The 55,530-nt window shown below is 49.5% G+C and carries 57 protein-coding genes, 1 rRNA gene and 1 pseudogene; 21 read left to right on the top strand and 38 right to left on the bottom strand.

Going from position 1 to position 55,530, the window contains the following annotated elements:
• A 16S ribosomal RNA gene (locus tag ACFQI7_RS35375) occupies nucleotides 1-124 on the bottom strand; the annotation flags it as partial.
• Between the two features lie 574 nt (nucleotides 125-698).
• Between ACFQI7_RS35375 and ACFQI7_RS35370 the strand changes: the two genes are divergently transcribed.
• From ACFQI7_RS35370 to ACFQI7_RS35355, 4 genes are all read left to right on the top strand, one after another.
• Complete coding sequence (locus tag ACFQI7_RS35370) at nucleotides 699-1,457, top strand: ABC transporter ATP-binding protein (RefSeq protein ID WP_218102890.1); 759 nt, start codon at nucleotides 699-701, stop codon at nucleotides 1,455-1,457.
• The gene (locus ACFQI7_RS35365) at nucleotides 1,454-2,683 is read left to right on the top strand and encodes an ABC transporter permease (protein ID WP_218102891.1); all 1,230 of its coding nucleotides are present in this window, start codon (nucleotides 1,454-1,456) and stop codon (nucleotides 2,681-2,683) included. The genes ACFQI7_RS35370 and ACFQI7_RS35365 overlap by 4 nt, the downstream gene beginning before the upstream one ends.
• A 76-nt stretch (nucleotides 2,684-2,759) precedes the next feature.
• Nucleotides 2,760-3,722 (top strand): alpha/beta hydrolase, encoded by a 963-nt coding sequence (locus tag ACFQI7_RS35360; RefSeq protein ID WP_230415660.1) that lies wholly within the window; start codon nucleotides 2,760-2,762, stop codon nucleotides 3,720-3,722.
• A 171-nt stretch (nucleotides 3,723-3,893) separates the two neighbouring features.
• Nucleotides 3,894-4,382, top strand: coding sequence for an HPP family protein (locus tag ACFQI7_RS35355; RefSeq protein ID WP_218102892.1), 489 nt, complete (start codon nucleotides 3,894-3,896; stop codon nucleotides 4,380-4,382).
• 41 nt (nucleotides 4,383-4,423) lie between these two features.
• On the opposite strand, the gene ACFQI7_RS35350 is transcribed toward ACFQI7_RS35355, so the two are convergent.
• The 3 genes from ACFQI7_RS35350 to ACFQI7_RS35340 form a co-directional block, all read right to left on the bottom strand.
• Nucleotides 4,424-4,846 (bottom strand): thiol-disulfide oxidoreductase DCC family protein, encoded by a 423-nt coding sequence (locus tag ACFQI7_RS35350; RefSeq protein ID WP_218102893.1) that lies wholly within the window; start codon nucleotides 4,844-4,846, stop codon nucleotides 4,424-4,426.
• 64 nt (nucleotides 4,847-4,910) lie between these two features.
• Complete coding sequence (locus tag ACFQI7_RS35345) at nucleotides 4,911-5,705, bottom strand: alpha/beta fold hydrolase (RefSeq protein ID WP_218102894.1); 795 nt, start codon at nucleotides 5,703-5,705, stop codon at nucleotides 4,911-4,913.
• A 191-nt stretch (nucleotides 5,706-5,896) separates the two neighbouring features.
• Entirely contained in the window at nucleotides 5,897-6,805 is a 909-nt protein-coding gene (locus tag ACFQI7_RS35340) for an S-layer homology domain-containing protein (RefSeq protein WP_218102895.1), read from the bottom strand.
• A 327-nt stretch (nucleotides 6,806-7,132) separates the two neighbouring features.
• Here ACFQI7_RS35340 and ACFQI7_RS35335 point away from each other — a divergent pair, with 327 nt between their 5' ends.
• Nucleotides 7,133-7,270: a hypothetical protein gene (locus ACFQI7_RS35335; RefSeq protein ID WP_218102896.1), complete on the top strand. Its 138-nt coding sequence runs from the start codon at nucleotides 7,133-7,135 to the stop codon at nucleotides 7,268-7,270.
• A 118-nt stretch (nucleotides 7,271-7,388) separates the two neighbouring features.
• Here ACFQI7_RS35335 and ACFQI7_RS35330 read toward each other — a convergent pair whose 3' ends face one another.
• From ACFQI7_RS35330 to ACFQI7_RS35315, 4 genes are all read right to left on the bottom strand, one after another.
• Complete coding sequence (locus ACFQI7_RS35330) at nucleotides 7,389-8,045, bottom strand: amino acid ABC transporter permease (RefSeq protein ID WP_218102897.1); 657 nt, start codon at nucleotides 8,043-8,045, stop codon at nucleotides 7,389-7,391.
• Between the two features lie 26 nt (nucleotides 8,046-8,071).
• A complete protein-coding gene (locus ACFQI7_RS35325) occupies nucleotides 8,072-8,734 on the bottom strand; it encodes an amino acid ABC transporter permease (RefSeq protein ID WP_218102898.1) in 663 nt (220 codons plus the stop codon).
• 89 nt (nucleotides 8,735-8,823) lie between these two features.
• Entirely contained in the window at nucleotides 8,824-9,684 is an 861-nt protein-coding gene (locus ACFQI7_RS35320; RefSeq protein ID WP_218102899.1) for an ABC transporter substrate-binding protein, read from the bottom strand.
• A 25-nt stretch (nucleotides 9,685-9,709) separates the two neighbouring features.
• On the bottom strand, nucleotides 9,710-10,438 hold the full coding sequence (locus ACFQI7_RS35315) for an amino acid ABC transporter ATP-binding protein (protein ID WP_218102900.1): 729 nt from the start codon (nucleotides 10,436-10,438) through the stop codon (nucleotides 9,710-9,712).
• A gap of 271 nt (nucleotides 10,439-10,709) precedes the next feature.
• On the opposite strand from ACFQI7_RS35315, the gene ACFQI7_RS35310 reads away from it, so the two are divergent.
• Nucleotides 10,710-12,194 (top strand): CAP-associated domain-containing protein, encoded by a 1,485-nt coding sequence (locus tag ACFQI7_RS35310; protein ID WP_230415662.1) that lies wholly within the window; start codon nucleotides 10,710-10,712, stop codon nucleotides 12,192-12,194.
• A gap of 108 nt (nucleotides 12,195-12,302) precedes the next feature.
• Here ACFQI7_RS35310 and ACFQI7_RS35305 read toward each other — a convergent pair whose 3' ends face one another.
• Together ACFQI7_RS35305 and ACFQI7_RS35300 are read right to left on the bottom strand one after the other, a co-directional pair.
• Nucleotides 12,303-13,559 carry an MFS transporter gene (locus ACFQI7_RS35305; RefSeq protein ID WP_218102901.1) on the bottom strand — a complete coding sequence of 419 codons (1,257 nt, stop codon included), beginning with the start codon at nucleotides 13,557-13,559 and terminating at the stop codon, nucleotides 12,303-12,305.
• Between the two features lie 142 nt (nucleotides 13,560-13,701).
• Complete coding sequence (locus ACFQI7_RS35300; protein ID WP_218102902.1) at nucleotides 13,702-15,582, bottom strand: MHYT domain-containing protein; 1,881 nt, start codon at nucleotides 15,580-15,582, stop codon at nucleotides 13,702-13,704.
• Nucleotides 15,583-15,788: 206 nt separating this feature from the next.
• On the opposite strand from ACFQI7_RS35300, the gene ACFQI7_RS35295 reads away from it, so the two are divergent.
• Nucleotides 15,789-16,628, top strand: coding sequence for a polysaccharide deacetylase family protein (locus ACFQI7_RS35295; RefSeq protein ID WP_218102903.1), 840 nt, complete (start codon nucleotides 15,789-15,791; stop codon nucleotides 16,626-16,628).
• Nucleotides 16,629-16,714: 86 nt separating this feature from the next.
• On the opposite strand, the gene ACFQI7_RS35290 is transcribed toward ACFQI7_RS35295, so the two are convergent.
• The 4 genes from ACFQI7_RS35290 to queF all read right to left on the bottom strand — a co-directional run bounded on the left by ACFQI7_RS35290 (nucleotide 16,715) and on the right by queF (nucleotide 20,689).
• Complete coding sequence (locus ACFQI7_RS35290; protein WP_218102904.1) at nucleotides 16,715-17,590, bottom strand: sugar phosphate isomerase/epimerase family protein; 876 nt, start codon at nucleotides 17,588-17,590, stop codon at nucleotides 16,715-16,717.
• A gap of 143 nt (nucleotides 17,591-17,733) precedes the next feature.
• Complete coding sequence (locus tag ACFQI7_RS35285; protein ID WP_218102905.1) at nucleotides 17,734-19,167, bottom strand: sensor histidine kinase; 1,434 nt, start codon at nucleotides 19,165-19,167, stop codon at nucleotides 17,734-17,736.
• Nucleotides 19,164-19,847 (bottom strand): response regulator transcription factor, encoded by a 684-nt coding sequence (locus ACFQI7_RS35280; protein WP_218102906.1) that lies wholly within the window; start codon nucleotides 19,845-19,847, stop codon nucleotides 19,164-19,166. The genes ACFQI7_RS35285 and ACFQI7_RS35280 overlap by 4 nt, the downstream gene beginning before the upstream one ends.
• A gap of 347 nt (nucleotides 19,848-20,194) precedes the next feature.
• Nucleotides 20,195-20,689: a preQ(1) synthase gene (gene queF / locus ACFQI7_RS35275; RefSeq protein ID WP_218102907.1), complete on the bottom strand. Its 495-nt coding sequence runs from the start codon at nucleotides 20,687-20,689 to the stop codon at nucleotides 20,195-20,197.
• A 308-nt stretch (nucleotides 20,690-20,997) separates the two neighbouring features.
• On the opposite strand from queF, the gene ACFQI7_RS35270 reads away from it, so the two are divergent.
• Nucleotides 20,998-21,621, top strand: coding sequence for a hypothetical protein (locus ACFQI7_RS35270; protein WP_218102908.1), 624 nt, complete (start codon nucleotides 20,998-21,000; stop codon nucleotides 21,619-21,621).
• A 94-nt stretch (nucleotides 21,622-21,715) separates the two neighbouring features.
• Here the strand turns inward: ACFQI7_RS35270 and ACFQI7_RS35265 are convergent, their stop codons facing one another.
• Nucleotides 21,716-22,264: a DUF3231 family protein gene (locus tag ACFQI7_RS35265; protein ID WP_218102909.1), complete on the bottom strand. Its 549-nt coding sequence runs from the start codon at nucleotides 22,262-22,264 to the stop codon at nucleotides 21,716-21,718.
• A gap of 92 nt (nucleotides 22,265-22,356) precedes the next feature.
• Nucleotides 22,357-22,455, bottom strand: a pseudogene (locus ACFQI7_RS35260) (ABC transporter ATP-binding protein); the annotation flags it as partial.
• A gap of 175 nt (nucleotides 22,456-22,630) precedes the next feature.
• Between ACFQI7_RS35260 and ACFQI7_RS35255 the strand changes: the two are divergent.
• Entirely contained in the window at nucleotides 22,631-23,404 is a 774-nt protein-coding gene (locus ACFQI7_RS35255) for an alpha/beta hydrolase family protein (protein WP_218102910.1), read from the top strand.
• A gap of 16 nt (nucleotides 23,405-23,420) precedes the next feature.
• Here the strand turns inward: ACFQI7_RS35255 and ACFQI7_RS35250 are convergent, their stop codons facing one another.
• Together ACFQI7_RS35250 and ACFQI7_RS35245 are read right to left on the bottom strand one after the other, a co-directional pair.
• The gene (locus ACFQI7_RS35250) at nucleotides 23,421-24,527 is read right to left on the bottom strand and encodes an acyl-CoA dehydrogenase family protein (protein WP_218102911.1); all 1,107 of its coding nucleotides are present in this window, start codon (nucleotides 24,525-24,527) and stop codon (nucleotides 23,421-23,423) included.
• A 25-nt stretch (nucleotides 24,528-24,552) separates the two neighbouring features.
• Entirely contained in the window at nucleotides 24,553-25,092 is a 540-nt protein-coding gene (locus ACFQI7_RS35245; RefSeq protein ID WP_218102912.1) for a DUF4242 domain-containing protein, read from the bottom strand.
• A 159-nt stretch (nucleotides 25,093-25,251) separates the two neighbouring features.
• Here ACFQI7_RS35245 and ACFQI7_RS35240 point away from each other — a divergent pair, with 159 nt between their 5' ends.
• Complete coding sequence (locus ACFQI7_RS35240) at nucleotides 25,252-25,674, top strand: winged helix-turn-helix transcriptional regulator (RefSeq protein WP_218102913.1); 423 nt, start codon at nucleotides 25,252-25,254, stop codon at nucleotides 25,672-25,674.
• 3 nt (nucleotides 25,675-25,677) lie between these two features.
• On the opposite strand, the gene ACFQI7_RS35235 is transcribed toward ACFQI7_RS35240, so the two are convergent.
• The 3 genes from ACFQI7_RS35235 to ACFQI7_RS35225 are packed head-to-tail and all read right to left on the bottom strand — an operon-like array spanning nucleotide 25,678 to nucleotide 28,276.
• Nucleotides 25,678-26,466 carry an ABC transporter permease gene (locus ACFQI7_RS35235; RefSeq protein ID WP_218102914.1) on the bottom strand — a complete coding sequence of 263 codons (789 nt, stop codon included), beginning with the start codon at nucleotides 26,464-26,466 and terminating at the stop codon, nucleotides 25,678-25,680.
• Nucleotides 26,467-26,474: 8 nt separating this feature from the next.
• The gene (locus ACFQI7_RS35230; RefSeq protein WP_230415664.1) at nucleotides 26,475-27,476 is read right to left on the bottom strand and encodes an ABC transporter substrate-binding protein; all 1,002 of its coding nucleotides are present in this window, start codon (nucleotides 27,474-27,476) and stop codon (nucleotides 26,475-26,477) included.
• Nucleotides 27,477-27,496: 20 nt separating this feature from the next.
• A complete protein-coding gene (locus ACFQI7_RS35225; protein ID WP_230415666.1) occupies nucleotides 27,497-28,276 on the bottom strand; it encodes an ABC transporter ATP-binding protein in 780 nt (259 codons plus the stop codon).
• Between the two features lie 343 nt (nucleotides 28,277-28,619).
• Between ACFQI7_RS35225 and ACFQI7_RS35220 the strand changes: the two genes are divergently transcribed.
• Nucleotides 28,620-29,435 carry a class I SAM-dependent methyltransferase gene (locus ACFQI7_RS35220; protein ID WP_230415668.1) on the top strand — a complete coding sequence of 272 codons (816 nt, stop codon included), beginning with the start codon at nucleotides 28,620-28,622 and terminating at the stop codon, nucleotides 29,433-29,435.
• A gap of 9 nt (nucleotides 29,436-29,444) precedes the next feature.
• On the opposite strand, the gene ACFQI7_RS35215 is transcribed toward ACFQI7_RS35220, so the two are convergent.
• Nucleotides 29,445-30,740: a GNAT family N-acetyltransferase gene (locus ACFQI7_RS35215; RefSeq protein ID WP_268966863.1), complete on the bottom strand. Its 1,296-nt coding sequence runs from the start codon at nucleotides 30,738-30,740 to the stop codon at nucleotides 29,445-29,447.
• Nucleotides 30,741-30,850: 110 nt separating this feature from the next.
• Between ACFQI7_RS35215 and ACFQI7_RS35210 the strand changes: the two genes are divergently transcribed.
• The 3 genes from ACFQI7_RS35210 (at nucleotide 30,851) to ACFQI7_RS35200 (ending at nucleotide 32,824) form a co-directional block, all read left to right on the top strand.
• Nucleotides 30,851-31,324 carry a hypothetical protein gene (locus tag ACFQI7_RS35210; protein ID WP_218102916.1) on the top strand — a complete coding sequence of 158 codons (474 nt, stop codon included), beginning with the start codon at nucleotides 30,851-30,853 and terminating at the stop codon, nucleotides 31,322-31,324.
• 274 nt (nucleotides 31,325-31,598) lie between these two features.
• On the top strand, nucleotides 31,599-32,231 hold the full coding sequence (locus ACFQI7_RS35205) for a C40 family peptidase (protein ID WP_218102917.1): 633 nt from the start codon (nucleotides 31,599-31,601) through the stop codon (nucleotides 32,229-32,231).
• Nucleotides 32,231-32,824 (top strand): YqaA family protein, encoded by a 594-nt coding sequence (locus tag ACFQI7_RS35200; RefSeq protein WP_230415670.1) that lies wholly within the window; start codon nucleotides 32,231-32,233, stop codon nucleotides 32,822-32,824. The genes ACFQI7_RS35205 and ACFQI7_RS35200 overlap by 1 nt, the downstream gene beginning before the upstream one ends.
• A 56-nt stretch (nucleotides 32,825-32,880) precedes the next feature.
• On the opposite strand, the gene ACFQI7_RS35195 is transcribed toward ACFQI7_RS35200, so the two are convergent.
• The 5 genes from ACFQI7_RS35195 to ACFQI7_RS35175 form a co-directional block, all read right to left on the bottom strand.
• Nucleotides 32,881-33,414: a GNAT family N-acetyltransferase gene (locus ACFQI7_RS35195; protein WP_329958297.1), complete on the bottom strand. Its 534-nt coding sequence runs from the start codon at nucleotides 33,412-33,414 to the stop codon at nucleotides 32,881-32,883.
• Between the two features lie 258 nt (nucleotides 33,415-33,672).
• Nucleotides 33,673-34,971: an ABC transporter substrate-binding protein gene (locus ACFQI7_RS35190; RefSeq protein ID WP_218102918.1), complete on the bottom strand. Its 1,299-nt coding sequence runs from the start codon at nucleotides 34,969-34,971 to the stop codon at nucleotides 33,673-33,675.
• A 639-nt stretch (nucleotides 34,972-35,610) separates the two neighbouring features.
• Nucleotides 35,611-35,796 carry a hypothetical protein gene (locus ACFQI7_RS35185; RefSeq protein WP_218102919.1) on the bottom strand — a complete coding sequence of 62 codons (186 nt, stop codon included), beginning with the start codon at nucleotides 35,794-35,796 and terminating at the stop codon, nucleotides 35,611-35,613.
• An 84-nt stretch (nucleotides 35,797-35,880) separates the two neighbouring features.
• The gene (locus ACFQI7_RS35180) at nucleotides 35,881-36,267 is read right to left on the bottom strand and encodes a DUF120 domain-containing protein (protein ID WP_218102920.1); all 387 of its coding nucleotides are present in this window, start codon (nucleotides 36,265-36,267) and stop codon (nucleotides 35,881-35,883) included.
• A gap of 25 nt (nucleotides 36,268-36,292) precedes the next feature.
• Nucleotides 36,293-36,751, bottom strand: a complete 459-nt coding sequence (locus ACFQI7_RS35175; RefSeq protein WP_218102921.1) for a hypothetical protein — start codon at nucleotides 36,749-36,751, stop codon at nucleotides 36,293-36,295.
• Nucleotides 36,752-37,047: 296 nt separating this feature from the next.
• On the opposite strand from ACFQI7_RS35175, the gene ACFQI7_RS35170 reads away from it, so the two are divergent.
• From ACFQI7_RS35170 to ACFQI7_RS35160, 3 genes are all read left to right on the top strand, one after another.
• Nucleotides 37,048-37,710, top strand: coding sequence for a transposase (locus tag ACFQI7_RS35170; protein ID WP_230415672.1), 663 nt, complete (start codon nucleotides 37,048-37,050; stop codon nucleotides 37,708-37,710).
• Nucleotides 37,711-37,916: 206 nt separating this feature from the next.
• Nucleotides 37,917-38,087, top strand: a complete 171-nt coding sequence (locus ACFQI7_RS35165; protein WP_218102922.1) for a hypothetical protein — start codon at nucleotides 37,917-37,919, stop codon at nucleotides 38,085-38,087.
• 940 nt (nucleotides 38,088-39,027) lie between these two features.
• Nucleotides 39,028-39,840 carry a class I SAM-dependent methyltransferase gene (locus ACFQI7_RS35160; protein WP_218102923.1) on the top strand — a complete coding sequence of 271 codons (813 nt, stop codon included), beginning with the start codon at nucleotides 39,028-39,030 and terminating at the stop codon, nucleotides 39,838-39,840.
• 28 nt (nucleotides 39,841-39,868) lie between these two features.
• Here ACFQI7_RS35160 and rpiA read toward each other — a convergent pair whose 3' ends face one another.
• Nucleotides 39,869-40,531, bottom strand: a complete 663-nt coding sequence (gene rpiA, locus ACFQI7_RS35155; protein ID WP_218102924.1) for a ribose-5-phosphate isomerase RpiA — start codon at nucleotides 40,529-40,531, stop codon at nucleotides 39,869-39,871.
• A 221-nt stretch (nucleotides 40,532-40,752) separates the two neighbouring features.
• Nucleotides 40,753-41,388 carry a 2OG-Fe(II) oxygenase gene (locus tag ACFQI7_RS35150; protein WP_218102925.1) on the bottom strand — a complete coding sequence of 212 codons (636 nt, stop codon included), beginning with the start codon at nucleotides 41,386-41,388 and terminating at the stop codon, nucleotides 40,753-40,755.
• A 280-nt stretch (nucleotides 41,389-41,668) separates the two neighbouring features.
• Between ACFQI7_RS35150 and ACFQI7_RS35145 the strand changes: the two genes are divergently transcribed.
• The gene (locus tag ACFQI7_RS35145) at nucleotides 41,669-42,004 is read left to right on the top strand and encodes a hypothetical protein (RefSeq protein ID WP_377518421.1); all 336 of its coding nucleotides are present in this window, start codon (nucleotides 41,669-41,671) and stop codon (nucleotides 42,002-42,004) included.
• On the opposite strand, the gene ACFQI7_RS35140 is transcribed toward ACFQI7_RS35145, so the two are convergent.
• The 6 genes from ACFQI7_RS35140 to ACFQI7_RS35115 form a co-directional block, all read right to left on the bottom strand.
• Nucleotides 41,960-43,621: a MutS-related protein gene (locus tag ACFQI7_RS35140; RefSeq protein ID WP_218102926.1), complete on the bottom strand. Its 1,662-nt coding sequence runs from the start codon at nucleotides 43,619-43,621 to the stop codon at nucleotides 41,960-41,962. The two genes, ACFQI7_RS35145 and ACFQI7_RS35140, sit on opposite strands and share 45 nt — an antisense overlap.
• Nucleotides 43,622-44,031: 410 nt before the next feature.
• Entirely contained in the window at nucleotides 44,032-44,385 is a 354-nt protein-coding gene (locus ACFQI7_RS35135; RefSeq protein ID WP_218102927.1) for a VOC family protein, read from the bottom strand.
• Nucleotides 44,386-44,702: 317 nt separating this feature from the next.
• Nucleotides 44,703-45,566, bottom strand: coding sequence for an RNA polymerase sigma factor SigJ (gene sigJ, locus ACFQI7_RS35130; RefSeq protein ID WP_218102928.1), 864 nt, complete (start codon nucleotides 45,564-45,566; stop codon nucleotides 44,703-44,705).
• Nucleotides 45,567-45,609: 43 nt separating this feature from the next.
• Nucleotides 45,610-46,806 (bottom strand): NAD(P)/FAD-dependent oxidoreductase, encoded by a 1,197-nt coding sequence (locus ACFQI7_RS35125; protein ID WP_218102929.1) that lies wholly within the window; start codon nucleotides 46,804-46,806, stop codon nucleotides 45,610-45,612.
• 247 nt (nucleotides 46,807-47,053) lie between these two features.
• Nucleotides 47,054-48,412, bottom strand: coding sequence for a sensor histidine kinase (locus ACFQI7_RS35120; protein ID WP_218102930.1), 1,359 nt, complete (start codon nucleotides 48,410-48,412; stop codon nucleotides 47,054-47,056).
• Nucleotides 48,409-49,095, bottom strand: coding sequence for a response regulator transcription factor (locus tag ACFQI7_RS35115; RefSeq protein WP_218102931.1), 687 nt, complete (start codon nucleotides 49,093-49,095; stop codon nucleotides 48,409-48,411). The genes ACFQI7_RS35120 and ACFQI7_RS35115 overlap by 4 nt, the downstream gene beginning before the upstream one ends.
• Before the next feature lie 230 nt (nucleotides 49,096-49,325).
• Between ACFQI7_RS35115 and ACFQI7_RS35110 the strand changes: the two genes are divergently transcribed.
• Nucleotides 49,326-49,730 carry a DUF6220 domain-containing protein gene (locus ACFQI7_RS35110; protein ID WP_218102932.1) on the top strand — a complete coding sequence of 135 codons (405 nt, stop codon included), beginning with the start codon at nucleotides 49,326-49,328 and terminating at the stop codon, nucleotides 49,728-49,730.
• 16 nt (nucleotides 49,731-49,746) lie between these two features.
• Nucleotides 49,747-50,268 (top strand): hypothetical protein, encoded by a 522-nt coding sequence (locus ACFQI7_RS35105; protein WP_218102933.1) that lies wholly within the window; start codon nucleotides 49,747-49,749, stop codon nucleotides 50,266-50,268.
• A gap of 1,035 nt (nucleotides 50,269-51,303) precedes the next feature.
• Here ACFQI7_RS35105 and ACFQI7_RS35100 read toward each other — a convergent pair.
• The 3 genes from ACFQI7_RS35100 to ACFQI7_RS35090 all read right to left on the bottom strand — a co-directional run bounded on the left by ACFQI7_RS35100 (nucleotide 51,304) and on the right by ACFQI7_RS35090 (nucleotide 53,949).
• Complete coding sequence (locus tag ACFQI7_RS35100; protein ID WP_218102934.1) at nucleotides 51,304-51,597, bottom strand: hypothetical protein; 294 nt, start codon at nucleotides 51,595-51,597, stop codon at nucleotides 51,304-51,306.
• 51 nt (nucleotides 51,598-51,648) lie between these two features.
• Entirely contained in the window at nucleotides 51,649-52,452 is an 804-nt protein-coding gene (locus ACFQI7_RS35095; protein ID WP_218102935.1) for a class I SAM-dependent methyltransferase, read from the bottom strand.
• A gap of 300 nt (nucleotides 52,453-52,752) precedes the next feature.
• Nucleotides 52,753-53,949 carry an extracellular solute-binding protein gene (locus tag ACFQI7_RS35090; protein ID WP_218102936.1) on the bottom strand — a complete coding sequence of 399 codons (1,197 nt, stop codon included), beginning with the start codon at nucleotides 53,947-53,949 and terminating at the stop codon, nucleotides 52,753-52,755.
• Nucleotides 53,950-54,803: 854 nt separating this feature from the next.
• Here ACFQI7_RS35090 and ACFQI7_RS35085 point away from each other — a divergent pair.
• The coding region (locus ACFQI7_RS35085) for an IS110 family transposase (RefSeq protein WP_377518416.1) at nucleotides 54,804-55,530 on the top strand (727 nt) is incomplete at its 3' end.

Below are 55,530 nucleotides of genomic sequence, written 5' to 3'. Positions count from 1 at the left end.
ACAGGCAGGTTGCCTACGTGTTACTCACCCGTCCGCCGCTAGGGTCCGAAGACCCTCGCTCGACTTGCATGTATTAGGCACGCCGCCAGCGTTCGTCCTGAGCCAGGATCAAACTCTCCATTAAAGTGGCTCCCATCACCCGAAGGCGATGTTCGCTATCAATGTAAGCTGATTAAGCTCAAAATTTAAAACTGGCGAGAATTTTCATTCTCTAATTCACTCACTCGTTGTTCAGTTTTCAAAGGGCAATTTGTTTCACTGTTGCTTGATTCAAGTATTTCATCAATCGGCTTGTCTTAAACAGCCGGAAAATCAATGTACCACATCTCGCATCAGCTTTGCAAGTATTTATTTTTCCAAAGCAACTTGCATTTGTTTCGTTGCTTCGCATCAACGCGACAGCAAAAACTAATTTACCACATTTGCTTACCTCATTGCAAGTTCTTTTTTTTCCAAACCGAGGGGACGAACCCGCAGAGTGCAGAAATTTTTGAACGACTGCATCAGGCAGCGAAAAATAATTTATCACATATATGATTAACAATGCAAGTCTTTTTTTTACCAACTTGAATTTGTATCCCTTCTGATACGAAGCGGCAGCATTTCGCCGGTTGTTTTGCCGAATAAAGCGCAAAGGATCAGCTCTTTTTCATTTCATCCTAAAAAAAGGTAAAATAAGCATTGAGGTGATATGACGAATGCAGTTGCAATCAAAGCCTTTATTGGAAGTCGAACGGCTGACCGGCGGATACAGCCGGCAAAGGCCTGTATTACATCAATTGAATTTTTCCGTCCACGCCGGGGAAATGGTCGGTTTGATCGGACTGAACGGCGCCGGCAAAAGTACGACGATTAAACATATTTTAGGGCTGATGCAGCCGCATACGGGCGAAATCCGCTTGAAAGGCCGAACAATACAAGACGATCCGACGGCATACCGCCGAACATACGCCTATGTACCGGAAAGCCCCCTGCTATATGAAGAGCTGACGGTGCAAGAGCATATCGAGCTTGCGGCGATGGCCTACGGCATGCAGCGGGAACATTACGAGAGCCGCTCCGCCGCGCTGTTGGAGGAATTCCAAATGTCGGCTTACGCGAACCGCCTATCCGCTCACCTGTCCAAAGGGATGAAGCAGAAGGTGATGATCATGAGCGCTTTTCTCGTCCGGCCGGAGCTGTATATTATCGACGAGCCATTCCTCGGCCTCGATCCTCTCGGCATTCGCTCATTACTTGAGCTGATGGTCAAAGTGAAAGAAAGCGGCGCTGCGATCTTAATCAGCTCTCATATTTTGACGACGATCGAAAAGTACGGAGACCGCTATTTTTTGCTGCAAAAAGGGAAGCTGACCGCAACCGGGGATATGGAAGCGCTCCGAGCCCAAGCCGGCATGCCGGAGGCCTCGCTTGACGACGTATTTTGCAGCCTGGTCACCCGGGGTGAGCAAAGTTGACGGAGCTGCGCATGGATGTCGGGCAATTGTGGAACAGACGGACCAAACAATTTCTCATGGAAGTACGGCCGTACATCGGTTACGCGCTGCAGAGCGCATCATTAGCGCTTGTCTTGGTCATGCTGGCCGGCACTTATTTTTACACGCGGTTTCTTAACCAAGTGCCTCCCGAGTTTCCATTATTGCAGGTAGCGGCGCTCGTGCTTTGGCCCTTTTTGGCCGTTTGCCCGATACGCACTTATTTGAAGGACGCCGATTTGATGTACTTGCTGCCTCTGGAAACGGAGCTTGCACCTTACATGCAACAAGCAGTGAGACGCGCTTTCTTAGCTCAATCACTGCTTCTGCTGGCCGTCTGGATGATCTTATGGCCCATGTACGCCGTTGCTGCGGGGAGCGACACCTACCGTTTCATTTATGTGCTCGCTATGCTTCTTATTGTAAAAAGAGTGCTGCTCGCCGTTCGTTGGCGGGAACTTCAACTAACGGAGCGGCCCCCTGTGATCTTATTCACACTATTGCGTTTCGTTGCATCGGCCGGCTTCGCATATGCCCTCATGAATTTGCCTGTAAGTTGGAGCGCCTTATCAGTATCCGCCGGGCTGCTCATTTATTTGGCAATCGGCCAGTTAACCGGCCGGCGCAGCCTGAATTGGCACGGATTGCTTGCGGCGGAACTGAAGCACCGCTCCTTTATCCTAAGGCTGCTGAATTTATTTATCGATGTGCCGGGCATTCACGGCCGAGCCCGCGCGCGGCGCGCGCCGCGTAAACTGCTGAACCTGGCAGGCGGACGCCGTTTTGCTCCCGATTCCACTTATGGCTTTTTGTACAGCAGAATATGGCTGCGCTCCGAGTGGTTCGGCATCACGGTGAGATTAACGTTGATCGGTGCACTGCTGACCGCCGTTTCGTCGGGTCCGCTGCTCCCCGCAGGGGTGATTTTGTTATTCGCCGGAATCGCCGCCGTTCAGCTCAAGGAGCTTCAGCAAATGTACCGGCATTCCGATTGGTCTTATATTTATCCGCTGCCGCCGGGGCTACAGGATCGATCGGCGCGAACCGTACGATTTCGGATTCATGTCGGCGCCATGGTCGTCCTGTGCCTTCCCGGTCTATGGACACTGCCGAACCCGTTTTATGCGTTGGCCGCGTTTGCCGTAGGATGTCTACTATCCCTCTGGTACCATTATCGACCATCCAAAAGCACCCAAAGAAACAATTAAGTCTGTCGCGGTGTCTGAACTTGTCGTATAATGGGGAGTGCCTTTTTTGTAAATCCGGAGAAAGAAAGGAAATGCGATGATGAGACCTACCCCTGCAATTTCCAGAGCGCCGAGACGGCGCAGCGGCCGCCTTCATATCAAGCCGTGGCTGTGGACACTGCTTGGGCTTATCTTAGTTGTGATATTAGCGTGCGGCGGCGTCTCGACCTATGTAGGGTGGAAGCTTACCCATACGACACCGAAGCCGCTCGACGATTCCCCCGACCGGCATGGGCTCGTCTTTGATCAAATTCAGTTTGAAAGCCGTCAAGACCGGCTGCAGTTGAAAGGCTGGTACTTGCCGGGCAAACCAACGGAAGACAGCACGATCAGAAAACCGAATATTATTATGGCCCACGGTTACGACAATAACCGCCTGCAAAAAAAAGCCGAAGCGCTTAATCTTGCCAAAGAACTGGTCGACCGCGGTTACAACGTCATGATGTTCGACTTTCGTCATTCCGGCGAATCGGAAGGATCGCTGACTTCGGTCGGTTATTTCGAAAAGAACGATTTGCTCGGGGCCGTTGACTGGATGAAAGCCAACCACCCCGGAACCATAGCGCTGCTCGGGTTCTCGATGGGCGCCAGTACATCTCTTATGGCTGCAGCGGAGGAGCCGTCGGTTAGCGGTATCGTTGCCGACAGCCCGTTTAATCATTTGGGCCGATATTTGGAGGAAAATCTTCCGGTTTGGTCTCATTTGCCGAACTTTCCGTTCACGCCGATGATCATGGCCATTTTACCGCGATTGATTGACATGGACCCAAACCAGGTAGACGTCCTATCCGCAGTAGACCGCGTTTATCCGAGGCCGGTGCTGTTTATACACAGTACGGGAGACGCGTCGATTCCTTACCAAAACAGCGAATCGATGTGGGAGAAACACAAAGATAAATTTCAACTGTGGAAGCCGGCAAACGAAGGGCACGCCCGCAGTTATCCGGCTTACAAGCAGGAGTATTTGGAGAAAATCACCCGGTTTTTCGAGGGACTGTAGCTCGCGTGTTTGAATGAAAACGCCATTTTCCGATCGCTAGCAGCTGTCGGAAAGGCGTTTTTTTTTGGAAAATTGGGATTGACGCCCGAACTCGGACCAGTGTATTATTTTTGAGGCCGCTTCTGTAAAGCCTAATCTACCGCTAATGTGGAAATCGAGGACATTTCGAGGATGGATATCAAGACCGTTGCTATCGCACTTTATCTTCTTCTGATCTATTGGCTCTCTCAGAGCTTTCCTACGCTTAAGCCTTTATTTTACCCTACGCTCGGGGCTTTTTCTTATTTGTTCGTCAGTCGGGCGTTTGCAATGAAAGACTTGATGAAACTTGTAGCTGGTGCGGGTGCCGCATCGGCGATCGGCTCACTGTTCTACGCGATGCATGCCGGGCTGTGGACTTTTCTCGTTGCCTGCCTGTGCACGATCCTTGTTATTCGCAAGTTTCATTTGAACGCGCCACCGATACTGGCTGTGTCGCTTATTCCGTTCTTCTCGCAGCCTACATATTGGTGGGTGCTGCCTCTGTCGGTAACGGCTTCGCTATCGGGACTGCTGGTCATACTGTTGTTAACGGAATTAATCACGTATGCTATTAAAAAAAGGCTGTTCAAGCCTGCATCTGCCGCATCTACCGAGAAATTAAGGAACCCTGCTCAATAAGGGAATGGGAATGCATTCATCTTCGCTTGCACGAATTACTACTAGAGAAACCGCTCCCGTTCTTGAGGATTGGGCAGGAGGCAAGCGTCCGTACGTCCAAACCAACGATACCGGTTGCGGGCGATCCAGTTGTAGACCCCGTCGCGAAGTCGTCCCGGAACGATCATGAAGCCGTAGCATAACGGCCAGGCGCCATCCAGCCTGCGCGCCACCTCTAATGCAGCGGCTGAACGGGTGAATGTGCGGCCGTCCGCGATCAACACGAACGTATCCAAATTGTCCGGATCACGGCCTTGCTCCGTAAGCAGCCGTCTTCCCGCATCCGATTGAATCGCCGTAAACCGAAATCTTCCGCCGCGATCGCGAGGGATAATGAACTGTACCGCCCGGTTGCAGAAACCGCAGCTGCCGTCGTACAAAATAACCGGATGCCCCGCGATGGTTTTCGCTCCATTTTGCTCCATACGTCACCGCACCTCCCCTTTTCTTCATTGTACCTTAACTTATGTAAGCAAAAAAGAGCGGCCGTTACAGCCGCCCAATGAAATCGAGAATAATTTTGGTAAGCTCACCCGGCGCTTCCATCATACTCATATGACCGGCACCGTCGATGCGCTTTTGTTCTATTCGTTCCCCGCTCACGGAAAAAGCCCGTTCCAGCGGAATGATTTGGTCGGCGGTCCCGGCTACGAGCAGCACAGGCACCGCAGCGGCGGATAATACGTGGTTGCGGTCCGGCCTCGTCCGCATGCCTTCCAGCGTCGCCACCGCCCCTTCCGGATTCGTGCCGAGTCCGATATCCTTCGCTTTACGAACGGCTTCCGGCATCGTCTCCACATGAGCCGGTGCGAATAGTTTCGGTATGAGACCGTCCAAAAATGTCGGCAGTCCCTGCTGCTTAATCGTCTGCTGCGACTTCAATCGGCCTTCCTTCCCTTTCTCGTCGTCAGGAAACGCCGTCGAGTGAATCAGCCCGAAACCGAGCAGCTTGTCCGGATATTTCTCCGCGAATGCAAGCGTGGCATAGCCGCCGAGCGAATGACCGAGCAGCACGACGCGCCCGGTATCCAGCGCATCCAAAAGCGCGGCGGTATCGTCGGCAAAATCGTCCATGCTGTATTGTTGCTCTGCGCGTGCCGACGACCCGCCGTGCCCGCGCAAATCGGGAACGATAACCCGGCACCCTTGGGCAAGCAGCGGAACGACCTCGTCCCAGTAAGCGGAGCTTCCGCAAAATCCGTGCAATAGCACAACCGGTACCCCTTCGCCTTGATCCGAATACGCGATCATGCCTCCGTTAATTTCTTTATTCTGCTCATTCATTTTGCTCACTCCGTTTCTGCCTTGATATACAACGTAGTATACCCTTTTTACCCGAGATTGTCCTCGTTGAACCTGATTGAGCCGAGCAACAGCAAAAGTGTAGAAAGCAAAATGCGCACACAAAAAAGGCTTTGCATCAGCGAGTGCCCTGCAAAACCTTTTCCATTCGCAAGTGAGGGGGAAGGGATACCTTAATGAAGTAGTGCTGCTGCCGGTTCGGTCTCCACTTTATATTTGGATGAAACGTACGTTTCCGCCTTCGGCTCCGTAATGACCTGGGCGTTCATGCTGTCCGGTGCCGGATCGCTCACCGTATAAGTAACAACCGCTCGTCCGTTCTGCTCGAATCGAATGCCGGTAATCTCAATCCCGTACCCGGCCGTCGGTTTCTCTCCGCGGGACAAAATCACTTTGTTCACGTCGTCCGTCACTTTTTCAATGCTAACCTTAATCTCCTCATGTTGAACGGGCTGTTTGTGCGATTCCACAAGCTTGATCGCATTATACAGCCAGACGGCCGCTTCCCCGCGGCTCATTTCGCGTTTCGGATTAAACTTGCGGTCCTCGCCGAGACTTGTAATTTTATATAACAGCAGGCGCTGCACGGAACCGTTTATTTCTGGAGTCACTTGATCCTCGTCGGCTATCTGAATATACATCTTGATGGTTGGAAAATCGCCTTTCTTCTCAATGGCGTGCACCAGCAGATCAGCGAATTGCTCGCGAGTCATCGTACCGTTCGGATCGACGTCCTTCGGAATCGGCAGACCGTTCAGCTGCGCGATAATAAAGGACTGCGCATACCACGCGTTGTTCGGCACTTTGGTGAAATAATCGGACGCCTCCGGCTGCTTAATGAACCTCATGTTATCGATGTTAAGACCAAGCCCCTTGACGATCATATGAACGCTTTGCGCGTAGCTGACTTTTCCCATCGGAACGAAATGATTATCGTCAATACCGCTAATAACGCCGCGGTCTTTCAGTGACATGACCGGAGCTTTCTGATCGCCTTCCACGTCATTAAATGCAAGGACGGAACCGCCCGTTAAGCTGCAAAAGAGCGCCGTTGCAGAAACCATCGTGATCCATTTTTTCATATGATTTTCCACCTTTCACGAGTGAAGTTGTATGCCATTGCGCATTGGCATTGTTCTCCGGAGTTACTTTCTAAACGCGCTTGCTTTCCAAAAGGTTGCAGAAATAATAACGCCAACTTATAAAAAATGATATAAACGCCGGTTTTGTTAGGAAAAGGGCATTTTTTCGCTTATGATGACGGATGTGGGTAGCTATATTCGAAGAAAATAACGAAAGTGATCGCAACGCCAGGCATCGAAGGCTTGCAGGAGACCGTAAAACAACGCTCTCTTTTAAACGGATAATTGCTTCGGTCGAATGGAACGATAAGCTTGGAGGTGAGTGCGATGGCAGGAAGAAACAACAAACCGGACAACGACGGGCCGGCAAGCTCCCCTTCCCGGTTGGATCAATTCGGGGACAAGCTCGCCGAGGACACAGCGCCTCGAAATCGGGATGCTTGCGAAACCGAGAAGAAGAAATAAGTCATGCCACTACGATACCCGGCAGTCGGCGGTACAACCCCGCGCGCGCCGGGTATTTTCATTTTCATTTCCAAGCAAAAAAAGAACCATCCGAACTTTGGTTTCGGACGGTTTGGTTTTATACATTCCTCGCTTCCAGTCGTCTGGCCACGATCGAGAGCACGAAATTGACCGTAAAATAGATTAGCGCGGACATGATAAAGATCGGAATGACCCAGTTCGGGTTCACGGCGGCGACAATCTGCGTATTGTGCATCAGCTCCGCCAGCACAATGACGGTGGCAAGCGAAGTATCTTTGAGCAGCGAAATGAACTGGCTCACCATTGGCGGCACCATCCGCCGCAGCGCCTGGGGAAGAATGATATGCCACAACGCCTGCACGTAGGTGAGGCCGGACGAACGCGCCGCTTCCATTTGCCCCTTCTCGATCGACATTAAACCGCTGCGCACGATCTCCGCAATCATGGCCGCTTCGAATACGGTCAACGCGACGATAGCCGCATACTCGGCGTTTTGAAACATTTTCAGCCCGATCTCCGGCAGCGCGAACCGAGTGAAAAAGATAATCAGAAGCAGCGGCAAGTTGCGGATGACTTCCACAATCACCGCCATCAATTGCGACAGCACCGGAATACGGGCATAGCGCAGCGTTCCGGCAAGCGCCCCGATAACAAAGCTCAGAATGATGGATATAAAAGCAACCTTGAGCGTAATATAGAGCCCTTTCATCAAAAAGCTCAAGTTGTCCGCCGAGTAAGCGCCGGTAAAGTCCATATCCGTTCCCTCCTTTCGATCCCGCCTCAGGCTTTAACGGCCATTCTTTTTTCCAAATAGCGCACCCCGAAGCTGATCGGCAGCGTCAGCACCAAATAAAACAGCGCTACAAAAATGTACACGCTGAACGTAACGAACGTTTGCGTCGAAATAATATCCGCGTAGTACATCAGATCGAGTCCAGCCACGACCCCGAGAATGGACGAATTTTTGACCAAGTTCAAAAACTGGTTGCCGATCGGCGGAATGACGATTTTGAACGCCTGCGGCAAAATAATAAACCACATGGCTTGCGAATACGTCAGCCCGGATGAGCGCGCCGCTTCCATCTGACCCTTTGGTACGGCCTGAATGCCCGCCCGGATCGCCTCGGCTATGAATGCCGCGGTGTAAACCGTCAACGCAATCGTACCGGATTGAAACCCGTCAAGCGGCAAGCCAAGCGTCGGCGATGCCAAAAAAAACAGCAGCACGATGAGCAGCAGCGGAATATTGCGGATAAATTCGACGTATATCGTCCCAAGCCAATTGAGCGGCTTGAACGGTGCAATCCGCATAACGGCGATGATTGTCCCCAGAATGAAGCTCGCCACAAGCGCAATCAAGCTGACTTTCACAGTATTTTCAAAGCCGAGCATGTACGTATCCCAATGCTTGGTCAAAATATCGAAGCGCAATTTATCGAACATGAGCTTCTATCCCTCCTTGGGCGGCAGCCGCGAATGCAAGGAACAGGATAGCCTGCCTGCTTAGCGGGCCATCCTGCCACGAAGACGATTTATGGCGCCGGTTTCTCGCCGATCCATTTCTCGTACAGCTTGTCGTACTCTCCGGTTTTCTTCATGTCGGCCAACGTTGCGTTGACAAAATCGACAAATTCTTTGTCGCCTTTGCGAATCGCCATTCCGTAAGGCTCATCGGTGAACGTTCCGCCGACGACTTGGTAGTTCGGGTCCTGCTTCACCATGCCGTACAAGATCGCATTGTCCGTCGTGAGCGTATCGCCTTGTCCCGCCTTCAATGCGGAGAAAGCATCCTGGTAATTTTCAAACTCGAGTACCGTCGTCTCCGGCGCCTTCGCTCTCACATTCACCGCAGACGTCGATCCTTTTACCGCCAGCACCTTCATCCCCTTTTTTAAATCGGTGATCGATTTAATGGGGCTGCCTTTCTTGACGAGCAGCGACTGGCCCGCTTTAAAGTATACGTCCGTAAAATCGACCTGCTGCTTGCGTTCTTCATTGATCGTCATGGTAGCGATAATCATGTCGATCTCGCCGTTCTGCAGCATCGGAATGCGCGTCTTGGAAGTCACTTCCTTGAGCTCTACTTTCGTTTCGTCGCCCAACACTTTCTTCGCGATCGCTTTGGCCATGTCAATATCGAAGCCTTCCACATTGCCTGTGGCCGGATCTTTTAAGCCGAACAGCTTCGTATCGAACTTGACACCCGCTACGAGCTTGCCCCGCTTTTTAATTTCCGCTATCGTAGACGCCGGAGCTGCGGCATTGCCTCCTCCTCCGCCGGCTCCTCCCGCTCCTTGGGAAGGCTCCGTCGGCTTCGTGCCGCATCCTGCCATGATCGTCAATACGAGCAATGCTGCCGCAGAACCGCTTAGCCACTGTTTCCATTTCATCATACATTTCCCCTCTCTGTTTCATAACTTAGTGGTGAAGCAACCGGCTCAGGAACGTTTTGGCCCGTTCCTCTCGCGGGTTCGCAAAAAATTCGGACGGTGCCGCATGTTCCATAATGCGTCCCTGATCCATAAAGATGACGCTGCTGGCGACTTCACGCGCGAAGCCCATCTCATGCGTGACGACGACCATCGTCATTCCTTCCCGCGCCAGATCCCTCATGACGTCGAGCACTTCTCCGATCATTTCGGGATCGAGCGCGGAAGTCGGCTCGTCGAACAGCATAATTTTCGGTTTCATCGCCAGCCCCCTTGCAATCGCTACCCGCTGCTGCTGTCCGCCGGAAAGCTGGGAAGGATACGATTTGGCTTTTTCCGGAATGCCGACTTTTTGCAAATAAAGCATGGCCGTTTCTTCCGCTTCCCGGCGCGAAACGCCGAGCACTTTGGTAGGCGCAAGCGTAATGTTCTCCAGCACAGTCCGGTGCGGGTACAAGTTGAAATGCTGGAACACCATCCCGATGTCGCGGCGCAACTTGTTGATGTCGATGCCGCGACCGTGGACTTTCACGTCATTTACCGTCAGTTCGCCGCTCGAGATCGTCTCCAATCGGTTGATACAGCGCAGCAGCGTACTTTTCCCCGAACCGGAAGGCCCGATCACAACCGCCACTTCACCTTGGCCAATGGTGAGATTAATATCTTTGAGCACTTGAAACGATCCGTAATATTTGTTCACTTCGCGGAACTGTATCAATTGGTTCGTCCCCCTCTCCTCTTAGAGTTTGTGTACAACCTATTCGCTATGTATGCACGAAAACCGGAAGTGTTTGGGAGCAAGCGCCAGGGTTGTTTTATTATTGTATCAATCGCCCCTAGCGATTATGATCCCGTTTTTTCAAAGAAGATTTCAATGAAACTTCGCTCCAGTGGCGGATGCTGGGTTCGATTTCCATAGACATGTTGCGCAAGCGACGAATATAGTAAAATGGAAACGAATTCTTTTGCAAGAAAAGGAGGAGGTCTCTTTGCCAAAAAAGTGGTCGCCAGTCGTGCTGTCTCTCACCTTTTGGTTGGCAGCGGCAGGCCCCTTTGCCGGATGTGCCGCCGCTACCGAATCTACTTCTGCCGTCGCTTCGAATACCACCGGATTCAAGGACGCCTCGCGCCACTGGGGAGCCGATGCCATCGCTTGGGCAGTCACCAGCGGCATTGTAGACGGTTACGAGGACGGAACGTTCCGTCCCGACCAAAGCGTCTCGGAACCCGAATTTCTCGCCATGCTGCTGCGCGCATATCCGAATACGCTCGTGCCGTCGGCTTCCAAAGGAGCCGCCTGGTTCGAACCGTATTACCTTTATGCGGACAAGCAGAAGTGGCCTGTGCTGCATAATACCGATCCAAGCCGATATAACCGCGGTTCCGTCGCGCGTCTGATCGCCGCAACCCAAAAGGGACCGCTTCCTTTGAACGATTCGATCCGTTATTTGCTCGACCAAGGCCTGTCTCAAGGCAAGAGTGCCGCAACCGTGGAAGGCTACCGTGCCGGGGACAAGCTATCCCGGGCGGAATCGGTCCAGTTCATTCGCAACTTGAAGCGGCAATCGTTCGCGCTGCCTTCATCGTCGCCCGACTCCCAAACCGCTACCGAACAGGCAAGCGGCGCAGCTGTCACCGTCAAAGGCATTGCCATCGGCGATTCCGCGGACAGCGTCGTCGGCAAGCTAGGCGAGCCTGCCCGGAAGGACGCCGGCGAATATGGCGTCCAGTGGTACATTTACAACGGCAATTACAGCGACTACGTTCAAGTCGGAATCGCGGACGGCAAGGTCGCCGCTCTTTATAGCCCTTCCGCCAACTGGACTACGGAGAAAGGGATCGCCGATGGCTCGGCCAAAGCCGACGTGGAACAACAGTACGGAAGTCCGCTGCAGTACATCATGAAAGGCAACACGCGGTTCATGATGAATTACGGCAATGGCGAGTACGGCACCTACGAGATCGGTGGCTCGTACGCTACGTTCTTCTATGATTTGCACCGCGATCAAGTCGTTACCGGCGTACAGATCGTTGCCAAGGCGGCCGAGCAAGCCCAGACCTCCTTCTACAGCGAAGGCAGCGACGGTCTCGCCCGCGCATTCGAGCGCCAAAGCTTCGACCTTGCTAATGCGGCCAGAGTCAAGCTCGGCCTCAAAGCGTTTGCCTGGGACGATGCCGCCGCGGAAACGGCGCGCCAGCATAGCGCCGACATGGCCGCAAACAATTACTTCGATCATACGAACTTGAGCGGCCAAAGCCCGTTCGATCGGATGAAGCAAAACGATATCAAGTACCGCACCGCGGCCGAGAACATCGCCGCCGGCCAATCCAGCGCCATCTTCGCGCATCACGGCTGGATGAATTCCGAAGGCCATCGCAAAAATTTGCTTGGCGATACGCAGCGCCTTGGCGTCGGCGTCAGCTTCGGCGGAAAAATGAAAATTTACTATACACAAAACTTTTACACGCCGTGAGCCGCTTTGAAACAACGAAGCCGCAGTTTCCGAAAATCGGAAACTGCGGCTTTTGCATGTTAAGTTATATTTTCCATGCAGCATGAACGCCGTAACTGTCATCGAGCGTCAGCCGGCTTTTTCCTGCACTTGTTCCTGCGGTTGCTCCGCCCCAGACTTCATCTTGTAGATCGGTGCCATCACGACAATGCCGATAACGAATAAGATCGCGGCAGTCATGTAAATGGTCGACAGCGAAAGATGCGTCTTCAGTTCTCCGGATGCGCTCATCGTAAGCACCATCGCGCCCATGAACATCGGGCTTAAGATGCCGTTGACCCGGCCGACGTAAGAAGCGGCGGTATTTTGCAAAATCATCGTATTGATCCCGATCTGGATCGCCGGAAGCACCAGCCCCGAGAAAAATTGCGCGACAAGTGTAAGCCATAACACCGTCGAATACCCGGTGACGACCATCATGACGGCGCTGACGGCCATTCCTATGGCAAGCATCAGCTGTGGAGGGAGCTTCTTGGACAAGCCGACCGTCACGCCTCCGCCGGCGATCATCGCAATGCCGCTCACCGTCATGAGCCACTGCAGGTTTTCCTTGGGCAGCCCAAGCTGCTCCGTCACCAGAAATACGCCGAGCGGCTGAATCAGTCCGATCGCAAGTCCTGCGGCGAGGAAACAGCCTCCCAAGATCGTAAGCAGCCGGTTCGACAGCACATAGCGGAACCCGGCGGCCATCTCCTCCCGTAGGGAAGTGCGCGGCCCGCTCGTGTCCTGCTCCGCATCCGCAGGCAGCATCACCAAGACGGCGGCAGACAGCAGGAACGCAACGCCCATGATGGCGATGGCCGTCTGAATGCCGAAATGCTGGTATACGAATGTGCCGAGAATCGGACCGAGCACCATAAACAAGGCGAACATGGTCTGATAGATGGACATGCCCGCTTGCATGAGCGACTCGGGAACATGAATTTTGAACAGCCGCATCCCCGAAGGCTGGGAAAACTGCGACAGCACGGCCGATACGAGCGTTGCAAAAAAGATCGCCTTCCACGTTCCGAAAACAAGTGTGAGCAGCACGACGAACACGGACACGGCGCTCAGTATGTCGCACCAGATCATCGTACGCTTTGGCTTCCACCGGTCGGCAAACGTCCCGCCGATGAACGAAAAAATAAAGATCGGGGCAAATTCCGCCACCGATATGAGGGAGACGGCGCGCGAGTTCTCCCCGCCCGTCTGATCGACCACAAACAACAAAATCGCGAAATTCCGGACCCAAATGCCGATTTGCAGCAGCAGCCCGGACAGTAAAATCACTTGCACAAACCGGTTTTTGAGCAGTTCGCCCATCCCCGGCCCTTTCGTTGACATACGTGTTTTCATCCTCTCTGAAACGGTAACTATAGTTTAAATCGCAGCACGGCCAATTGTATAACGTACGGGAATCCAAAAAGGTTGCGAATGCGATACATATTTTTTCTCATGTAAAAAATGTAAACTTCCCCGTTATTCCCTAAGAATGCACGGCGAGCTCGTCACGGCAGTATGCCGCCTGCACCGTAAACGTAAACGTCGTCCCAAGTCCTTCAGCCGAATCGACACGGATGGTACCGCCCATCATTTCCACGAGCCTCTTGCTGATGGCCAGCCCCAGCCCCGTCCCTTCGTACTTCCGGGTCATCTTGGAATCCAGTTGATGAAAAGGCTGAAACAAGAATGGAATAAAGTGCTGCGGTATGCCGATCCCGCTGTCTTTCACGGCACATTCGATCGTCAATTGGTCCCCTTTCTGTTGCAAGCAGCGTATTGTTACTTCAATGCTTCCGCGTTCGGTAAATTTCACCGCATTACCGATCAAGTTAATGAACACTTGTCTGAGCCGGCCCGCATCGCCGATCAGTACCGAAGGCACGGACGCATCCACATGGCCTCTGCATTCCAGCCGGCGTTCCTGGAGCTGCGGCATAAATAAATGAATCGTTTCGTCCAGACATTCGCGCAGCGCGAACGGCTCGGTTTGCAGCTGCATTTTGCCGGAATCGATCTTGGAGTAATCCAGTACGTCGTTAATAACGGAGAGCAACGCTTTGCCGCTTGTACCGATAATGCGAACATAGTCCCGCTGCTCCTCGCGCAATTCGGTTTCCAACAGCAGTTCGCTCATGCCGATGACTCCGTTCAGCGGCGTACGAATCTCGTGACTCATGACCGCCAGAAACTCCGCTTTGGCCCGCGCCGCACGCTCTGCTTCCAGTTTGGCTAGAAGCAGTTGGCGCTCCGCCTGTTTTTGTTCCGTCACATCTTTGGATATTGCATAATAATCGACGATTTTACCGTCCGCTATCATCGGAACAATGGTCGTGCTCAAATGAATAGGCTGGCCGTTCCGGTGCCGGATCGTACATTCTACCGTTTGGGGGATACCTTGCAGCACTTGGGTAATACAGCGCCGCACTTTGCTTACATCTCTCCGCGTCAGGAAGTTCGTAAACGGCTTGCTCAGAAACGAATCCCGGCTGTAACCGGTAATCTGCTCCGCTGCAGGATTGGTGCGAACGAGGCGACCCTTCAGATCGAAGAGACACACCATATGCGGGTTATGCTCGAAGATCGAGTCGTACCGGCTCTGATTATAGTCCGCAAGACGCAGCGCATAACGCCTGTCCATGAATTGGCTCACGAGGATGAGCAGCAAAATAAACATCGTCGCTGCGCCAAGCAGACCCGCCAGCAGCATGGCGCCGATCCCGACCTGGACGTTGTCCGGATTCGAAACTTCCGCATACGTATGAAATTCGGCGGCCATCATGCCCGTGTAATGCATGCCCGCGATCGCCATCCCCAGGAGCGCCGCTGCCCCGACTTTGGCCGATAACGGATAGTTCCACCTCCTGCGCCGGTAAAGCGACAAGGTGCTTAACGCCGCAAAGGACACCAAAAAGGCAATGAGTACGGATAATGCGACAAGCGGCCAGCGATACGAAATCGTACCGGGCAGCCGCATGGCCGCCATGCCCGTATAGTGCATGCCTACAATGCCCAGCGCCATAAATATACCGCCGAGCGCTAGCCGCAGTTTCGAAACGGAGCTTCGGGCAATCACCGTGAGTGCCGCCCAGGCCGCGCCGATCGGAATAAGCTGCGAAATCCCGACCAGCACGTAATCGTATGTCACTTGCACCGGCAAATGAAAAGCGAGCATGCCGATAAAGTGCATCGACCATATGCCGAGCCCCATTGCGATGGAGCCGCAAACCGTCCAGACCGTCTTTTCTTTGCCGCTTAGCGTCAGCACCCGCTGATACAACGTGAGCGCGCTGTAAGAAGATAGAATCGATATCACAACGGAAAGAACGACTAAGGGGAAGCTGTAAATCCCGTGAAGGTGTTCCATGCTTTCACTCCTTGCCTCTCCTGTTTTGAATCTTTATCTTTTTCTACCGCGACATCCAAATTCCTCCTTTTTTAATACAGTTCAAGACACGATGCGGCAACCTTTGCCCAATTCCAAGCTCGGATGGTACAATGTATAGACGAAATTTTTCCGGCGGCTGCAATGGTGTCCATGAACCCCGGATGCGAAGTTAAAGGAGTTCCGCCATGATACATAAACTTTTTACGGGCTTGCTGCTTGCGGTCGTGCTGCTCGGCGCGTTTGATGTATTTTCAAGTAAATATGATTTCCGCTATCACGATCAGGTTGCCGTCCTGATGTACCATCACGTGCACGATTCCGATGAAAGCTCCAGCACGATCACGAGCCGGTTGTTCCGGGACCAGCTCACGTATCTTCAGAAATTAGGTTACCACTTTATATCGCTGAGCGAATTTAAAGCGTTTCACGAAGGGGGCGCCGTTCCGGACAAAGCCGTCTTCGTCACCTTTGACGACGGTTATGAGAGCTTCCACCAATACGCATACCCGATTCTGAAGGAGCTTGGCATTCCCGCCGTCAATTTCGTCGTAACGAAAGAATTGGCCGATCCGAAGGCCCCTTCCATTCCTGCGCTCTCTAAGGAGGAAATCCGCGAGATGCTGGCGTACAAGCCGGGGATGTTCGACTTCCAATGCCATTCCGATAATTTGCATTACAAAGAGGAAGATAAGGCGGCTTTGACCAATCCGCTCGGAACGGAAGGCGGCGTATCGTACGCGGACCGCATATTGTCGGATACGAAAGCTTGCGTCGGCAAACTGAACGAGCTGTACGGACAAGCGCAATCGGCCACCGCTTACGCTTACCCGTTCGGCATATATACAACAGCATCGGAAGAGCTTATTACCGAAGGCGGCATTCGTTACGCGTTTACGATTGTAAACGAGATGGCGACACGGGCCAGCAAACGGCTTGAAATTCCGCGGATCAATGCGGGGAATCCGAAAATTCAGCCCGAGCATTTGCACAAGCAAATTATGCTGCGCGTCCAGCGGGCGAACTAACGAATAGATGTGGAAAAGGACCCGACGGGGTCCTTTTTTAATCAGAAGCTTTTCTTATTGAATGAGGCCCACTTGCGGGTTCGCTCTTATTTGTACCGCCGAATGAATTGAACCGCGGCGCGAATGTCAATCTCGGGCTGCTGCCCAACCTCGCGTTCGATGGTCAGATAGCCTTTGTATCCAATCTCCTGCAGCGCGGCAAAATAGGCGTCGAACGGCACTTTGCCTTCGCCGAGCGGCACTTCCTTGAACACTTCGCCGGAGCTAACCATCTGCGCGATTTTGCCGTGATCCATCGGCTCGTAGCCTAGCGCCCCATACACCTCGCGCGGGTCCACTTCCTTGTAGCGAATGCCGTCCTTCACATGCGTATGAACGATATAGTCGCGTAATATATGTACGCCCTGCACCGGATCGTCGCCCGTCACCATCACCATGTTGGCCGGATCGAAATTGACGGACACCCCGTTCGTGCTGAGCGTGTCGAGGAACGATTTCAAATGCGCCGCGCGCTCCGGTCCGGTTTCGATGGCAAAATAGGCGCCCATCCCTTTGGCGTATTGTCCGAGCTCCTCGCAAGCCGTCTGCAGGCTATGGTACACTTCGCCCTGCCTGTCGTCCGGTACAATGCCGATATGCGTCGTTACGATGTTCGTTCCAAGATCCATCGCCAGATCAAGAATCCGTTTGGACTTTTCCACTTTGGCCGGATTCGCCGTCTTATCCTGGAAGCCGTGACCGCCCAAATCGCCGCAAAGCGCAGAAATTTCGAGGCCGAGCGAGGCGATATACTCTTTCAATTCGCGGCGTGCCGCCACCGACAATGCGGCCGGGTCCATTTCCCCGCTGACCGCATAAATCTGAACGCCGTCCGCGCCGACTTCCTTCGCTTTCTTCAGCCCCTCGCGCACGCCGATCCCAAAGCTGTCGACGATGACGCCGATGTTGTTCGTTAATTTCATCCGGTTCTCCTCCTTTTCCGGGGTTTTCCGTTTCCGCGAAAACCCGCCACATCCATTATAATCAATAGATTGGATTTATTACACAATGATCCATTTCACCGCCGGCACTCCGATTCCCTGCTTCACGCCGGTTGGCTCGTCGGCTACGCAATCGGAAGGCGTACGGCAAACCGTGCGCCCATACCCGGCTTGCCGGTTGCGGTAATCGAGCCGCCGTGCAGCTCTACGATCGACTTCGTGATCGAGAGGCCGAGCCCGGCTCCGCCCTGTTTGCGACTCCGCGCCGTATCGACGCGATAAAAGCGGTCGAACAGCCGGGCTGTGTGCTCCTCGGCAAAACCGGTTCCGTTATCCTCTACGATGAAAACCATGGCATCGCCTTGTTTCTCCAGCGAAATCGCGATATGCCCCGCATTCGGATCGGTATGCTGCACCGCGTTCTGAACCAGGTTCAGAACCACCTGTTTCATCCGGTTCCGGTCAAACCGGCTCGTTTGCTCGGTCGCGATCTGAAACACGACGTTCCGCTCGCCGGCAAACAACTGAAGCTGGTGCTCCATCTCCCGCAAAAGCTCGCTGAGCCGGCCCTCCGATTGCTGCAGCACGGGCGCCTGATCGAGCCGCGCGAGCATCAGCAGCTCCTCGGCCAAGCCGTTGAGCCGCTTCGACTCGCCGTACATGCTCTTGAGCGCGTTGCGCAGCTGCTCCGGATCTGCAGCGGCTCCTCGCAGCAGCACCTCCAGAAACCCGTGTATCGACGTCAGCGGCGTGCGAAGCTCGTGGGATGCATCGGCAATAAAGCGGCGCATTTGCTCCTGCGCTTGCTTCTCCGCGGCAAACGAATGCTCGAGCCGCTCCAGCATCGCGTTGAACGACATCGACAGCCTGTCGATTTCCACCTGCTCGTGCCGAATCGGCAGCCTTTCATCCAAGTTGCCCGCATTGATCTTCTCCACCGTATCGGTCATACGGGACAACGGAATGAGGGTGCGGCGAAGGATCGGCAGAAACGTCAACAGCCCGGCCGCCAGCGCAAGCACGGACAAACCGGCGTAGGTCAACAGCTGTCCGACGACGATGCTCTGCAGCGGCTCGAGCTTGGAGCTGACCTGAACGATGCCGATTAACCGGTCGCGCGCATTGATCGGCCGGAGCACCACAAGTTGCTTCGTGCCCTGCTCGTCTTTCACGATGCGGTAATCCGGCGCGCTCTGCGGATGCATTGCTTCCTTGTAGTCTTGATCGGGCAGCCGGGGAACGGCCGCCGTCTGCTCCGGGTCCTGGATGAGCACCTGGAACCGGTTGTCCGCGTCAAGAAACGCTACGGTCGAACCGCCGGCGCGCAGCGAGGAAACCGGGTTGCGGAAATCGATTTTTTCCGGAGACGTCGCCGCCTGCTGCCAGAACGGGAACGGAACCGTCCGAATTTGAGCCTGGATCGTGGAAGCTTTGTTTTTGTATAAAAATTGGGCCATGATGACGTACTGGAAGACGCCGATCATCAGAAGCAGCACCGATAATATGAGCAGCGACCGCGACAGCAGTTGAAAACGTAAAGAGCGCGGCCGTTGCATCATGAGATATCCACCCTGTAGCCGGAGCCCCGGATCGTCCGGATGACGCTGTGCTCGCGATCCTCCAGCTTCTCTCGCAGTGAACGGATGTACACTTCGACGATGTTCTCCTGGCCTCCGAAGTCGTATCCCCATACATTTTCCAAAATAATCGCCTTGCTTAGCACCCGATTATGATGCGACACCAAATATTTGAGCAGCTCGTATTCCGTCGCCGAGAGCGACAGCACGCGGTCCTGATAACGGATTTCCCTGCGGCTGTCGTCAATCTGGAACGGACCGATTCTCAGCTCGCTGAGCAGCTGCGGAAACTGATTGCGAATCCGGGCGTGGATGCGGGCGATCAGCTCATCGAAGGAAAACGGCTTGATCATGTAGTCGTCGGCGCCGGCCGTCAGTCCGCGGACCCGTTCGTCCACTTCCTCCTTCGCCGTCAGCATGATGACGGCCATCTGGCCCATCCGCTTCAGCAGCTTGCATACTTCGAACCCGTCCATGCCGGGCATCATCACATCCAAAATGACGACATGCGGCTGGAACTCCTGCGCCGCGTTAATGGCGCTTACCCCTTCTTCGGCCGTCACAATTTGATAGCCTTCGTTGCGCAGACCCATCTCCAAAAACTGCAATATATTCGGCTCATCGTCAACGAGCAATATTTTGATTTGTTCTTTCTGATACATGCCATTCACCTCAACGATATTGTACACTACTTTTCGCCCGATAGGTTGCGAAGCGCCGGCTTGCAAGCGATTTTAAGTTAACTTTCAGGTTCGCTGCGGTATATGTTTTCGCGTTCCGTTGTGCTTTGCACAAAGGTCACTTTCGAAAACATATACGCTCCGCTTGTAACAAAACCTAAAAGATATATAGACCTTGGCTGGCCGGTCACGTCCACTGCAAACGGATATCTGCGAAGAGCGATATATCGCATCTGTCCGTATCGTAAAGATGCAGACATAGCAAAGAGGCCTTCCCGTAACGCGTTCGACCGGGAAAGCCCTCTGATTGCATATCTTCGCATACGTTATTAACGGTTGTCCACTTTTTCCGGATACAAATCGTGGTTCAGCAGCCGGTGCTCGGCTATTTGCTCGTACTTGGTATCCGGACGGCCGTAATTACAGTACGGGTCGATCGAGATGCCGCCGCGCGGCGTGAACTTGCCCCATACTTCGATATATTTCGGGTCCATCAGCTTGATCAAATCGTTCATGATGATGTTCATGCAGTCTTCGTGAAAATCGCCATGGTTGCGGAAGCTGAACAAATACAGCTTCAGCGATTTGCTCTCGACCATCTTCTGATCGGGAATATAGCTGATATAAATCGTCGCGAAGTCCGGCTGGCCGGTAATCGGGCACAAGCTGGTAAATTCGGGACAATTGAATTTGACAAAATAATCGCGGTACGGATGCTTGTTGTCGAACGATTCCAGCATCTGAGGCGCGTAGCTCATCGGGTATTTGGTCTTCTCGCTGCCGAGCAACGTCAAATCGAGTTCATCTTGGTTTCTTCCTGCCATGACTTAAGACTCTCCTTTCGCGTGCTAAGCTACTATTATAGCTTAATTCCATCCGGCAGTGAATACCTCGCAGGCACAAGCAATAAAGGCATTCGTAATGAAATGAACAATTTGTAATATAATTGAAATATGTTCTTCATCTGTTCTTAATGAACAAAGCCTATAATGAACTCATGACCCCCCTTTTTAATATAAAAACTTGGCCCGCATCCCGTTGATGCGGGTCCCTTTTTTTTGGCGGCTAGCGAAATGGGGACAACCGGATGCGACATATAATTGTAAAAACAGGAACCTGGGAGGGACCCCCTATGGATTCTCGCTGGTATGACTTGGATGAGCTGATGCACGAGTTTCATGTCATCGGCTACAGAACGCTGAACGTCGGCATTATGAAAATCAATCCTGCAGACATTATCGGGCTGTCGCAGCCCCCGGATCAAGTCGCCACCGATCACAAAATGAATGTGCTGCGCAAATCCGTCTCCGTTCATGGCTGGAACGACCTGAGTCCTGCCGATTTCCACCTGCTCCGGCTGCCTTACGGAAAATATACGGTCTTCACCGGCGGGAATTGCAGAGCCATGCTCGCGAGCGACCTGGAGCTGCCAACCGTTACAGCCGCCGTCACGGTATTGATTCCTAACAATCTGATTAAACCGAATATGGTACAAAAACTGACGGCCGTTGAGGAGGAAGCGATTCCGAGAGCGGAGCGGCAATTGAAGCTGATTTCCGGCAAACTCAAAAATGCAGCCGCTTCTCCGGGCGAAAAAAGAAGGTTGAACGAGGAAATGAACGTCTGTACGAAACTGATCGAGTCGATGAAATACCAAATGAACCAGCTGCTCACGGCCGAAGCTTACCGGCTCCGGCTCATGCCGAAGGAACCGCGCCCCTTAAAGGTCAACATCAGACCGTCGAAATCTTCATAATAACCATCCGATGCGTTCGATTGCACTTCCGGCCGAAAGCTGCATGAAAAAAACGTTCTCTCGCCATGAAGCGAAGGGAACGTTTCGCATTTTCTTATGAGGAAGGACCGCCGGGCGGATAATAGTATGGCGGTGTTTTGAGCCATCCGCGTTTCCTCATCATGGAGCGGTATGGCGCGCTGTATTGCAGCAGCCTGCTCATCGATCTCAGCAATATGAGCGCCACATCGGTTCTGAGACACTGGGAAACCGCTTGTCCGCATAGAGCGATGCAAGCGGCAATTTTGCCTACAATCAGGTTAGCCAATTCTTCGTCCGTAAACTTGACTCCGTGCGGAATGCCTTCCGAATTCGAGACCGGCTTGCCTACCGCAACCGGCGGCAGCGGGACACTTTCTTTGATCAAAAGGTCCTTGATCATCTTGATATCTTCCAATGATTCTTTGACGGCATTCTCTATCGCATGCCGCAGTTCCGGATCGGTTGTCGTATTCAATGCGATTTTATAAACGAGCTGGCCTTCTTCATAAATCGTAAGAAGCGTCCATAAGGACATGACTTCTCCGACATGCAAAGGCGGTTTCGGTTCTTCATCCGTTAACGAGCCGAACATGCTTTTAATGGTGTCCCAAATGGTTGTCATCTTGTAAAACACCCCCGCTAACAGCTATCCCCATTTTTATACGCTTTATACTAGTACCATTATGATCGGCGATAGATTTCAGCAAACCTTCGCAGATCGACAGGGACGATGTTGCGAATCGAGCCGGGTCTCGGCTTCAAATTCACGATGCGATTCGCGAGGTAAATCGCCTCATCGATATCGTGGGTCACGAAATCATCTTGCGGCATTTTTCCAGATTTTCTCTTGACACCTTCAGCCTGGACTGCTATTATTCATATTATTCACATAGGATTTATTATAATTAAAACATAAGTTGACCGTACCAACGGAGGCGCCTACAGAGGATGCCTCTTTTTTTACATTTTGGCGAGGGAGCGATCAAGCATGAGTTCATCGATTGCAGTCAAGAAACCGTTTCAAATCGAGTTGAAAGACGGCTACACGATCCACGGGGATGTGGAATACGTCGAGGACGGTACTGCCAAGCCCATCATATTGCTGAGCCACGGTTTTCGCGGGCACAAAGACTGGGGCTTCTGGCCGTACGCCGCCGCCCGGTTTGCAGAACGCGGATTTTACGCCGTTCGCTACAACTTTGTCCGCGTCGAGGTCAAAAACAGCGGCGGCAGCGAAGAGGCCGTGCAGCGCGTCAGCACGGTCTCGCGTGAGTTGGACGATCTCGAGGCCGTACTCACCTACGCGGTAAGAAAGCTGCTACCCGCGCCGGGCGAATACGATCAACGCCGAATCGCGCTTGTCGGCCACAGCCGGGCCGGCGCCGGCAGCATCATCTTCGCTTCCGAGCACCAGGAAATATCGGCCGTCATCGCCTGGAACGGCGGACCAAAGCCAAGCCCTGCAGGCGGCAATGTGAGTCCGGCCGTAGTGGAGGATTTGCTGCTGAGTCAAAAACGGTTCGATACGACCCGGCTGCTGTCGAAGCTGGCAATTCCCGTGCTCATTGTGCAGGGAAGCAGCGATGCCGAGCGGCTACTCGAAGGAAACCGGACGCTGCGCGCGGTTGCCCCGGAGCACTCGTACGTGACGATCGACGGCGCCAACCACACCTTCGGCATTAGTCATCCGTTTACGGGAACGACGTCTTACCTCGAGGAAGCGCTTGAAATCAGCATCGCTTTCTTGCAAAAAACATTGTAAAGCAAAAAGCAGCTCTCTACGGCTCCCCTTCACGTTGGCGGGGAGCCGCCGACAGCGACTGTGCCTCCATCAGCTGCAGCATTTTTTCCAAATGCTTCACCGTCGGCGTCAAATTCGCCAAAAAGTACGCCTCGCGCAGTCTTCGGGACGGCTCGCTGGCCTGAAGGTAAGCGGAACCTCCGTGATGGAGCATGTCGGCCTGCACCGCTTTTAACGTCAGCAGGACGGTGTCAAGACGCAGCCGCACAATCGCGCTCCACTGCGCCGTTACGTTCGGATCAAGGCAAATCCGGCGCAGCTCTTCCTTCCTGCGACTCAGTTCGTCGCCAATCTCCGCGGACTGAATGGATAAGTACCGGTTGCAGCCGCCCTGTCTTCCGGCCGCTTTCCCGATGGATTCGACCGCAGCGGACGTGACGCCCAGGCCAAGCGGAATTTGGTACAGTACGAATACGGGACGAATGTCCTCAACAAAGTCGTCGGCCTGCTCGGATACGATCCAATCATCCGGCACGAATACGTCGTCAAAGGCGCAAGTATACGTCGCGCTGCCGTTCAATGCGAGATAACCGAGCTTCTCTTTCATCGATAGGCGATCCGCACGGCAAGGGACGAACGCCATGATCCGCCGCTCTTCTTCTACGGACGCAACGATACCGAACCAATGGTCCGTCCCAAGGTTCGATACCATCGGCAGCTGGCCCGAAACCGAATACCCTCCGGCGACCCGCTTCGCCTTCAAATGCAATTTCTCCAAACCGGCGTAAAATTTCATCGGATTGGATAACCCGGTCCCCCCGCGCAGGCCGCCTTCTTCCAGCAAAGGAAGCAGCTTTTGCCTGAGATAAACGTTGTCCGTTCTGCGCAAGTAAGTTGCAGCCGCAAGGTGGCACCACAGATTAAACCCGGTTGTCATACATGCCGTTGACGTTCTCTCGATCAGATCGGTGTCCCGCAGCAGCGTTTCGGACAGTAAGGCTTGCGACCGGAACACGCCGGCGCTGCCGAGCGAGTTCATGAATTCGAACGGGTACAGCGCCTCCGCATCGATCTTTCTGACGACGGGCTTCAATTTGTCCTGTATGCAGCTTTCAATAACCTGTTTCCTCTCAGCCGTCTCCATGCGACTCAACCCTTCCAAAGATGTTCTATTGCTTCGGTTTCGGTAAAATTTCCGTAATGCTGTCGATCGGCGCTTTCACGGCTTTTCTCGCTCTCTTCACGGCCGCTTCGTCCGGAGCGTCGTAGAAGCAGAGACATTTGGTCATATCTTCGCACACGTACGTTCTGGAGAAAGACACTTCCGGCACTTCCGCGTAATGAACCGAATTGTTCTTTTTCCGCTCCAAATATTGATCCATCGTAATGCCTTCGGGAAGATTCCACTCCACCAAATAATTGACCTCGCCCAGCTTCCGCTTGACGGCTTCCGTCTCCTGCCCGATCAGTCGAACCGGCTTAATTAATGTCACGGGGAAGCCGACCTCGCGCAAACCGTCATTCACCAGCTGGCGGCTCTCCCCTTCGAAAATGAGAAACGCGCGGGACAAATCGCGGGAAACTTGAACTTCCAGCACATTGATGCCGCTCGGAGCAAGACGCTGCTCCACCTGTGCGATCGCCTGCTCCAACCCTTCTTGATCTTTCACCGTTCCGCTCAACACGGACTCTACCAAGTACAACGCCATATGAATTCGCTCCTTTAAAATTTAAGATGGTATATGATCAATGCCCTAAAGTAAGGCATTCCCATAGCGGAATGGATAGATTATAATTAACTAAGTATCCTTTATTAACCTAGTGAACGCGGTGAATGGACACCGCCGTCTCCCGGAGGAAGTGTACCTATGAAAGAACGTTACGATCTGCCCTGTAATATCGCGCAAACGCTGAATATGATCGGCGACCGCTGGACGCTGTTGATTCTACATGACATCTTGGTCGGACGAACAACGTTTAACGAAATCAAAAAGTCGCTCACCGGCATTTCCTCGAAAATATTGTCCGACCGGCTGAAGCATTTGGAGGAACACGGGCTAATCGTCTCCAGTCTGTATACCGATCATCCGCCCCGTTACAAATACACGTTAACCGACAGCGGCAAAGATTTGAGCCATGTATTTAACGCCTTTATCTACTGGGGCGAGCAGCATCTTGCCAAATGCTACAAAAAGCTCGTGCACCGGTCGTGCAAACATGAGGTCGAGCCGGCTTACTACTGCCCGCATTGCGAGAAAAATGTAGAAGATATTGCTGCGGTCGAAGTATAGTCTTCAGGAATCTTTAACGATGCCCCACTGCTTGTTAATCCCGTTTTCCAGCAGCCCGATCAGCCGATCCAGCAGCAAGCCGCAAAGCCCGATGAATATAATGCCGGCCAGCACGAAATCAAGCCGCAGCTGGTTTCTCGCGTCCACGATCATATAACCGAGCCCGGACTGGGCACCGACCATCTCGCCCGACACGAGGAAGATCCACGAGGTGCCGACGGCGATGTGAAGGCCGCTTGCGATAAACGGGAAAATGGCGGGCAGGATGATTTTGCTGAACAGGTGATACCGGCTAACCTCTAAATTTTGCGCTACTTTCAAATATGTCATATCCATCTTCCTTACCGCCGTCACCGTCGACAGCAGCACCGGGAAAAAGGCAGCGAGGAAGATGATCACAATCGCAGGCGCATTGCCGATGCCGAACCAGAGCACGATGAACGGCGACCATGCGATCGGGGACACGGGGCGGATCACCTGAACCAGTGGATCGATAAAGCCCCACAACACGGGAATTCTCCCGAGAATAAGTCCTAATATAATGGCGGCGACGGAAGCCGAAACGTACCCTGCGGCAAAGCGGAGCAGGCTTACTTGCAGATGGGTCCACAGCGTCCCGTCCACGATCAGCTTCCATACGGCATTCCATACGGATAACGGGGAGGGGAGCAACGACTCGTTGTAATCCCCGAACCGGACGACGGCCTGCCAAACCGCGACAAGAATGATCATGCTGACTGCGGTATTCAGTATCGTCCTGACATGCTTTATGCGAACTAGCGGTTTATTCATGCGAATCCCTAGCCTTTTATTTGATCGATGAACGAATTGTCGACGAAATCTTTGTACGAAGGCGGGTTATTGGAAAGCCCCATTTCGATCATGTACTTCCGTAACTGTTCATAGGCTTGCTCCGTCAGCTTCAAATCCCCATAAGAGATCCACTGCAAGGATAAATCGAGCACATTTTTCTCCACATTCATGTATTTGCCCAAAATCGTTTTCGCTTCCTCATCCTTGAGCTCCGCTTTTTTGCCTGCTTTCAAATACTCGGCAATGAACTCTTGCGACGCGCTTTGATGGTTTTTCAAAACGTCGCCCCGCATCACAAGCGCGCAATCGACGGAATCTTTCCAGATTTGTTCAGATTGAAATAAAGCTTTGCCTTTTTTGATGACGACCGACTTGGCACCGAACGGTTCGGCGACGACATAGCCCGAGATTCGCCCTTCCGCCAAGGCGGCCGGCATTTCCGCCGGAGCCAGCTCGACGACATTGACGTCGCTGTACTGAAGGCCATTCTTCTTAAGCATCTCGTAGAGCAGCACGTTATGCGTGGAAAATTTGTGCGGAATCGCGAATTTTTTCCCTTTCAAATCGGCTCCCTGGGTAATGTCGTTCGACGTGACGATGACGTTGCCGTCTTTATGTCCTAGCGCGACGGCTTTCAGATCGATGCCCTGCTCCTTCGCTTTCATGGCCAGCTCGATCAGCACGGAAGCGCCGTCGATTTTGCCGGTGTTCAGCGCATCCATCAGGTCGGGCCACGACCCGAACTTCACCAGCTCCAGCTTGAATTGCTTGAAGTTTTGCTTGCCCAGCGCATCTTCGATGTACAGTGGTGCCGCATGTGTGATCGGCAAATAACCGATTTTCAGCGTTTTCAAATCCGCGGAACCGGATGCGTTCGTGCCTGCTGCGGCACTTCCCCCGGTCTTGCCGCATGCGGACAGTACGAGGAGCATCGCGCAAAGTAAAAACCAACTTAACGATTGACTACGGGTAGGGTGGCGTTTGGTCATATATTTTCCTCCAGTGATTTTTAAATGCTGTATTCTTCGCTCATCTGCGGCCCCGTAAACCGGAATTCATCCAGAATGAGTTTCCGGTAATACTGAAAGTCTGCGTGCCCCCGATCTCTCGGACGCGGGGAATGAATATGAATTTCCTTATGAATTTGACCGGGACCGGCACTCATGATCAGTACCCGATCGGATAAAAATACCGCTTCGTCCACGTCGTGGGTAACGAGCACAATCGTCGTCTTCTCTTTGGCGTGAATACTCAGTAGTTCATTTTGCAAGTAGTACCGGGTAAACGTGTCTAACGCCGCGAACGGTTCATCCATTAAAATAATAGTCGGCCTGATCGCCAACGCCCGTGCTAGCGCGACCCTCTGCTGCATGCCTCCGGACAGCTGATGCGGGAAATGATTCGACCGGTCGTCCAACCCGACGAGCTTCAGATAAGACAGCGCCCTGCTCCTTCTTTCCTCCGGCGGTTCATCCAGCAGCCCCAGCTCGACATTGTTCACAACCGACCGCCACGGCAGCAAGCCGTAATTTTGAAAAAGCATCACGCACCGTTTGCTTGGCCGCAGCACTTCGCTGCCGGCTGCAATGATCGACCCTTCGTCAGGCGTATCGAATCCGGCGATTAAATGGAGCAGCGTGCTCTTGCCGCAGCCGCTTTGCCCGAGAATGGAGACAATTTCCCCATCGCGGATTTGCAGCGAAATATCGCTTAAAATGAGTTCGTTTTTACCGGCAGCCTTATACGTCTTCGTCACTTCGGATACGTCCACCATTACTCCGGTTTCCAACGGTTGTCGCGCCCCCTTTATATGCTATATTCGTTTTTAAACTATTAATTCCAATGTGTATAGTTGGTATTGATGTTAAGGTTATATTAGTATACCTTGTTAATTTAAGCAACCCTGTTTGCAAATAAAACCAAAATGAATAAAACTTCGGCAAACCGTGCTTTTGCCACGGAAAACGTTAGTTCGTATACCGCTCAAATGGATCACCGGCGGCGTCCAATAGCCGTTACTCTTTCGTTATAATCAAACATCACGTTTACAAACAAGAAGCCGCACCTATAAAATTACAGTTGCCGGAATAACATATCTATCCAGCATTTGCCAAAGGAGGGATTCGAATCGTATGAATTTGGAAAACATGATCCATAAAAACTTATTGAGATGGAACGAAATAACGTCCATTCACGAGAAATCCGCCTTTTATGATGTTGCGCAATTTAAGGCTGGCGCGTGTACGTTAAAATCGATCGAATTGGAGGAAGTCGACGACGTAAAGGGAAAATCTTTGCTGCACCTTCAGTGCCATTTTGGACTGGACACGTTGTCTTGGGCAAGGTTAGGCGCGCGCGTCACCGGAATCGATTTGTCGGACGAAGCCGTCACATTGGCCCAATCGTTGAATGACGAGTTGGGGCTCGACGCCCGCTTCATCTGTTCCGATGTGTACAAAACGCCGGCCGCTTTAAACCACGAAAAGTTCGACGTCGTCTTTACGTCCTACGGTGTTTTGTGCTGGCTGGCGGATATCGAAGCATGGGCCCGCATCATCTCCGATTGCCTGAAGCCAGGCGGCACTTTCTTTATAGCGGAAGGTCATCCGGTGGAAAATATACTCGAATGGGACAACGAAGCGTTGAAAGTAGCCTATCCTTACTTTGATCCCGAACCGATCGAATGTTCTTCGGAAACGTCTTATGCCGATAGAACGACGAAAGTGAGCAATACGGATACGTATCAATGGCAGCATAGCCTGGGCAGTATCGTATGCGCGCTGATCGACGCCGGACTTACGATCGAATCGCTTAAAGAGTATCCCTTTTCCTCCTACGAGAAGTACCCGGGTTATATGGAATTATGCGAGGACGGATGGTGGCGGTTTAAGTCGAAAGAATTGAATGCGCCTTTATTATTTTCCATCAAGGCAACCAAAACTAAGTAGCGAATATATTCAAAGCGTACCGGTTTGCCGGTCCAGCCAACGTAATATGTCTGCAAAAACTTGTTCCCGCCCGATTTCATCGAATGGACGGTGCCGCATCCCATTATACTCCAGCTTGAGCTTGTCCTCGGAACCGACGGCGTCAAAGAACTGACGCAGTTTCGCCGGAGGCGTAATGTCATCGCCAAGTCCGTACAGCAGCAGCAGCGGCAGCTTCATCGTGTTCGCTTGGTTCGTGATGCGCGGCACCGTTCGCATTAATCCGCGTCCAAAGCCCGGAGTTACCGTATTGTGGCGTAACGAATCGGCCTGAAGCCTGGACAGCATGTCCGGGTCACGCGTCAGCTGCTGCAGGTTGCTCGGCTTGTCGATTGTGTATTCCGGCATAAGCTTGCCCATCAAGGCGATTAGCAGCTTCTCCGAAGGCTTCGCTTCATAAGAAATCGCGGGAGCGATCGCGATCAGTCCGGCAACCCCTTCGCCGTGGTGCAAACCATAGTCGAGGGCGATCACGCCTCCAAGACTATGAGCCGCGATAAACAGCGGCAGCTCGGGATGCTCAGCGGCGACTAGCTTTCGAAAGGCGTGCAAATCGCCTCGAAACTCCTCCCACGAGCGAATAAATCCCCGCGTGCCCGTGCTTTTTCCGTGTCCGCGCAAGTCAAGGGCATAAACGATATAATCGTGCGCTGCCAAACTTTCGCTGAGGTTGTGCAGCCCGCCGCTGTGATCGCCGTGTCCGTGTACAGCAATCACCGCTGCTTTGGGCGCCCCCCCTGGCGTGTGCACCTTATAGAACAACTGCGCCCCGCCCACGCCACTAAATGTTCCTTTTTTGATCTCCAATTTCATCCGCCCCTTGGCAAAAATAGTTTGAGCAACCACACGAAATTTTTCACCTGCCGCTCCTACTACTCTGCGGCAAATCCTTAACCAACGCTCCGTAACTAACATTTGATTGGAAAGAAACTGTTCCCCGCTTTCGACGATCTGAAAGCCGTACTTCGCATATAACGCCCTTGCCCTACTCAGCTTGCTGTTCGTCCACAGCGTGATGCTCTCATAGTGCTTATCGATGCAAAACTGTATGGCCTTCTCCAGCAGCTTCGTTCCATAACCGCGGCCAGTCAAGTCCGGCTCGACGAAATACCATCGCAGCTGAGCTTGCGATGTCGTGATGTGACTTATGGCGATCGAGCCTTTGATCTGACCGTCCACTTCAACGAGCCATAAGCAATCTTTGTCGCTGTCGAAATGGTTCACAAACTGTTCGACGCCGTCTTGAACGAACTGTTTGAACGACAGATCGAAATGATGCTCTTTCTTGTAATACTCATAATGCGATTGAGCTATGTAAGCTTCTTCTCCCGGTCGTATTTATTGCGTGCCCTGATGCAGTTATTGTACTTCAGAACATGGAAATCGTCATGCGCTTTGTAGCAAGAAAGCGCTTTGCGAGGCACGTATGTTCATTGCGCACCGGCCTGCTTGCCGAATTTTTGTTTCAAGGCAGCTCCCGCGATACCGGCAACTCAGCCAAATATGATGGACAAGTGCATGGCGCCGTTCCGACCGCCGATCGTTTCGGCAATCCAGATAACCAATTTGACGGGCTGGACGACTACATCGTAGTGAACCCGGTACCTAAGCTCAATAAAGACGGTTTTTCCTTATCCGTGTGGGTCCGCTACAGCCGTGCCGCCTGTTCAAATACATGTTCATCCACAGTACCAGCTCCATCCGTTATGTCCTTTCATTGTAATAAGACGGCAACGGTTCCATCAAATCGTCGTACCCCGAAAAATATTTTTTTATCCTCCATACTTCGCACCAACAAATGGAAACAGCAAGACCAAAGTCCAGTTCGAAACTATACCCTGGTCAGTTAAGGAGATTGTGCACTTTTGTTACAGTAATAATGAGAAAAAAGTGCAGGAGCGGTTGGAACGGCAGGGCGGCTTTGGAGAAAAACACTTCCGATGAAAATGCATTCGTTTCAATAATGAATCCGAATGGCTTGGCACCGCTGAAAATGAACAAGGTATGATCTTATCAAAATTCGACTTGCCAAGTATTGAATGATTTAGTCAATCAATTTAATCAACCAACTATTCCCCCCTATTCTTCGAACTAAAAAATATGAATCACTTCGAGGTGAGCTTGATGAAAAGATCCTTAACCGAAAAAAACAACTCTAAGAACAGCATCTACGTGCTGTTGACCGATACGGGAACATTGTTCACGACTGTGATCAAACAGTTCACCTCCGCACCTTACAACCATGCCTCACTGGCGTTGGATGCGAAACTGAACGATTTGTTCAGCTTTGGCCGCAAAAATTCATCGAATCCGTGGACTGCCGGCTTTGTCGAGGAGGATTTGTACGAAGGAACGTTCCGTCACTTTCCCGATACCCAGTGCGTCCTGCTCCGATTGGAAGTTTCACAAGGGCAGCGCGCCGCTGTGATGCAATTCATCCGCAATTTCCAGAACGATCGGGACACCTACCGATATAACTTGATCGGACTGCTGGGCGTGCTGTTCAACTACGATTTTAAACGGAAGCGCGCTTATTTCTGCTCCCAGTTCGTAGCCGACGCGCTGCGTCAAGCCGGGCTTTCTCTGTGGGACAGACCGTCATCGTTGGTGACGCCGGACGATTTCGTACGCCATCCGGCGTTTGAAACGGTGTACGAAGGCCGGCTCTACGATTATCCGTTGCTGGATCAGGAGCGGCTTAGTGACATGCAAAATTTGGCGCAATCTTCGAACCAACTGGGAGGGTACACCGCATAATGGAAACTGTAATGGAATATTTACGAAGCTTCGGAGCAATTGGATTGTTTATTCATGCATTGATCGATGCGGTTATTTTTCCGATACCCGCTTTTTTTCTTCAGGTGTCTTTGAGCGCGCTCAATCCCGAAAACGCCCTATGGCTCGCAGCCCTTGGCTATGCCGGTTGTTTGATCGGCACGCCTATCGGCTACGCGCTCGGCAGAACGTCAGGCAATCTGATCCTTAACCGGTTCATGAAAAAGAAGTGGCTGGATTCGTCCACCGCGTTATTTCAGCGGCATGGAGAGACCGCCATATTGATCGGATCGTTCACGCCGATTCCATTCAAGCTGTTCACCATCATGTCCGGCTTCATGCAGTATCCATTATGGAAACTGCTCGCCTATGCGGCAATTGGCCGCGGGGCAAAGTTTTTCATCGTAGGCATCCTGTTCTACATGTACGGGCGCGCAGCGGAGCATATGGTCGATGGAATGCTCGGTATGATTCTGCTGGCCGTCGGCCTCCTGTTCTGTACAGTGCTGCTGCTTATTCGTTGGTTTCGCAAACGGAAGAAGCTTGAACGGACAGCTGTGCCGGTGAAGGAATGACAGGGGATTTGAATTGATTGTTTGAATCCCCGAGCCGAGCCTACTCCTCCTACCGTTCACCCATTGAATTCATGCTCAAGTATGGAGTACTGCAAAGAGTCATGCCATTTTCCCTTGTGAAACATGTGCTCACGTAAATGACCTTCATAGGTCATACCGATTTTCTTCATCACATTGGCTGATCCTATATTCTCCGGACGACACGTCGCATATATGCGATGCAGCCCCACTTCCTGAAATCCAAATCGAAGCATTTCTGCGGCCGCTTCCGAGGCATACCCTTGTCTCCAATAATCAGGATGTATGCAGTAACCGACCTCACCTTGCAAGTCTGAAACGTGGAATCCGACGCCGCCAATCAACTTACCGTCTGTCCTTAATATTAAGGCTAATTCGAAAGCGACTCGTGGAGACCGCTTCTGCATGTTGATTGTTCGCTGAATGAATTCCATGGTCTCATTTAGTGTGTTTGGTCCCCAAATCATATGTTCCGTTACCAAAGGGTTGGAGGCATAAGAATGTACGCAATCACAATCATTCGCTTCAAAATCACGTATCAGCAGCCGTTCCGTCAAAAGCTTAATGCCCATGGTCATCCATCCTTCATACCTGATTTTCAACCGATCCTATTTGCGTGACGATACTTGATGTGAACCGCAATCATCTACATTACGACTTCATAATTACCACCTTTTCCCTTAAAATACAGTATGAACTATTATAGATTCCAACCCATGGATTTGGCAATCCTTAGCTTAGCCACAAAAACCCGGAGGGTGGCACTTGTGCACTTGTCTCCCCTCCGGGTAGCCGAAACCTATGAAAGTGTGCACGACAAAAATATAAGCTTATTTCGACTCCTCCAGCTGCCGAATCTTCTGATTCAGCTTCTCCTCCGCTTCCCTCAAGACGGTATTCACGTCTTTTCCGTTCGTCACCGCATCCTTGAGCGCATCGTTAATTGTACTCATCGCTGTGCCGTCGTATTTCGTAGGAGCGAACGATTTCGCCGGCGTCGTCTTGTAGAGGGCCTGGATGTTTTTCCCTTTGATAAAGTCAAGATTCGCGCCGAAAGCATCCCTGATTTTCTTATCCTTTAATATGCTGAGCCGGCCCTGCGCGCTAAGATCCATCTGGACTTCATCGGACGTCACCGTTGCAATGACAAGGAAGGCAGCGTCCGGATTTTTGCTAGATTTCGTAATGGACAGCATGTGCTGGTCGATCCGCAAGCTTTTGCCCGGCGCTTCAGGCCATGCGGGGTAAGATACCATATTCCAGTTCAGCTCCGGAAACTTATAGAGGTTGCCCTCAAACAAAATATTGTTCGAAGCGAGCATAGCGAGCGTCTGGTTCTTCGCAAATAGATCATTGGCCGCACCGTGATAAGTGATTTGTTCATTGCCGGGGATTTGGTGGATTTTCAGCATAAACTCCAGTACCTTTTTCCATTGCTCCGTATTGATCAGCGCCTTATGCGTCTTGGGATCGACATAAGGCAGCGAGAGCTGCGACGCCGGTCTTTCCGTGACGTTGGGCTCCAGCCCGCGAAACTGGACATTGTCCACAACGCGGGTGACCTTTCTGGCCAGCTGATATACTTCATCCCACGTCATTCCGTCTTTAGGGTGCTCCACCCCGAATTTATCGAAAATGTCTTTGTTATAGTACAACGCGGAAAAATGTCTCGTATAGGGCAGCCCCACCAGATCGTCCCGAGAGGTAGCCGCTTTTACCGCCTCCAGCGCTTCGGGCTCGAAACGGCTCAAATCCATATTGTACTTCTTGATCATATCGGTTAACGGATAGGTCAGGTCCAAATCCAAATACTGCTGCATGCCGCCGATGTTGTGGTGGATGACGAGATCCGGGGTTTCGCCCGAGGTGATGAGCTCTGGCAAGCTTCTCCCGCTCACATACCTGACATCCTTCACGGTAATCCACGGATATTTCTTTTTGACCGGTTCCGTAATGTAACGGCTGAACTCCTCTTCCGTCAAAAATTGCGCCCCTACCGTCACGGTAACCGGATCATGCTTTTCCGTAAGACTCTCTTTCCCGGCGGTTCCTTTGTCCTCCCCGCATCCGGTAAACACAACCACGTATACAATCATGAGTAAGGTTATCATCAGCTTCTTGATCATCATGAAACCTCCCGTAAATAGGTGTATGCGATCATGCAAGCGCAAAACGATGTTGATTGTTCAAAGGACGCATTCGTTCCTCGGTGAATGGAAATGCCTGGGGTCTGTCAGCATATAGGAATATGCCTTAATCCGTAAGATGAGGTCTCATCCGGGTGTAAGAGGATGCAGAGGACTTGCAATGAGGACATAATTTTATGGAAAAATAAAACAGTTTTACTCTCAAATCTGCGGATAGAATACGCCTAGTTTACACACGGTGAAACGCTTACATTTCAGTCCGTGCGGAGTGCCGAACTATTCTTTTTCCATATGTTCTTCACTTTCACCCCCTATCCATACTCATCAAAATGCATGAAATAACGTCAAAAGTAAATGAACTGATACGAGAAAAGCTTACCACAGCATCCAGAATTTTGAAAATTGCAATAAGGCGACAGCTCACTTTGAAATTATGACATCGTCTTACCAAAGGTTAATTACAACACAACGGGCATCAGCGACGGTTGCTTCAGAATTACTGCGGCGAAGTTATGCTTCCTAATAAAAAAATCCCTGAATAGGACTTTTTAGCCTCTATCACCTCAGCACATGGTTATGAACACGTTTTAACATTATTTTTATATAATTAATGAGTTGAAACTATCCTGCCTCTTTTTTTTTTGCGGTATGCACCTCGAACAGCTCGTTAGCGGTCTGCTCAGCGCGTCGTTTTTTCTCAAAATAACGGGTTACTGCATCCTCTGCTGCTCGATCTATCGATTCCACCTGGCGGTCTTGTCTCCGTTTGTCATCGTCAATTGCGCCCATTGCACCCATTCCTTCCATCTCTGTCCCCTAAAAGCAAACCGCGCTGATCATAGGACGAAAGTAAATGTGATTCGCAATGCAGTCCCACACAATCGTACTCCGTTAGCTAAATTGTATTTCTACAACATCTCCATCTTTTATCATATAGTAGTCTCTAAGTTTTACATCGGTAGCAATTTCAACAATCGTTCTGGGGTGTTCACCGTGATCTGTTGCATTTCTGTCAGTCCTTAAAATAAAAGCTTTTCTGCCAAAAATCGTACATTCTTGAATGCTAACCGATACGGTACCGCCATACTCTTCTTTCTCTAAACGAATTACGTTGGACGGTAAATCGTACGGTTCGTTAAGCTGAATATTTAATGTTCCTGGAAAAAAATCCATTCCCGTTTTTACTTTATAATAATCATGTAGTTTTTCTATCCAATAAGAGAAATTACCCTGACCACTAACAACTTTCCCTTTTAGTATCTTTGTTTCCTGTCCCATATTTTTGAAACCTCCAACCAAGACCTTACGTCTCCTTCTTCATTTCAAAGTAGTTTCCATTCCATAAGATAATCATTGTTTGTTCATCTTTAATAATTAAAAAGCTGCCAGGATTCATCCAGTTATTTATTTTTACAGTTTTAACCGATTTTGAGTTAATTCCAATGTCGCTTAATTGATTTCTGTATTCTTTCAAAAAATCATCGTCCGTTATTTCCAGCTCGTTATATTCAGGGTTCAGAATTTTATCCTTGTCAAAGGATGCTTTTTCTTTCGTGTAAGTCGCTTTCATGCCGATTATGCTATCATCAACAGCAGTCGATATAGGCGTAGAACCAATGAACTTGTGAACGGTCCACTCACCGTAATATGAAGGCTTTGGAGTATCAGAAGGCGTTGGGGGCATATTTGAGATGTTTTTGCCAAAAGAGCAGATTACCAGCACTATCAAAAGTAGTGTAGAACAGTAGAATGAATTTTTCACGCATTGACCTCCATTTAATATCTTCTATATACATAGACGAAGTAAAAACTTATATAGTTTCGTAAATCTGCCCTTTAGCCACCCATACCCTCTCGGGCACTACAGATAATGAAAATTTGGTGTGACGTTTTACTTCCTTACGGCCGGTGAGGTAGGTCGTTACGCTATGATGTCGCGAACCATCCGTTTGTCTGACTAAGACGACCATGGTGCACCAAGGAATGTCGCTTCTTTTTGGAAGAACACGGGGTAGATTAACCCTTTGACTGGTTGTTGCTGAAGGCCAGCTATATATCATGGGGCTGAGCAGCCGCGACATGATGAATGCCATGATCGAGGGAGATGAAAATCCTGCAAAGCTGGCTGCCTTCCCCGACCGTACGCTGAAAAAGAAGAAAGAAGAGCTCGAATTAGCCTTGCGTGGAAATATGATTGCCCATGGGCGGATTATGCTCAAAACGACGCTAACTCACGTCGATTTTCCTAATGAGCAAATTGTAGAACTGGATATGGAGGTAGCCAAACGGCTCGACCCTTTTCAGCAAGACATTGAGCGGCTGGATACGAACCCCGGAATCGCCAAGCGCACCGCGGAACAAATCTTAGCCGAGATTGGGACCGACGTTGGTTCGCGCTTCCCCTCCACTCATCTCTGTTCATGGGTAGGTCTGGTTCCAAGGCAGAACGAAAGGGCCGGTGAACGAAAATCCTCCAAAACTCGCAAAGGCAACAAATACCTCCGTTCAGCACTCATTGAAGTCGCCCATTCCGTTTGCAGATCCGACAATTACTTGGGAGCTCGGTACCGACGCATCGCAGCCCGAAAAGGCAGGCACCGAGCGGCCTTGGCGGTTGCCTACTCCATCATGACCATTGTTTACCATCTCCTCACGCGCGGCGAGGATTACAAAGATGATTTAATAAACACATGCACTTCAAAGAGACTGTGTCGGGGATGAGATAAAGTACTTGTCACCCGACATCAAACGAAACGCATCCTTCATATTCTCAAAAACAATCCCGAAATTCCCTTACATTTCCCGATTAATCCTGCCGAAAATTCACAGAAAAGAAGGAGTCCCTTCCTCTATAACAAAGGATTACCCGGCTGGTAAGATATGGAGGTAATAAAGGTATACATTTTATGAAAAAGGTGGAGAACACAATGAAAAAATTTCGTTTTGCAGCCATGGCTTTTGCGGTAACAGCACTAGTGGCCCTAGGAGTCTCGGGACTCGGAACCTCAGGAGAGGCGGATGCTATGTATTACGGGTATGTGCCTAACGGGATGGGAGAAACTTTGGAAATGGCTTACTGGTGGTATTTCCTGAGGTAAGAGGAAAGCTTGTACCTCCGTAACTAAGCTCTTATGGGCAGCAAAAAAATATCTTATTCCGCAGGCAGAAAAAGACGCCGTTATCTGAGTACAAAAACATGCAGATAACGGCTTATTCTTGTTAGGATTTCCTTTAAGTGTTTCGTTTTAAAATGTACTTAATAACGCGGCTGCCGATCGATGCCGGGAGGCGCGTCTTAATTGTTTATTAAGTTAACGTACTCCGTCCCTCGGTTTTAAGGGTTTATCTCTCGTATGCTCACTCATTCGCAGGATTCCATCACCCTGAGTGGCAGTCTTCGGAAGGAAAATAAGGTTCGAATCCCGAGAGTTCGCTGTTTTTGGCATGCGAGAATAGAAGAAACGTCCGGAACAATTTCCCTAGGCGTCTTTCTGCACGCACACTCCACAAGATCCCTGAAAGTTTACCATCCCACAGCTCGACGGGTCTATGCCCTTACATTCCTTCGTTACACTCTTGTCCCCATGCTTTAAGTTTATCAATTTCAGCTTGTTCTTTGAAATATGTGCAATGAGTTTCTGATTTAGGATCGCAAGGTAAGTCCCTGTTCTTACCCTGCCCTTCCATGCTGGTCTTGTATAACCCACTCTTCTGAATTTAATTTCTTCGCTATTGAGCATGAATGCTTCGTAAAGACATCACCAACCGTCTGGTTATCACAAACTGCTCCCGAGAGGTGTACTTTACTGATATCATGCTGCAGGCCGGTACCATTGCCACAGGATGGGTCGGTCATGTCTGCGAGATCAAATGGACGGCTGGATGGATGATTTTGGTGGATTTGTTCATAGAAAAACAGTATATTATTTTTGGGTCAATATCGCAGAGTGTTCGTGTTCGATATTTGTTATTGGGATAACGCGCAAGTCGGGATATACGTTTAGGCTCAAATTATTTATATTTGGGGAGGGCGTCGGCATGGACAAGAATTCTGATTATAAAACAAACATTATAGGCGCTGGCGAGGTTGGCTGCGCCATCTCGGTCGACATGGACAAGAATTCTGTTTATAAAACAAACAGCTTCTATTGGGATACAAAAGGAAATGACTTCTTAGGAGCAATCGTGCTTCCTTTTTATGGAGCATTTGTCTCAGAAGAAAAATGCCAGCTTTTTGGCGATGTCTCAGGGAAAAAGATGCTGGAGATAGGCTGTGGAAACGGTAAATCCTTGCAATATCAGGGGGAACGCAAAGCATCTGAACTATGGGCTGTGGGTATATCAGAAAAACAAATCGAAAAGGCAACGCAACATTTGAATGCATGCGGTCTTTCAGCAAAATTGATCTGTTCTCCCATGGAAGAAGAATGTGGCATACCAATGGATTATTTTGACTTTGTTTATTCGATTTATGCCATAGGCTGGACCACCGACCTTGAGGGTACTTTTTGCCGGATCGCTTCTTACCTTAAAAAAGACGGTGTATTTATTTTCAGTTGGTCTCACCCTATACACAAATGTGTTGTTGCAGAAAATAATATGCTTGCTTTTAAAAAATGTTATTTCGATGAATCTTGGTATTCGGTATCTCTTGATGAAGGTGCGCTAACATTATCGGACCGTAAACTATCAACCTATGTGAATGCGTTGGCAAAAGCGGGATTTGTAATTGAGCAAATGATTGAGCAATCTGATGATGAAATTATGCAATCGCGGGACGATAACAGCAATTTTGCAAAAAAAGCAAAGATGCTTCCTGTAACTTTTGTAGTCAAAGCAAGAAAACTATAGTACTCCGTTAGCTTAACGCTCGTGATTTTTATAAATCTACAATTGATCCATCCTGATAACCAACAATTACTTTCGTTGCGATCTTTATAAATAGTCCATTATCTACGACTCCTGGTATCATGTTGATTGCGGTATGAAGGTCTTTTGGATGGTCTATATTTCCAAAATCACAATCAACAATGTAATTTCCGTTATCTGTAATGAATGGTTTATTATCAACAATCCGTAATTTTGTAACACAACCGAGCTTACTTATTTTTTTCTGCGTAACCTCATATCCGAATTTTACTAATTCAACAGGTAAGGGGAATTTACCTAGTCGATTTACCTTTTTGCTTTCATCGACCACAATGATTAGTTCATTGCTAAAAGAAGCTACGATCTTCTCACGTAAGAGTGCGCCTCCACCACCTTTTATTAAGTTCCACTCGTCGTCGACCTCATCAGCTCCATCAATTGTAATATCAATTTCTTCAATCTTAGAAATTGATATTAACGGAATTCCTAATTCCTTAGCCAAATTTTCTGAGTTAATGGAAGTTGCTACAGCGTTTATACTTAGACCGCTCTTTACTTTCTGCCCCAATTTTTGAATAGCCCAATAAGTAGTAGACCCAGTACCTAAACCAACGACCATACCGTCACGTATATACTCCACAGCTTTCTCGGCCGCTACTCTTTTCGACTCCATATGATCCCCCTAATAATCGCAATTTTTGTTTAACCATAACTACTTTTTATTAAATATGATTGTTCTTAAGCTGTCTTTAAAGCGCGAGCGCCTTAAATGCAAAACAACGATGGATTGGGTTCCATCACTAAGCTTACTAATCTAATAAAAAAGGCCTCATGATCAATATCACGGAGGCATTTTGCTGAGCATCGTCCCCGTAAGTGGGCCAATTTCGTCCTTTATATGTAGCGATTTCTTTGCCTTCTCATCCACTGGGTCGCTACCCATTTTTCCCCGATTGTAACGGGATTTCCCGCATGCAACGTCAGTTCATTTAAGCGATTATCGTTATAAAAATATTCAAAATAGACGGCACTTCCCTTTTTCGGCGTTACTGCAAAACGAAGCGAGGGGAAATACGTTTCGCCTCCATTTTCCACGTCATTTAAATACATTACCAATGTGCTGATACGATTGTTTACAACGTTTCCGGCTGTAAAATAATCAAAATGGGGGTGATACTGTTCCCCGGCTTTATAATGTAAAATTTGCAACGGTTCAGCATGTGAAACCGGTATATTCATCAGTTCAGAAACTCTGGTCTCAATTTTTTGAATCAATTCATCTTCGCTTTCTTCAAAGAACATGCTGTTGCTTGTTCTAATATCGCTTTCTACGCGAGATTTGCCGATTTTAGCTCGCTGCATTCTATGTTTAGCTAAGTCAATCAACGCGTCGCATTCTTTGCAGCTTAAAACATTGTCCAATATTAAAATAAGCGGTTCTTCCATTTTGCTGACAACATGGATTTCTTTATCCTGGGTAAAAATTTTGTTTCCAAATGAATTCAAAATCGTCTGCTCTTTAATGGTCATCGCTGCATCCTCCATTATTGAATACTGAGGAAGTAATTTTCATTATGTCAGTCGATTTAAACAGTTCTTCATAAAATTCTTATGTTTCAATTCTAGCATAGAAAACCTCTATAATACCGTGTAGGCGGTATCCCCGGCGGTATTTTTATGTTTGGAGTCAACCTGGAGTGATAAACAGCCTTATACAATAACGACAGGTGCCAATGGGCGGTCATCACTTTCGAAATCATTTGTGTGGAGAACGCACACGTAACTGCGGACTGCAGCATGTTTAGGGTCATTGAAGGATATAGTCAAAGACGAGGCCGTGCTTGGTATGTCTTCTGCCCGTGATATGTTTATCCGGATTCGTAACGATGAACAATCGGACAGGCCGCAAATTGCTGTCGAACTGGAAGGACAAAACTCCAAAGAATTCGCCATCCCTTTTCAACAAAAGGCCCGGCTGCCCGTTAACGTGGACAAGCAGCTGATTCTTGGACCCAAGGCTTTTGGATGCAATCCCTTGGAGAAAAGCAAGGATTCGTCCGTCCCTATTGTAAGAAACACCACTAATCGCAGTACGCTTGGGCTATTTTTTTTCTTCCAAAGTAACCAAAAGATTTTCAAGTGTTAACCCATATTTTTCTGCAATATCCCTAGCATAACTGTTTCCCTCGGGACGAGCTCGATCTATTTTAAAGCTTCGTTTACCGGGTGAGGATGAATCTTCAACTAATTTGGCTGCAAGACTGTCTATTCGGCTTGTATAAGATGAATTCTTGTTCATTTCGTTAATGTTTCGTGCAAGATCATGCAGGTGAGTGGCAAAGATAACCCGACATCCAGCAGCACGCAGACCTACGAGAACTTGTTCCGCAATATAAGTCGCTTCAGCTGCACTCGTACTTGAAAAAGTTTCATCCATGAGTAATAAACTATGTTGCGTTAATTTGGAAAAAATTTTCATTAGCCGCTCACACTCTTCACCAAACCTCCCATTTGAACTTCTATTATCATGGTTCTGAAAATGGGTATAAATTCGTTCCACAGGGCTAATCGTTGCGGAGTAAGCGGGAACGAACAAACCAAGCTGGAACAGCAGCTGTGCGATGCCCACCGCCTGGGTAAATACAGTTTTCCCCCCTTGATTGGGACCTGTCAGGATATAAACCATGCTGTTATTATCAAAGTCGATATCATTTGGAACGATGAAATGGGAGGGATATACATCTGCTGGTTGCTGTTCTTGTTTTAATACTAACATTGGATTATATAAACCTTTACAAGTAAAGCTTCTTTTCCCGGCATATTCCGCATGAGGCTTACAAATGGGAACTCCCGAGGCTTTAAGCTTTCTCAGAAGTGAAACTCCACCTAAAAGGAATCTTATTTCGTCTATAAGCCGGAGAAGAAATTTTGATTTTACATTCGTATATGACCTAACAGCAGGTTTCCAGTTTTTTACCGAGCCCATAAGAACGGAATGGAGGGTGCTTTTCACTGCGCTGCCAAATTTGGCATGCTGTTCATTGCTTAACCCTTTTCCTGATGCTTCGAGTGGCGCCAGACAAGTAAATTCATCATTTTGAAAATCTAATCTTAACAGCTTATCAATGATATTTCCCGATTTAAAATAAGATTTATTTACGGAAACAAGTCCCGCTTCAACAGGATTTAATTGAGCATCAAGATTGACGCCGATGGTTATGCTTTTAATGTTGCGAACGCTATAGGAGATTTTCTCAGCTTCAACTTTTAAAGTCTGATAGCCTTCACTTTCGTAAACGCTTGCCACTTCCGATACGAATGATTTCATCCCTAATGAAGATAATTGCAAATCCTTTTTTTGAAAATGAGTATGTAATCGTTCAATGCAGTCCGTATAAAGCTGAAGTTCGGATATGCTGTACAGGGAGGAGGTTATATCATTACTTTGTTCTTTCCCAGCTAAGTAGAGCTCCCTCATATTTTCCAGATCGGGAAGCAATTTCGTAAGCAATATAAATAACGATTCATTATTCAGTATATCTTCCACTACATCAAGTCTGTATCGGATCACTTCAATATCGTTTGTAAAATATACAATTGGATTTTTGTGATTTTGAAAATAACGCGAGTTGTACCGGAGAAACTGTATAATGGCATCCGCAGACAAATCCGCTATAGAGGAAATATCCAACGTTGCATGTTGTGGATTTCCTTCCAAATCATCTTTTGGATACAGTAAACTTATCATGCTTCCATCTGACATTTTCACTTCCAACCCTTTCATAGTATAAATGTTAAAATTACATTTCTAATCTGGGTTGCGGTTATCAATAATAAAATCGCCATAATACATGTAAGCGAATGCAATAAGGCAATAGAATATCCATACATCTTCCAAGTCTTCGAAAACATAGTATACGAATAGATTAAGTAGAAAAGACACGGCAACATGCTAAAGATAAAAAGTCCTGCACAAAATATAAATATTATGAAGAGACCTAGCCAATAAAATAATACTTTACGGATTAACCGGAGTCTGGGAATACAAATATAGATGGGTTGATCCGGTATCGAAGAGTAGAGATCCCGCACTGTTCTTTTGATTGCTTTTGACCTAATCGATATCACATCCCGTTATTGAACAAACGTTCTCCGTTAGCGGAACAATTTCTATTAAAACCAGTGAGTTAATCCAATCGTGTTTCCATCTAAATCTGTTAGTGAAAACTCAGCATGATCGGATCGACGGGTAATATCGGTTACTGTTACACCTTTCTCTTTTAAGTTTTTATGTAAACCGTCACTATCGTTGATGTATAACGCAAAATTAGCCTTAGTCATGGGGCGGAGGTCGTCTGATCTTAAGAGATGAAGAACATTTATACCATTAATATGAAGCTCCACAAAGTCGTTAAAATTATGTGGTCCAAGTGTAAAGCCTAGATGAGAGCAGTACCAAGAACTTGATTTTTCTAAATCTTTTACACGAACCATTATTCCGTAATCACCAGTTAATTTTTGTGACACCAAGATTCCTCCTAGATATCAAGAATTAAACCTTATTATAAGGTAAATTTTGTAAAACAACCATACGTAATTGTTCGCCCGTTTGTTGAACAAATCTGCCCGTTAAAGGATTGAAAAAATCCGCGTCAACAAAAACAGGCGATGGATCGGTTCCATCGCCGCGCTATCTAACGTACTCGTTAAATGTAACCATGTTCTTGTCAACCATTAATCGCTGGAAATCTAACGTCTGACATATTTCCTTAACAGGGGACTTGGAACGCTTATATCTTCATTTCCCGTTTCCTTAACATGATTGAAAAATCTGCAGTCGACGCCTAAACGCAGACAAGCTTATCCGGGTTTCGTACGGCATACATTCTGGCAATCTTTCCGCGTCGGAGTTGTATGAATAAAGCGGCCACGGTTTCGTCCCCCGAACGGATTACGATACCGGTCTCACCGTTCAGAGGGGAAAACTCGAAGTGAAAATCTCCCTGAAAATAGGACCTTAAGCTCTGTATCCCGTCGAGCAGGACTCGGGCCACGTGCTCGCGCGTTTGCACCGGATGCCTGAACGCTTTTGCTTTCCCGCCTCCGTCGGCGACGAACATGACGTCTTCGGTCAACAATGACACCACATGATCGACGTTCCCTTGCTCGAGGGAGGTAAGGAACCGGTTCACCCATTCCAATTCGACCGCTTCGGCCGCAACCGGCTCATCCTCGGATATGCCCATTTTGTTTCTTGCCCGGCTCAACAGCTTGCGGCAGTTCGCCTCTTGCTTGCCGAGCAGTTCCGCGATTTCGGGATAATCGAAGCCCAGTGCCTCACGCAGGACGAAAACCGTCCGCTCTGTCGGCGTCAGCCGCTCCAACAGCACGAGCATGGCGTAGGATAGCAGATCGCGACGGACGATCGTCGTCTCGAGCGGATCCGTCTCCGGCGTCCGAACCGGTTCGGGGAGCCACGGACCGACGTACATTTCCCTCTTCTTCCGCGCCGACTTCTGCAGATTGAGGCAGTGATTGGTTACCATTTTGCACAAATACGCCTTCGGCTCCTCCAGATGTTCGGGAAGTACGTGGCACGCCTTAACAAACACGTCCTGCACCGCATCTTCCGCGTCTGCAGCGGAGCCTGTCAACTGATATGCCAGAGTGAACAGAAGCGCTCTATATTGACCGTACAGTTTCTCCATTCACCGTCTCACCTTTTCCGGCTGTTGATATTGGTACCTAGTGCTATCGTAGCATACTGCCTTTATCCCATGCCAGTTTCCTGATTTTCCACCCCAGCTTTCCCGTTATGATCATATTAAGTCCCCATTTGCCTCCCCATACAAATCCGCGATTCTCCCCCAAGCCGATGCAGAAGAAATCCAGTATCGAGCTGGCGGATTTGTGAACCGGCGCGGGGCGGCCCTCCAGATCGGCCATCACGATTTTCCCCAGTCTATCTGCCTGCAGCACACCTTCTCCGGCCCTCATCAGATCCGCCTTGCCGTTTTCCGGATCGACGATTCTCGCACAGTCGCCGATGCTGTAAACGCCCGGCGCCCCTTTGACGCGATAGCACTCATCCACCAGCACTTGACCATCCGGAGTAAGCGGCAAACCCATGCTTCGAAGGGCCGGATTCGGGATCAGACCAATTGTCCAGATACATTCGCCAACCGGCAGAAGATCGCCATTGCTGAGCTTCACCGCTCCTGCTTCCGCCTGCATCACCTTAATGTTGTAAAGTACTTTTACGCCACATTCGCTGAGCACCTGATCCAATCTTTTTCCGACTTTTTCGGGCCCTTCCAGGAACAATCGTTTCTGTCCGCTCAGCAAATAGACAGAGATATCGGACGGGTTCAATCCTAGTGACGATGCTTCCTTCCGCATCTCAAGCGCCAGCTCGGCGGATGTCTCAACGCCGCTGATGCCCGCTCCCGCAACCGCGATCGACATCAGTCGCTTTCGTTCCTCAGGGTTCGTCTCACCGGCAGCTTTTCGCAGGTTGGCGCGCCAGCGCTCCCGGATGTCCGCCGCGGCTTGCGGGTCGGTCAAGGCGATGCCGCCCCGATCGGGTTCCGGTTGCCGAACGATGCTGCCGACCGCAACGACCAAAAGGTCATACTGCATGCGGGCATGATTACCTTGCGCATCCTCATATTGAATCTGTTTTCCCCCGCTATCCACGGACGTAACCTTACCTTGCACGAATTCGACACCTTCTGAGAACGAATAATGCGTCCATGGAATCATAATCTCTTCCTGGCCCACTGCCGGCCGGAACAACAGCATTTTGCGCATATGACCGGGCTGCTTGTCGATCAGAACAAACCGAATCCGCCGCCCGTTCGCCATGCCCCGGATCTCTTCCTTTATTGCTTTGAGTGAATGAAGCCCTACATGGCCGCCTCCGATGATGACACATGTCAAGTCGTTCATCTTTCCTCAGCTCCTTTTACGTTTTGCACATATAACAACGTAAGGCGCTGATTTGTGACATCGGAAACGAACGAAAAAATTATATGGGCCCGTTTAATCTGCCGTTCTTTCGTGCCCGCTGTTGAGTAAATCTGCTCTTTAGCTTAATGAGGCCGCGGCAGCCTCATCTTGTTCTTATTCATTTCCGTTAGTGGAAACCCATTCCCATCCCGATAGGTTCGCGCAGTTAGCCGGGAGCCAGCCCAAGTCAATGTTGGAATACAGGCAACCGGATGGTAAAGACCGTACCTTGACCGAGAACGCTTTCTACGTCAATGGTGCCGTGATGGGCGGTTACGAACCCTTTGGCGATGGCTAGTCCGAGCCCCATTCCGCCGCGGTTTTGCGCCATCGTTTCATTGGCGCGGTAAAACCGGTCGAATAGATAGGGAAGATGCTGCGGATCAATCCCGGGACCGGTATCGGCTACGGCGACCCGGATATATCCGGCTTCCCCTTTATTCGGCGGTTCTGCCCGAATCGTAATCATGATAGAGCCGCCAGGGGTTGAATAACGAACGGCGTTGCCGATCAAGTTGAGAAAAACTTGGGTCATCCGATTCGGATCGATGTCAATCAAAGGGAGGTCGTCTTCGCAGACCATATGGATGCGGATACACTTTGGATCGGCGTCGTATGTCATCCGATCGACAATCCGCCGCAGCAGTTCGCATACATTCGTTGCTTTGCGCTCGATCGGCAGTTTTTTCGCTTCGGCTAACGATAGCTGGTGAAGGTCATCGACCAGCCGGGTAAGGCGAATGAGCTCATCCTGCAACGGAAGCAAGCTCTCCGGCTCGATTCGGCTGCCGCTGTGCTGTATAAGGTCCAGTTTGCCGCGAATGATCGTGATCGGCGTTCTCAACTCGTGCGCCACATCCGCAACCATATTTCGGCGATGCTCTTCCAAGGCTTGAATTAATTGCGCCATCTCGTTAAACGCCCGGGCCACTTGCCCGTATTCATCCCTCGCCGTAGCGGAAGCCCGTACGCCGTACTCCCCTTTTCCCAGCCGATCGATGACCGGAATCAATTGGCGGAGCGGCGCGGTCAGACGTTTGGATAACAACCAGGCGACCCATAGCGAAATCCCGATAAACAAGACGGCACTCGGAATCAGCAGGAACAGGACGGAAATCGGGATGCCGATCCGCAGCTTGGACAACATCGCAACTTCCGGATCGTAATAATACATAACCGCTATGGACTCCCCCTGCCATCGCAGCGGTTTTTGTATCCCCAGATGCTTGATCCGTGAAACGGCTTCCTCTCCCGTTCGAAGCAGGATTTGATCTTGAGGGGACAACAGAAGGAGACTCGAACTCGGGCCGATATTCCAATTGCTCTCTTGGCCATCCGGCCGCTGAATGCCTTCCCATGATCGATTGTGATTTTCATAATACCGGACAAGCTGCCCGGACAATGACTCGAGTTCCTCGCCTCGGCTGGATTTGATCAAGGCTTCCACAGATTCCTTTACGATCAATTGCGTCACTGCGCCAAAAACCACGCATAAGGATACGATAAAAGCAGCCATCGCGAAAAATAATTTACGGCTTACTTTCATGTCCTTTCACCGAATCTATACCCGAATCCGTACACCGTCTGAATAAAAACGGGCTGGGACGGATCATCCTCGATTTTTTTGCGAATGCGGCTAATGTGGGCATCTACCGTCCGTTCGTCATTCAGGATATCGTCATCCAAAGCTGCTTGCAGCAGCTGAAGACGGCTGTAAACAATCCCCGGCCGGGAGGCAAGAGTGAGCAGAAGCTTTAACTCGGTCGGAGTCAGCGGAATTTCTTGGCCACGCTTCCATACGCGACATTCGGATTCCGAAATCGAGAGCTCTCCATAATGAAGGGTTTGCATCGCAACCGCGTGTCCGTCCATTCGGCGGAGAACGGAACGAATTCTGGCCGACAGCTCTCTCAGGGAAAAAGGTTTCGTGATGTAATCATCGGCTCCGACCTCCAGCCCGACAATTTTATCCGTTTCATCCGTTCGTGCCGTGACCATGATGATCCCGACCGGCCCCATTTTCCGCAGCTCCCGGCAGACGTCGAGACCGCTCATCTCAGGCAGCATCCAATCCAGTACGACCAAGGACGGCTTGATCTCCCGGGCTTTGGCGAGGGCTTCTTTTCCTGTTCTTGCCGTCACCGTTATGTATCCCTCCCCCTGCAAAAAAGGCTCCATAAATTCAAGCACCTTTTCTTCGTCATCCACCAGCAGCAGTTTGTGCGTCATCCCGTATCACTTCCCTTCGTATCGTTTGTTTCTTCACATTATATAGGGAATCCGGTTTATTTTGGGGAAACGGGGAAATATTCATCCATCCCGTAAAACACCGCAACAAGTTCACAACATGTTGTTGTTACAATAAAAAACGTGTTAAGCGCAAGAATCCGTGGTTCACGTATGAAAACGGAAGCCTGAAAACCGGTTTATTTTAGAATAATAAGGAGAGGAAGCTTTTCATGTCCAATGAGACAACTGTGAATGTTCGCGTAAAAGTAGGCAGATTCATTTTTCTGGGACTGGCCGGTCTGTTTGTCTTGTGTGTGACGATCCAGATTTTCATTGCCGGAATGGCGGTGTTTACCAATGCGTCCTATTGGCGTTACCATGTCGTATTTGTTCGCATATTTGAATTATTCCCCATTCTCATGCTCATTTTTTCTTTTTTGGGCAGGTTGTCGAAGGCATTGCGCTGGTGGTGTGTCGCGATATTCATTCTGATCTACGCGCAGTACTTTACCGCTCATTTTCCGGGAGCTGGCGCTTTTCATCCGGTGATGGCTGCCGTATTGTTCTCGGTATCCCTGCTCGTATTCGTAAAGGCCAAGCGAAGCGTATCCGCGAGAGAAGCTAAGTTATCGTGACAAAGGAGGGACGAGCATGGCTTACAAGCTTAGCATGAAACAAAAAAATATACTGGTCGTGCTTCATGTCATTTCCGTCGCGGCTTGGTTTGGCGCAACTTTATGTATGCTACTGCTGCTGTTATATGTGAAGAAAGCGGAGAACGGGGAACAGCTCTATTACATTTTGGAAAGCATGCATATCCTTGACGACAATCTTATTAAATACCCTGCCCTGCTAACATTATTTACGGGGGTGTTATTGTCTTTATGGACTCACTGGGGGATTGCAAAATATTATTGGGTCGTGGTCAAACTCATCCTGACGATCGTCACGATCCTGCTTGGAATTTTCTTTATCAACGATTGGTTCGCCTATCTGTTAAGCGCCGCGAAGAAATATGGCTTCGCCGCAGTGCAAAGGCAAGATTTTCAATCAATATGGCTAGCCAATGTGCTGGCCGCGATTTTCAACAATGCAGCGTATGGATTCATGATGTTCATTACGTACTTTAAGCCTTTTGGAAAAATAAGAAAAACACCCGGAGCGAAAAGCTGATTAATACAAATCATCAGCCCCTGGTATAATTTCTATGACGGCAAGCCGTATGTGAGAGCGCGGCACTACAAGCCGGAGTTGGGACGGTTTATCAAAAATCCAACTTCATTCGATCTAAAAAATATAAAATATAAATAATCATTAAACTCCGCCCGTTAACACTGAAGGCCACCGAGTTTATATCAACGGTGGCCTGCTTGATTATTGGCTTTCACGCTATCGTTCTCCGTTAGTTCAGCCGCTGGGCATAATACAGATCAAAACCCTCCGCGTGGAGGGTTTTGTCCTTTTACTTTTATTAAAGGGATCAGGGTTGCCAGACTTCCCACAAGTTCCCATCCAGATCATAGAACTGAAAGTTAGGTCCGCATTCTCGACCTTCCGGAATATCGCCTGCAATGTGAACCCCATTCTCCTTAAACCGCTCGAACAACTCCTGGATGCGCGGTGTAATGAAACAGCCGACAGGACGCGATTGCCATTATTGTTGTTAAATCCTAATCGGCCGCCCTCTAACTCTGATTGGATCAGAAACATAGCTGGTACCGCGGTTCTTAGACCTGCACCCGGTAATTTATCATGCTGATCGGGAAAACGTAAAATTGCAATTCCCGCTCCAGGCTGGACGGGATCATGACTGCTAGGTTGTCTACAGCCTAAATTTTTTCGATACCATTTAACGGATTCATAGACGTTCTGCACCGGAACATAAATACATGTGATTCCTGTAATGTCCTCTAATTGAACTTCTTCCGCTTGGTTTTGGCTCAAATATTATCCCCTCCACTTCAATATATTACCAGTATACAATTAGAATACCGTACGTTTGTTCTCTTGTAAACGATTTTCTTGATGCGTTATTCATATACTATCTGTTCCCGGCAGCCTCATGTCGTGTGGTATTAAACTATCGTATTCTGCCCGTTACTTCAACAAAAGAAGGAGGAGCTGCAATCAAGCTCCTCCACTCTCGTTTCCTGCTAGGTTAATGCGTCGCCACTATAAAGATGCACTGAACGTGTCCTCCATGGAATTTCATCTGTATATCCGACCCGGTTCCCAATCGTCCGCTGGGTTGTCACCGGTTATTTCCACGATCTCGTCGAAGGCCTCATTGATCAGATAAAGTGCGCCGTGGCTGTGTGCTAAGTGGTCTCCGGTAATAAATGGACCAGTCGGTGTTACTTCGATAGTTTGGCCGGCGTACAATGAAGCTATTCGTTTTACCGCTTCGATCGCTTCGACGTCGCCCAAGAGTCCGCCATCTTCGGTCCACGATACGGAAATGCTACGATCTTGTAACGTACCGTGTACTGTGAAACTGTTCATTCACCGCTTTCCTCCATTACGTACTCTTGGTTTCGTTCAACTATCGGTATCCTATAGTTTTCTTGCCTTGATTACAAAAGTTACAGGAAGCATCTTTGCTTTTTTTGCAAAGTCGCTGTTACGCGATTGCATAATTTCATCATCAGATTGCTCAATCATTTGCTCAATGACAAATCCCGCTTTTGCCAACGCATTCACATAGGTTGATAGTTTACGATCCGATAATGTTAGCGTACTTCCGTCAAGAGATACCGAATACCAAGATTCATCGAAATAACATTTTTTAAAAACAAGCATATTATTTTCTGCAGCAACACATTTGTGTATAGGGTGAGACCAGCTAAAAATAAATACGCCGTCTTTTTTTAGGTAAGAAGCAATCCGGCGAAAAGTACCCTCAAGGTCGGTGGTCCAGCCTATGGCATAAATCGAATAAACAAAGTCAAAATAATCCTCTGGTATGCCACATTCTTCTTCCATGGGAGAACAGATTAATTTTGCTGAAAGACCGCACTCCGTCAAATGTTGCTTTGTCTTTTCGATTTGGTTTTCTGATATATCCATACCCCATAGTTCAGATGCTTTGCGTTCCCCCAGATATTGCAAAGATTGACCGCTTCCACAGCCTATTTCCAGCATCTTTTTTCCTGAGACATCGCCAAAAAGCTGGCATTTTTCTTCTGAGACAAATGCTCCATAACGAGGGAGTGAGGTTGCTCCTAAAACATCATTTCCTTTTGTATTCCAAAATAAGCTATTTCTTTCATGAATAACACTCTTATCCATGTCGACCGAGATGGCACCAACCTCACTACCGCCTATAATGTTTGTTCTATAAACAGAATTCTTGTCCATGCCGTCGCTCTCCCCGAATAAATTAACCAAATGTAACCAAATAATCCAACCCCAACTCTATATTGGGATATATATGCAAAACCATCATATCGCACGTACGTTCTTATGTAAATGCCGTCTATTACGAATTATTGGATTAAGCAAATCTGCCAGTTAGCTTAACCGGCCGCCCGATCGATCCCGCAGCGGCCTCGTTAATGCGTTTTCTGCGCTATCGTTCCCCGTTAGTTGAGCAAGCTGCAGCGATGAATTTGACTAACAGTTCTGCCCGAACATATTTCTTGAATGTGACGCTGTATATTAAATCAGCTTTCCCTTTTCTAGCGTTTCGTCCATTTTTACCGCAATCGTTTCTAGCATCTCCTTCACGTCCGCGCCTTCGTAAACGATTCGGCGCGTAGCCGGATTTACATGTCTATCCATAAAGTGGCAGAAGTTGGTATTTGCAGCCGATACCGGCAGAGGGCCTCCATGAGCAAATTCCTTTAGCACTACGCGCCGGAGCGGATCGGTCTCGTGCCCTACTTCCTTATATACCGAACGAAGCGGAGCGATAAAGCCCTGTGTTACAAGCCGCGTGAGCTCATTGCTTGTGCAGGTAAGTTCGCGGAGTAGTTGCCAGGCAAGATCCGGATGCTCGGTTCGGGATGTGATGCCGAATCCGCAAACCCAAGGCTCGTTAATCCTTTCGCCGCTTCGGAAATACGGCACCCCTACCATCCCAAGATTTTCTTTCAACTTTGGCTCAATTTCGTGCAACATAATGAAGTAATCGAGGATCATCCCGGTTTTATTTTCAAGCAAATCGCTGTTTTTGAAATAATCGTGAGTAGCCCAGGCTACCCTGTGTTTTCGAACGAGATCGGTTGCCCACGAGATCGTTTCAACCGCCTTTGAGCTGTTCACGTAACCTGAAGCCCTCGTCCGATCGGGGGATAGCAAGTCCGTGCCTGCAGTTAAGAGAAGGAGACGTATATATTCCCTGTGGAAAGATATACGGGCCGCATAACGTTCTTCATCTGGACCCACGTTTGCGCTCTGAAGCTTAAGTGCCGTTTCCTGAAATTCGTCCCATGTCCATCCGTCTTCCGGATACGGGATCCCGGCTTTATCGAACCATTGCTTATTGTAAAATATGCCCTTCATCGTAGCACTTATCGGCATAGCCGCAATGTTGTCGCCATCTCGCACAAACTGCAGTATAGATGGATGAAAGAGTGCTTCGATTGCCTCCGTTTCTACCCATGGCCGCAAATCCAACAGCAGTCCATCCCGGCTTCCATCCGTAATATCGCCGCAAAACAACTGGACAATGTCTACTTTTGATTCGCCAGCATAAAGTTCGGAGCGGATTACACCGTTATCAACGACATCGATAATCACGTCTACTCCCGGATTCGCAACCTCAAAGCGTTTTGCGATTTCTTCAATACTTTCTTTCTGCCATGGCTCGTCGATTATAATTCGCAGCTCGGTTTTGTTTTTCAAGATATTCATAAGGCCACCTCTCGCTTTGATTGCTGTTCATTCATTACGAAATTTCGAAATTAACCATCTACGACTAAATTCAGAACTCATGAATATCTAATACCTTCTTTTATTGGGAACATATATTCTCACCTTATGTTACCATATAAATCCATTTAAGCAAGATTTTTTGCGCTAACTGCCCAATAGTTCAATGGCAAAAAAATGCCCCACAGCAGCGGGCAATGGGGCTAAGATTTATATTTTAAAAAGGGGGTCAATCTTATTAGACTACATTCATTAATTACACCGTGATAAGATGATTTCAAGTTTATTACAAACGTGTCAATCTTGTTGTTGAGGTAATCCCCTTGTTTACTCATAAATTTGCCAAAAGTCAAAAAAAAACCGATAAGCTTGCCCTGAGTTCACTTTTAATTGGTCTAAACGAAAATAAATAAAGAAAATGGCTTTGAAATTGCTTGGGGCCTTTCGCTTTTTGTAGGGCGGAACATGAGAAAAACCCAGTAAAATCAAGCCATATTTTAAAATCGGCAAACTTATCGTTCCAGGCACTGCAAATATTTGAGTAAAGTCACAAACATCTATCACTTAACCCATAAGTTTGCCGCTATTGCATGCTTATGCTTCCAAATTACAGTGGCAAACTTATGCTTCCAATAACAAAAAGCCCTTGAATAACAAGGACTTCTTCGATACATATAGCTTCGTCTCTGCATTATTCCATTGAACTACCGTTCCCCGTTAGCATTCCTGTAGAGCGTTAAATTTCCGCTTTGCAAAAAAACAAGCGCCTCGGTACGATGGGAGTACGAAACGGGTCATAGCCCTTAAAATCCCATCATCCAGGAGGACGCTCTACTATGAAGTTTAAATCACAAGCACGGCAAAATCAACTCCTTGAAAGGATTACCTCTCAGCATCTGGTCGTTGGGATCGACATCGCTCAGCAAACGCATGTCGCTCGTGCTGTAAACTTTCGCGGTATCGTGATCGGCAACCCTTTATCTTTTTCTAATGACGACGATGGCTTTCACAACCTTCTTCAATGGATCCAACGGCTGCAAAGCACCCATCACTTCACCGCCGTAATTGTGGGAATGGAACCAACGGGGCACTATTGGCTCAATATTTCGAAGTGGCTTGTGGATCGCCAGTTTGAAGTCGTTCTCGTGAACCCGCATCTTGTGAAAAAGAACAAAGAAAACCGTGACAATACACCTTCAAAAAGCGATAAAAAAGATGCCCTTGTGATTGCCGACATGGTGAAGAACGGGTATTACTCCATCGCCCGCACGACGCCTGAAGCATTCACAGAGCTTCGTGTCTTACTCTCCAACCGGAATTTTGTAGTCAAGCGACTTGTGAGTGCCAAAAACCAAATTCATCGCTGGGTTGACGTTATGTTTCCCGAGCTGCGGCAGGTTTTTAAGAACCTAACGGGCGCCGGCTCGTTAGCTACGCTTCGTCTGTTCCCAACACCGGCGGAACTGCGTGATTTACAACCACAGGACCTGATTCAGAAATGGAAGACCTTGATGAAACGGCACTGCGGCGAGCGAAAAGCACGTGCGTTAATCGCGCTGGCCG

The sequence above is a fragment of the Paenibacillus allorhizosphaerae genome (genome assembly GCF_042659105.1).
GTDB classification, from domain to species: domain Bacteria; phylum Bacillota; class Bacilli; order Paenibacillales; family NBRC-103111; genus Paenibacillus_G; species Paenibacillus_G allorhizosphaerae.
The sequence above is the reverse complement of the archived record's forward strand: the minus strand, read 5'-3'. Positions and strand labels throughout refer to the sequence as shown.

What these genes read in the sequence shown, in the direction of transcription:
- ACFQI7_RS35235 (WP_218102914.1), bottom strand. Translation starts at nt 26,466, where the DNA reads ATGAATAAACCGCTAGTTCGCATAAAGCATGTCAGGACGATACTGAAT.
- ACFQI7_RS35300 (WP_218102902.1), bottom strand. Translation starts at nt 15,582, where the DNA reads ATGGAACACCTTCACGGGATTTACAGCTTCCCCTTAGTCGTTCTTTCC.
- ACFQI7_RS35255 (WP_218102910.1), top strand. Translation starts at nt 22,631, where the DNA reads ATGAGTTCATCGATTGCAGTCAAGAAACCGTTTCAAATCGAGTTGAAA.
- ACFQI7_RS35325 (WP_218102898.1), bottom strand. Translation starts at nt 8,734, where the DNA reads ATGTTCGATAAATTGCGCTTCGATATTTTGACCAAGCATTGGGATACG.
- ACFQI7_RS35120 (WP_218102930.1), bottom strand. Translation starts at nt 48,412, where the DNA reads ATGAAAGTAAGCCGTAAATTATTTTTCGCGATGGCTGCTTTTATCGTA.
- ACFQI7_RS35220 (WP_230415668.1), top strand. Translation starts at nt 28,620, where the DNA reads ATGAATTTGGAAAACATGATCCATAAAAACTTATTGAGATGGAACGAA.
- ACFQI7_RS35110 (WP_218102932.1), top strand. Translation starts at nt 49,326, where the DNA reads ATGTCCAATGAGACAACTGTGAATGTTCGCGTAAAAGTAGGCAGATTC.
- ACFQI7_RS35210 (WP_218102916.1), top strand. Translation starts at nt 30,851, where the DNA reads ATGGAAATCGTCATGCGCTTTGTAGCAAGAAAGCGCTTTGCGAGGCAC.
- ACFQI7_RS35200 (WP_230415670.1), top strand. Translation starts at nt 32,231, where the DNA reads ATGGAAACTGTAATGGAATATTTACGAAGCTTCGGAGCAATTGGATTG.
- ACFQI7_RS35090 (WP_218102936.1), bottom strand. Translation starts at nt 53,949, where the DNA reads ATGAATATCTTGAAAAACAAAACCGAGCTGCGAATTATAATCGACGAG.
- ACFQI7_RS35115 (WP_218102931.1), bottom strand. Translation starts at nt 49,095, where the DNA reads ATGACGCACAAACTGCTGCTGGTGGATGACGAAGAAAAGGTGCTTGAA.
- ACFQI7_RS35180 (WP_218102920.1), bottom strand. Translation starts at nt 36,267, where the DNA reads ATGGGACAGGAAACAAAGATACTAAAAGGGAAAGTTGTTAGTGGTCAG.
- ACFQI7_RS35170 (WP_230415672.1), top strand. Translation starts at nt 37,048, where the DNA reads ATGGGGCTGAGCAGCCGCGACATGATGAATGCCATGATCGAGGGAGAT.
- sigJ (WP_218102928.1), bottom strand. Translation starts at nt 45,566, where the DNA reads ATGGAGAAACTGTACGGTCAATATAGAGCGCTTCTGTTCACTCTGGCA.
- ACFQI7_RS35355 (WP_218102892.1), top strand. Translation starts at nt 3,894, where the DNA reads ATGGATATCAAGACCGTTGCTATCGCACTTTATCTTCTTCTGATCTAT.
- ACFQI7_RS35100 (WP_218102934.1), bottom strand. Translation starts at nt 51,597, where the DNA reads ATGAACAGTTTCACAGTACACGGTACGTTACAAGATCGTAGCATTTCC.
- ACFQI7_RS35295 (WP_218102903.1), top strand. Translation starts at nt 15,789, where the DNA reads ATGATACATAAACTTTTTACGGGCTTGCTGCTTGCGGTCGTGCTGCTC.
- ACFQI7_RS35190 (WP_218102918.1), bottom strand. Translation starts at nt 34,971, where the DNA reads ATGATGATCAAGAAGCTGATGATAACCTTACTCATGATTGTATACGTG.
- ACFQI7_RS35350 (WP_218102893.1), bottom strand. Translation starts at nt 4,846, where the DNA reads ATGGAGCAAAATGGAGCGAAAACCATCGCGGGGCATCCGGTTATTTTG.
- ACFQI7_RS35330 (WP_218102897.1), bottom strand. Translation starts at nt 8,045, where the DNA reads ATGGACTTTACCGGCGCTTACTCGGCGGACAACTTGAGCTTTTTGATG.
- ACFQI7_RS35320 (WP_218102899.1), bottom strand. Translation starts at nt 9,684, where the DNA reads ATGATGAAATGGAAACAGTGGCTAAGCGGTTCTGCGGCAGCATTGCTC.
- ACFQI7_RS35290 (WP_218102904.1), bottom strand. Translation starts at nt 17,590, where the DNA reads ATGAAATTAACGAACAACATCGGCGTCATCGTCGACAGCTTTGGGATC.
- ACFQI7_RS35105 (WP_218102933.1), top strand. Translation starts at nt 49,747, where the DNA reads ATGGCTTACAAGCTTAGCATGAAACAAAAAAATATACTGGTCGTGCTT.
- ACFQI7_RS35185 (WP_218102919.1), bottom strand. Translation starts at nt 35,796, where the DNA reads ATGGAAGGAATGGGTGCAATGGGCGCAATTGACGATGACAAACGGAGA.
- ACFQI7_RS35370 (WP_218102890.1), top strand. Translation starts at nt 699, where the DNA reads ATGCAGTTGCAATCAAAGCCTTTATTGGAAGTCGAACGGCTGACCGGC.
- ACFQI7_RS35205 (WP_218102917.1), top strand. Translation starts at nt 31,599, where the DNA reads ATGAAAAGATCCTTAACCGAAAAAAACAACTCTAAGAACAGCATCTAC.
- ACFQI7_RS35285 (WP_218102905.1), bottom strand. Translation starts at nt 19,167, where the DNA reads ATGATGCAACGGCCGCGCTCTTTACGTTTTCAACTGCTGTCGCGGTCG.
- ACFQI7_RS35230 (WP_230415664.1), bottom strand. Translation starts at nt 27,476, where the DNA reads ATGACCAAACGCCACCCTACCCGTAGTCAATCGTTAAGTTGGTTTTTA.
- ACFQI7_RS35280 (WP_218102906.1), bottom strand. Translation starts at nt 19,847, where the DNA reads ATGTATCAGAAAGAACAAATCAAAATATTGCTCGTTGACGATGAGCCG.
- ACFQI7_RS35335 (WP_218102896.1), top strand. Translation starts at nt 7,133, where the DNA reads ATGGCAGGAAGAAACAACAAACCGGACAACGACGGGCCGGCAAGCTCC.
- rpiA (WP_218102924.1), bottom strand. Translation starts at nt 40,531, where the DNA reads ATGGAGTCGAAAAGAGTAGCGGCCGAGAAAGCTGTGGAGTATATACGT.
- ACFQI7_RS35265 (WP_218102909.1), bottom strand. Translation starts at nt 22,264, where the DNA reads ATGACAACCATTTGGGACACCATTAAAAGCATGTTCGGCTCGTTAACG.
- queF (WP_218102907.1), bottom strand. Translation starts at nt 20,689, where the DNA reads ATGGCAGGAAGAAACCAAGATGAACTCGATTTGACGTTGCTCGGCAGC.
- ACFQI7_RS35125 (WP_218102929.1), bottom strand. Translation starts at nt 46,806, where the DNA reads ATGAACGACTTGACATGTGTCATCATCGGAGGCGGCCATGTAGGGCTT.
- ACFQI7_RS35195 (WP_329958297.1), bottom strand. Translation starts at nt 33,414, where the DNA reads ATGGGCATTAAGCTTTTGACGGAACGGCTGCTGATACGTGATTTTGAA.
- ACFQI7_RS35095 (WP_218102935.1), bottom strand. Translation starts at nt 52,452, where the DNA reads ATGGACAAGAATTCTGTTTATAGAACAAACATTATAGGCGGTAGTGAG.
- ACFQI7_RS35250 (WP_218102911.1), bottom strand. Translation starts at nt 24,527, where the DNA reads ATGGAGACGGCTGAGAGGAAACAGGTTATTGAAAGCTGCATACAGGAC.
- ACFQI7_RS35270 (WP_218102908.1), top strand. Translation starts at nt 20,998, where the DNA reads ATGGATTCTCGCTGGTATGACTTGGATGAGCTGATGCACGAGTTTCAT.
- ACFQI7_RS35340 (WP_218102895.1), bottom strand. Translation starts at nt 6,805, where the DNA reads ATGAAAAAATGGATCACGATGGTTTCTGCAACGGCGCTCTTTTGCAGC.
- ACFQI7_RS35360 (WP_230415660.1), top strand. Translation starts at nt 2,760, where the DNA reads ATGATGAGACCTACCCCTGCAATTTCCAGAGCGCCGAGACGGCGCAGC.
- ACFQI7_RS35245 (WP_218102912.1), bottom strand. Translation starts at nt 25,092, where the DNA reads ATGGCGTTGTACTTGGTAGAGTCCGTGTTGAGCGGAACGGTGAAAGAT.
- ACFQI7_RS35240 (WP_218102913.1), top strand. Translation starts at nt 25,252, where the DNA reads ATGAAAGAACGTTACGATCTGCCCTGTAATATCGCGCAAACGCTGAAT.
- ACFQI7_RS35150 (WP_218102925.1), bottom strand. Translation starts at nt 41,388, where the DNA reads ATGACCATTAAAGAGCAGACGATTTTGAATTCATTTGGAAACAAAATT.
- ACFQI7_RS35160 (WP_218102923.1), top strand. Translation starts at nt 39,028, where the DNA reads ATGGACAAGAATTCTGATTATAAAACAAACATTATAGGCGCTGGCGAG.
- ACFQI7_RS35165 (WP_218102922.1), top strand. Translation starts at nt 37,917, where the DNA reads ATGAAAAAATTTCGTTTTGCAGCCATGGCTTTTGCGGTAACAGCACTA.
- ACFQI7_RS35345 (WP_218102894.1), bottom strand. Translation starts at nt 5,705, where the DNA reads ATGAATGAGCAGAATAAAGAAATTAACGGAGGCATGATCGCGTATTCG.
- ACFQI7_RS35140 (WP_218102926.1), bottom strand. Translation starts at nt 43,621, where the DNA reads ATGTCAGATGGAAGCATGATAAGTTTACTGTATCCAAAAGATGATTTG.
- ACFQI7_RS35305 (WP_218102901.1), bottom strand. Translation starts at nt 13,559, where the DNA reads ATGTCAACGAAAGGGCCGGGGATGGGCGAACTGCTCAAAAACCGGTTT.